Here is a 48,896-nt window from a genome sequence, read left to right on the forward strand (position 1 = left end):
CACCGGCTGGCGCGTACGCGCCGAACTGCGCCTGGAAAGCGCCGTCTTCGCCGCCCTGTCCAAACTCACCGGCGAACTGCTGTCCGACCTGAAAATGGGCGGCATGGACTTCGCCATCGCCGACCCGACCCGCAAGGCCAGCGAAGACGCCCTGCTCAAAGAAGCCGTCACCGCCTTCAAGGCCCGCGCCCAACTGGCCACCGACGCACTGGGCGGCAAGGGCTACAAAATCGTCAACCTGAACCTCAACAGCAATGGCTACCCACAACCGTACCTGCGCGGCCCGATGATGATGAAAGCAGCGGGCATGGATTCAGCGCCGGTTACCCCGGAAGTCGAAGCCGGCACCAGCCAGGTCAACATGACCGCGGATGGCTCGATTGAAGTGCTGATGCCGTGATGTGATGTGGGCTGAATGAAAAACCGGCGATCAGAGCATGATCGCCGGTTTTTTTGTGTCCGGGATTTGTGTTGTTTGTTCTGGCGTCATCGCGAGCAGGCTCACTCCTACCGGAAAATCCTATTTTGCAAATGGGAGCCATCACCTGCCGTTTCTCACGCGGCGAAGTGGGTGGCAGCTATGTGCGGGGTGAGAAACCGGAAAATAGGAAAACCGGCCAGACCGAAGTCTGCCCAAACACAGCCGCCATAACGCATTTGCAGACAGCGAGTACGCTGGCGGCAATTATGCTGATACGAGGACTGAATAACTAATTTTTCCCAGGTTCTCACACCCGATCGCTGAACCTTCAGCGACAACCAAAGCCTAGAGATCGCACGTCCGACGGACAACCTGAAAACCTAGTGGGAAGGTTCTGGTGATTTCACACATTTCTAAACAAACCGAAGTAATCGGGTGACTGAAAGGGCCTCTTCGCGAGCAAGCCCGCTCCCACAGTTTGCACCGAGTACACCCGCCAGAAATGGGTCGGCTGTCAGACCGCCATCGCTAGCAGTTCCCACAGCAACAGCAACAGATCGCAGCCTAAAGCGGAGACAAGTACCCCCCGCACGCGGCCCAGCCCCGCAGGCTTTATCAAAGTGCCGGCCAGTTGGCACAAAACGCCTTGCCCCCGGCGCAATGGTCGTATGACCCGACGATCAAGGACGCCCCCTACGACCCGGCCAAAGCCCGGGCGCTACTTAAGGAAGCCGGGGTTGCGCCCGGTACAACCATCAACCTTTGGGCGATGACAGTGCAACGCGCCTCGAACCCGAACGCGCGAATGTCAGCGCAGATGATCCAGCAGGATTGGGCAAAAATCGGCATCAAGGCCAACATCGTCAGCTATGAATGGGGTGAGTACATCAAGCGTGCCATGAATGGCGAACACGACGCGATGATCTACGGCTGGACAGGTGACAACGGCGACCCGGACAACTGGCCCGGTGTGCTGTACAGCTGCACGGCGGTGAAAGGCAGTAATTACGCCAAATGGTGCGACCCGGCCTACGACAAACTCGTGCAGCAAGCCAAGGTGTCCACCGACAAGTCGCAACGGGTAAAACTGTATCAACAGGCCCAGCAAATTCTTAAACAACAGGCACCGATTACACCGATTGCCAACTCGACGGTGTTCCAGCCGCTGCGCATGGAAGTCACGGACTTGCGTATTAGCCCATTCGGCCTTAAACCCTTCTACGGTGTGGGTATAAATAAGTAACACCAAGCCCCAAGGCGGCGCGCACAACGTGACCGGCGCACCATTTTGGGGCCCTGTTTGCACCGAAAAAATCGCCCGCAAACGGTCAAATGCGTCAACTTTTACACATATGCGACATTAAGGTACGTTCGTGCCACGGTTTAAGGCCGACAGTCGCTCTGCATCTTGCAATGGGTATGGCCCCTGCATAAGTATCCGCAGGCACGACTCACGAGGTCGTACCTCACAACTAAAAAATGACAACAAATCATGAGGCCAACATGCTTAAACACGCGGTCATTCCGTTTTTAGTCGGCGCAGGCTTGTTAGCCTCCGCACCTTTCGCATCCGCTGCGACTAACCTGGTGTTCTGCTCCGAAGGGAGCCCGGCCGGATTCGACCCAGGCCAGTACACCACCGGAACCGACTTCGACGCCTCAGCCGAGACCATGTTCAACCGCCTGACCCAGTTCGAGCGCGGCGGCACCGCCGTTATTCCTGGCCTGGCGACCAAGTGGGACATTTCCGATGACGGCCTGACGTACACCTTCCACCTGCGTGAAGGCGTCAAGTTCCACACCACCCCGTATTTCAAGCCGACTCGTGAGTTCAACGCCGACGACGTGATGTTCACCTTCAATCGCATGATTAACAAGGATGACCCGTTCCGTAAGGCGTACCCGACCGAATTCCCGTACTTCACCGACATGGGGATGGACACCAACATCACCAAGATCGATAAAGTCGACGACCACACCGTCAAGTTCACGTTGAAAGAAGTGGATGCTGCGTTCATCCAGAACATGGCCATGAGCTTCGCCTCGATCCAGTCCGCCGAGTACGCTGCCAAGCTGCTCAAGGAAGGCAGGGCTGCCGACATCAACCAGAAGCCGATCGGCACCGGCCCGTTCGTGTTCAAGAGCTACCAGAAAGACTCCAACATCCGTTACACCGGGAACAAGGACTACTGGAAGCCTGACGATGTGAAGATCGACAACCTGATCTTCGCCATCACCACCGACCCGTCGGTACGCATTCAGAAGCTGAAAAAGAACGAGTGCCAGATCACCCTGTTCCCGCGCCCGGCCGACCTGAAAGCCCTCAAAGAAGACAAGTCGCTGAAAATGCCTGACCAGGCGGGTTTCAACCTGGGCTACATCGCCTATAACGTGATGGACAAGGTCAAAGGCAGCAACGAGCCAAACCCTCTGGCTGACCTGCGTGTGCGCCAGGCGCTGGACATGTCGGTGAACAAGCCGCAGATCATCGACTCGGTTTACCAGGGCGCTGGCCAGTTGGCCGTCAACGCCATGCCACCGACCCAGTGGTCTTACGACACCACCATCAAGGACGCCAAGTACGACCCTGAGAAAGCCAAAGAGCTGCTCAAGGAAGCCGGCGTCAAGGAAGGCACCGAGATCGTGTTGTGGGCAATGCCGGTACAACGCCCGTACAACCCGAACGCCAAACTGATGGCTGAGATGCTGCAGTCGGACTGGAAGAAGATCGGTCTGAACGTCAAGATCCAGAGCTACGAATGGGGCGAGTACATCAAGCGCTCCAAAGGTGGCGAGAACCAGGCCATGATCATTGGCTGGAGCGGTGACAATGGTGATCCGGACAACTGGCTGAACGTGCTGTTCGGTTGCGACTCGCTCAGCGGCAACAACTTCTCCAAGTGGTGCGACAAGAAGTTCGACGGCCTCGTCAAGGAAGCCAAGCGCACAACCGACCAGGCCAAGCGCACCGAACTGTACAAAGAGGCGCAACACGTCCTCAAAGATGCAGTCCCAATGACACCTATCGCTCACTCGACGGTGTACCAACCCATGCGCGCCAACGTGCAGGATTTCAAGATCAGCCCATTCGGTTTGAATTCCTTCTACGGCGTCAGCGTCAGCAAATAAGGCATTGCAACGGCGACGTTTTTGACGTCGCCGTTGTTTTACCTGCCGGAAAGTTAGGAAATTGCCTACATCCAATTCCGCTGCGGATTACTGCAACGGCATAGGACGCGTCGACTTTTCCTACGAGGTTTCAGGCATTTACGCATTTACTGCCAGACCCACGGCCCCTACCGTCGGGTTCTGACCAGTGACTGTGTGGGCTAACGGTTTGCTGTCCGCACTGGTTTGAGCTTGATGCAGCCACAACGTCCCCGGATGGGATCGCAGCGCATCGAAAAACACTAAAAAAGAGGGAGCGTCATGCGCCATACCTTGGTTTTTTCCGCTTTGCTGGGCGCCGGCCTGTTGGCCGCCACGTCCGCCAGTTTCGCCGCACCCAAAAGCCTGGTGTTCTGCTCCGAAGGCAGCCCGGCGGGTTTTGATACCGCGCAATACACGACGGCCACCGATAACGATGCCGCCGAGCCGCTGTATAACCGTTTGGTCGAGTTCGAAAAAGGCGCGACCAATGTCGTCCCAGGTCTGGCTACCAAGTGGGATATTTCCGAGGATGGTCTCAAGTACACCTTTCACCTACGTGAAGGTGTGAAATTTCATACAACGCCTTACTTCAAGCCGACCCGCGATTTCAACGCCGACGACGTGTTGTTCACGTTTAATCGCATGCTCGATGCACAACAGCCCTTCCGTAAGGCTTATCCGACCGAGTTCCCGTATTTCAACGGGATGAGCCTGAACAAGAACATTGCCAAGGTCGAAAAGACCGGGCCACTGACCGTGGAGTTCACGCTCAACAGCGTTGACGCCGCGTTCATCCAGAACATCGCCATGAGCTTCGCCGCCATTCTGTCCGCCGAATACGCCGACAAGCTGTTGGCCGAAGGCAAGCCGAGCGACATCAACCAGAAGCCGATCGGCACCGGCCCGTTCGTGTTCAAGAGCTACCAGAAAGACTCGAACATCCGTTACACCGCTAATAAACAATACTGGGACCCGAGCCGGGTAAAGCTCGATAACCTGATTTTCGCGATCAACACCGACGCCTCGGTGCGCGTGCAAAAGCTCAAGGCTGGCGAATGCCAGATCACCCTGCATCCACGCCCGGCTGATGTCGACGCGCTGAAGAGCGATCCAAAACTGCAACTGATCTCCAAGCCGGGTTTCAACCTCGGCTACATCGCCTACAACGTGCGCCACAAACCGTTCGACCAGCTCGAAGTGCGTCAGGCGCTGGACATGGCGGTGAATAAACAGGGGATTCTCAACGCCGTTTACCAAGGCGCCGGCCAACTGGCGGTCAACGCCATGCCACCGACCCAGTGGTCTTACGACGATACGATCAAAGACGCTGCCTACAACCCGGAAAAAGCCAAAGAGTTGCTCAAGGCTGCTGGCGTGAAAGAAGGCACCGAGATCACCCTGTGGGCGATGCCGGTGCAGCGTCCGTACAACCCGAACGCCAAACTGATGGCCGAAATGCTCCAGGCCGACTGGGCGAAAATCGGTCTGAAAGTGAAGATCGTCAGCTATGAATGGGGCGAGTACATCAAGCGCACCAAGAATGGCGAACACGACGTCAGCCTGATCGGCTGGACCGGTGACAACGGTGACCCGGACAACTGGCTCGGCACGCTGTACAGCTGCGATGCCATTGGTGGCAACAACTACTCGATGTGGTGCGATCCGACTTACGACAAGCTGATCAAAGAGGCCAAGGTCGTCACCGACCGCGACCAGCGCACCGCGCTTTACAAACAGGCGCAGCAGTTGCTCAAGCAGCAAGTGCCGATCACGCCTGTCGCCCACTCGACGGTCAACCAACCGTTAAGCACCCGGGTTGAAGGGTTCAAGGTCAGCCCCTTCGGTCGCAACGTGTTCTCGGGCGTCAGTATCGATTAACCCAACCGATTAGCCGCAATGCTGAGGGGGGCCGTCTATCCCCCTCACGCAAGCGCTTTGCCGAAATTCGCCAATCCGGCCTTTGGCAAACGTTTGCGATGTGTGATTGAGTTCTAAACCAAATAGCCGGACGACCAAAAAAAGACCGGTATAAAAAGAAAGTAAAGGAGCTTCACCCATGAAACTGAGCAGCACCGCGATACTGGCTTTGGCCATCAGCAGCATCACCGCCACGGCGTATGCAGAACCTGTCAGTCAGGAGTTCGTCCCCACTACCCTGGCCGGCAGTAGCGCCCAAAGCGAGGCCAAAGGCTTTATTGATGGACAGAGCCTGGGCGGCACAACCCGTAACTTTTATGCCAATGAACTGAAGCGTCGTGACGACAGTTTCAGCTACGTGAAGAACAGCGACAAGAACACCACGCCACAGGTCAGAACCAAAACCCCGCGTCGTATCAACTGGGTTCAGGGCACCATCGTCAACTACACCTCGGGCTTCACCCAAGGCACCGTTGGCGTGAGCACTGAAGTGGCCGCCTACAACGCCATCGTTCTGGATCGTGACCGTAAGGACATCGCTGGCGGCTCCAACCGCACCCTCGCCGACTCCGACGGCGACGCTGTCGGCCAGTGGAGCAAACTGGGTCTGGCCAACGTCAAGTTCCGCGTATCGAACACCACCCTGACCGCCGGTCGCCAGAATTTCAGCACGCCGATCGTCGATGTCATCGGCAACCGTCCGCTGCCTTCGAGCTTCGAAGGTATCAGCCTGCACAGCGAAGAATTCAGCAACCTGTCGTTTGACCTGGCCGGTTTCGACCGCGTCTCGCCACGTACCGAACAGAGCCTGTCGAAATTCCGTTCCGAGTACTCGGCCACTGGTGTTGAAACCGACAAGGTTTACACAGCCGGTTTGAACTACCAGCCGCTCAAGAGCCTGAAAACCAGCCTGTATGTCGCGAACGTTGAAGACTTCTGGAACCAGTACTACTTCGGCGCCACCCACGAACTGGGTGACAGCCAGGTCCTGAGCCTGACCACCGGTCTGAACTACTACAAGACTGTCGACGAAGGCAAAAAGTTGATGGGCAACATCGACAACGACACCTACTCGCTGTCGCTCGGCCTGACTCACCAGGCCCACAGCCTGACCTTCTCGTATCAGGAAGTGAACGGCAACGAGTACTTCGACTACCTGCACGAAACCAACGGCATCTACCTGGCCAACTCCCTGCTGTCGGACTTCAACGGCCCGAACGAGAAATCCTTCCAGATCGCTTACGGCTTGAACATGGCTGAATACGGCGTACCTGGCCTGAAGTTCAACATATACCAGGCGCGCGGCTGGGGCATCGACGGCACTCACTACCGTGGCACGGCTTACACCGATCCAGGAGCCAAACGCGGCGACCTGAGCCTGATGAATGGCGAAAGCCACTATGAATACGGCGTCGGTGCTTCTTACGCCGTGCAGAGCGGCCCGCTCAAGGCCACCGCTATTCGTGCGACGTACACCACTCACCGCGCCAGCGAGCACCAGGCTGACGGCAACATCAACGAGTTCCGTCTCGTGACCACCATTCCGTTCAACATCCTGTAAAAACGCTAACCGACGGCTGACTCATGAAGAGTCGGCCGTTCGGTTTTTTGTCTTCAACCGATTGCAGAGGGTTATCGATGAAAATGCTTCCCCTACGTGCGGCCGTCGCTGCCGCGTTGTTGAGCGCCGCCATCGGCGTCTCGGCCAAACCCTTGGTGGTCTGCACCGAAGCCAGTCCGGAAGGCTTCGACATGGTCCAGTACACAACTGCAGTCACAGCCGACGCGGTGGCCGAAACCATCTTCAACCGGCTGGCGGACTTCAAGCCCGGCACCACCGAAGTGATACCGGCGCTGGCCGACTCCTGGGACATCAGCGATGACGGCTTGAGCTACACCTTCCACCTGCGCAAAGGCGTCAAGTTTCACACCACCGATTACTTCAAGCCGACTCGCGACATGAACGCCGACGACGTGGTCTGGAGCTTCCAGCGTCAACTGGACCCGAATCACCCGTGGCACAAACTGTCGAGCGTGGGCTTCCCCTACTTTGAAAGCATGGGCTTCAAGGAACTGCTCAAAAGCGTAGAAAAAGTCGACGACAACACGGTCAAGTTCACCCTGACCCGCCGCGAAGCGCCGTTCCTGGCCGACCTGGCCATGGCGTTCTCCTCGATCTACTCGGCCGAATACGCCGACCAGTTGCTCAAGGCCAACAAGACCGGCGACCTGAACAGCAAGCCGATCGGCACCGGCCCGTTCATCTTCCAGCGTTACGCCAAGGACGCTCAAGTACGGTTCAAGGCCAACCCGGACTATTTCCGTGGCAAGCCACCGGCCGATGCGCTGATTCTGGCGATTGCCACCGACAACAACGTGCGCCTGCAAAAACTCAAGGCCAACGAGTGCCAGATTGCGCTGTATCCGAAGCCGGATGACATCCCGAGCATCAAGAAAGACAGCAACCTGAAAGTCGCCGAACTCGACGCGATGACCGTGTCGTATGTCGCCATGAACACCCAGCACAAATACATGAGCGACGTGCGGGTGCGCAAAGCGATCGACATCGCCTTCGACAAGGAAGCCTACGTAAACGCGCTGTTTGGCAAAGGTAACGCCACCGTCGCAGTCAACCCGTACCCACCGACGCTGCTGGGCTACAACCATGACTTGAAGAACCCGCCTCGCGATCTCGACAAGGCTCGCGCCCTGCTCAAGGAAGCCGGTGTTCCAGAAGGCACCACGTTTACCCTGTTTACCCGCAACGGCGGCGGCCCGACCAACCCCAACCCGATGCTCGGCGCGCAGATGATGCAGGCTGACCTGGCGAAAGTCGGGATCAAGATCGACATCCGCGTGATGGAATGGGGCGAAATGCTCAAACGCGCCAAGGCCGGTGAGCACGACATGGTCTCGGCCGGATGGGCGGGCGACAATGGCGATCCGGACAACTTCCTGACGCCTATGCTCAGTTGCGAGGCGGCCAAGAATGGCGAGAACTACGCGCGCTGGTGCAACGAGAAATTCCAGGCTCTGCTGGATGAAGCACGGGCTAAAGTAGATCCGGCCGAACGCGCGAAACTCTACGAGCAAGCCCAGGTCCTGTTTAATCAGGACCAACCGTGGATCAGCATGGCCCACACCCGGATGTTCACTGCAATGCGCAACAACGTAGAGGGCTACCACATCAGCCCTCTGACAACTAATAACTTCGCCACCACCCAGGTGAAGTAGATAAGAAACGCCCGGCCTCCCTGACCCCAGGGAAGCCGGGTACGCCTAACCGGCTGATGAGGTACCACACAAGATGTTTAGTTTTATTGCCCGCCGACTGGGGTTGTTGATCCCCACGTTTTTCGGCATCACCTTGCTGACTTTCGCGTTGATTCGCATGATTCCGGGCGACCCCGTGGAAGTGATGATGGGCGAACGTCGGGTCGATCCCGAAATGCACGCTCAGGCAATGGAACGCCTAGGTCTGAACAAACCGCTGTATGCCCAGTATCTGGACTACATCGGCAAACTGGCTCACGGCGATCTCGGCGAATCCCTGCGTACGCGCACCAGCGTCTGGACCGAGTTCACCTCCCTTTTCCCGGCGACCCTGGAACTGTCCATGGCCGCCCTGCTGTTCGCCGGCATTCTGGGCCTTCTGGCCGGGGTGATTGCGGCACTCAAGCGAGGATCCCTGTTCGACCATGGGGTGATGGGCATCTCCCTGGCGGGGTATTCGATGCCGATCTTCTGGTGGGGCCTGATCCTGATCATGTTCTTCTCGGTGAGCCTGGGCTGGACCCCGGTGTCCGGGCGGATCGACCTGCTCTACGACATCGAGCCGCGCACCGGTTTCATGTTGATCGACACGCTGCTGGCCGATGACGTCGGCGCATTCTTCGACGCATTGCATCACTTGATCCTGCCGGCCATCGTGCTGGGGACCATCCCGCTGGCGGTGATCGCGCGGATGACCCGCTCCTCGATGCTCGAAGTCCTGCGTGAAGACTACATCCGCACTGCCAGGGCCAAAGGCCTGTCGCCGGCACGCGTGGTGTTCGTCCACGGTTTGCGTAACGCGCTGATTCCGGTCCTGACCGTGGTCGGCCTGCAAGTCGGCACGCTGCTGGCCGGTGCGGTTCTGACCGAAACCATCTTCTCCTGGCCCGGCATTGGTAAATGGCTGATCGAAGCCATCGGCGCCCGGGACTACCCGGTTGTGCAAAACGGCATCCTGTTAATCGCCTGCCTGGTGATTCTGGTCAACTTCGTAGTGGACATCCTCTACGGCTTTGCCAACCCACGCATCCGTCATCAGCGCTGAGGTCAATTACCCATGAGCACTCCAACTTCCTCAGCAGCCACCGCCGCGTCCGACGTGGATCAAAGCCTGCTGTACCCGTCACCGTACAAAGAATTCTGGCAAGCCTTCTCCAAGAACAAGGGCGCAGTTGCCGGTTTGCTGTTCATGCTGCTGATCGTCTTCTGCGCGCTGTTCGCGCCGTGGGTCGCCCCGCATAACCCGAGCGAGCAATACCGTGACTTCCTGCTGACGCCGCCGTCGTGGCTCGAAGGCGGGCAGATTCAGTTCCTGCTCGGCACCGATGAACTGGGTCGCGACTTGCTGTCGCGTCTGATCCAGGGTTCGCGCCTGTCGCTGCTGATCGGTTTGTCTTCGGTCGTGATGTCGTTGATCCCGGGCATCCTGCTGGGTCTGTTCGCCGGTTTCTTCCCCAAAGTCCTCGGCCCGACCATCATGCGTTTGATGGACATCATGCTGGCCCTGCCGTCCTTGCTGCTGGCGGTGGCGATTGTTGCCATCCTCGGCCCTGGCCTGATCAACACCGTGATTGCAATTGCTGTGGTATCGCTGCCGTCCTACGTGCGTCTGACCCGTGCTGCGGTGATGGGCGAACTGAACCGCGACTACGTGACCGCCGCGCGCCTGGCCGGTGCCGGGCTGCCACGCCTGATGTTCATCACCGTGCTGCCCAACTGCATGGCACCGCTGATCGTACAAGCGACCCTGAGCTTCTCCTCGGCGATTCTCGATGCCGCCGCCCTGGGCTTCCTCGGCCTTGGCGTACAACCGCCAACCCCTGAGTGGGGCACCATGCTGGCCTCGGCCCGCGACTACATCGAACGCGCCTGGTGGGTGGTGAGCCTGCCTGGTTTGACCATTTTGCTCAGCGTGCTGGCAATCAACCTGATGGGCGACGGTCTGCGCGATGCGCTGGACCCGAAACTCAAGAACGCCGCCTGAGGAGATTCCCATGTCACTGCTAGAAATCAAGAATCTCAACGTTCGCTTCGGCGACAAAACCGCCGTGCCGGTGGTCGATGGCCTCGACCTCAAAGTCGACAAGGGCGAAGTACTGGCGATCGTGGGCGAGTCCGGTTCGGGCAAATCCGTGACCATGATGGCCCTGATGGGCCTGATCGAGCACCCGGGGATCGTCACGGCCGACGCCCTGAATTTCGACGGCAAGAACATGCTCACCCTGAGCAACCGCCAGCGCCGGCAGATCGTCGGCAAAGACCTGGCAATGGTGTTCCAGGACCCGATGACCGCACTGAACCCGAGCTACACCGTCGGTTTCCAGATCGAAGAAGTGCTGCGCCTGCACCTGAAAATGTCCGGCAAGCAAGCGCGTAAACGTGCCATCGAACTGCTGGAAAAAGTGGAAATCCCGGGCGCCGCCAGCCGTATGGACGCCTACCCGCATCAACTGTCCGGCGGTATGAGCCAGCGCGTCGCCATCGCCATGGCGATTGCCGGCGAGCCGAAACTGCTGATCGCCGACGAACCGACCACTGCACTGGACGTAACGATTCAGGCGCAGATCATGGATCTGCTGCTGGCGTTGCAGAAAGAACAGGACATGGGCCTGGTGCTGATCACCCACGACCTCGCGGTCGTGGCTGAAACCGCCCAGCGCGTGTGCGTGATGTATGCCGGCCAAGCCGTTGAAGTCGGTCAGGTGCCACAACTGTTCGACATCCCGGCGCACCCGTACAGCGAAGCGCTGCTCAAGGCGATTCCGGAGCACAGCCAGGGCGCCGAGCGTCTGGCGACGCTGCCGGGCATCGTCCCGGGCCGTTACGACCGTCCGCAGGGCTGCCTGCTGTCGCCGCGCTGCCCGTACGTGCAGGACAGCTGCCGCGCGCAACGTCCGACCCTTGACCCGAAAAGCCACAGCCTCGCCCGCTGCTTCTACCCGCTGAACCAGGAGGTGGCGTAATGGCCGTCGTACTTACTGCCCGCGACCTGACCCGTCACTACGAAGTCTCCCGTGGCCTGTTCAAGGGCCACGCCACCGTGCGCGCGCTGAACGGCGTGTCGTTCGAACTGGAAGCCGGCAAGACCCTCGCGGTTGTCGGCGAGTCGGGCTGTGGCAAATCGACCCTCGCCCGCGCCCTGACCCTGATTGAAGAGCCGTCGTCCGGTTCCCTGAAAATCGCCGGCCAGGAAGTGGCCGGTGCCGACAAGGCCCAGCGCAAGCAACTGCGCAAAGACGTGCAGATGGTGTTCCAGAGCCCGTACGCGTCGTTGAACCCACGGCAGAAAGTCGGTGATCAGCTCGGCGAGCCGCTGCTGATCAACACCAACCTGTCCGCCGCCGAACGTCGCGAGAAAGTCCAGGCGATGATGAAGCAGGTCGGCTTGCGTCCCGAGCACTACCAGCGCTATCCGCACATGTTTTCCGGCGGTCAGCGCCAGCGGATCGCCCTGGCCCGGGCAATGATGCTGCAACCCAAAGTGCTGGTGGCGGACGAACCGACTTCGGCGCTGGACGTGTCGATTCAGGCGCAGGTGCTTAACCTGTTCATGGATCTGCAGCAGGAGTTCAACACCGCCTACGTGTTCATCTCGCACAACCTGGCGGTGGTGCAACACGTGGCCGATGACGTGATGGTGATGTACCTCGGTCGCCCGGTGGAAATGGGTCCGAAAAACGCCATCTATGATCGTCCTCTGCACCCTTACACCCAGGCGCTGCTGTCGGCGACCCCGACGATTCACCCGGATCCGGACAAGCCGAAAATCAAGATCGTCGGCGAATTGCCCAACCCGCTCAACCCGCCCGCAGGCTGCGCGTTCCACAAGCGTTGCCCGTATGCGACCGAGCGTTGCAGCACTGAAGAGCCAGCCCTGCGCGAGCTCGACAACCGGCAGGTGGCGTGCCACTACGCCGAGCAGTTCCTCGACGGCGCGGCGTAAGCAAATCCCGAGGCAAATGCAAGCCCGCTCCCACAGAGATTGTGTTGGACTTAGAGTCAAAGTGTTAACCAAACCCCTTCCGCTTCGATTGCGCATCAGTCGAGGTAGAAGGGGTTTTCTTTTGTCTGCCATTTACGTCTGGCTGTCGCCTTCGTCACTGTCGTCGGTGGCCGGCTCGTCGGTGGTCGAATCATCATCGCCTTCGCTGCCGCCCTGGCCTTTATCACCGCCCTCAGAATCAGACTTGGCCAGCATCAGCCCGCTGTGCCCCACCTGCCCGCTGAAGGCCTGGGCATCGTGATCCTCGCACTCGGCCCAAGCCGTCGCGGTGCCGAGGGAGAAGATCACCATCACTTTCAACAGCAGCAAAACGCGTAGCAATCTGTTTTTCATGATCGATTCCATCCTCTGCGGGTGAGACAAACATGCCGATCCGGCGATGAATGAAATCTAGTTCCGATCCGCCGGGTTCACCAGACAAGACACTCAGCAGCCGGCAGAAATACCCTCGGCACAAAGACTGGTTTCCAATAACGCCAATAGCCGCAGCCGCTAAAGGACGCCGGCCTGCCCTTAAGGCCCGTCCGAGACGCGTGTGTGAGTGGCCTGATAAATCAGCGGGATGGCCAACAGCGCCAGCGTCGCACTGACCAGCCAGACACTGTGCCCGCCAAAGTATCCGTACATTTGACCGCTCAGCACCGGTGATACCAGTGCGCTCGCACTCCAGCTCATGAAAAACAGACCGAAGTACTGCCCGCCTTTGCCACTCTGTGCATGCTGCATGACCAACACATTGAGCGGCGGCATGAACAGCGCTTCGCCCAGTGTCCAGACCACCGTCGACAGGCAGACGAAAAACAGTCCGGTGCCCAACGGCAACATGCCCAGCCCGATAGCCAGCAACAGACTGCCGGCCACCAGTTGCCGCCGCATGCCCCACCGTTCGCCCCAATGGGACAGCGGAATCTGCAGGGCCACAATCAGTATCGCGTTGAGCGCGAACTGCCAACCGATGGCTTCTGTGCTCAAGTGGTAGTAGTCACGCAGATAGTTGCCCAGCGTGCTGTAGACGGTGTCGAACGCCATGCCGAGCAAGACCGCCGCTGCCAGCAACCAGAGAAACGCCTTGTCGCGATACGCAGAGGATGAGCCGGAGCCCGCATCGGCTGACGCCTCAACGATCAGCACCGGTCGACGCCAGGTCGTGCGGACAAACCAGAGCAACGCCAGTAGCGTCATCGCCGCACTGGCGAAAAACACCGAGCGAAAATCCGTCTGCGCCAACGCCCCGCCAGCCACCCCGGCAGCGGCCATCCCGAGATTTCTCGCAACCCGGCTCAAAGCTTGCGCACGCGAACGCTGCGCAACCTCGCAATACTCCATGATCAACCGTTGATGCAGGGTGCGGATCGCCCCGTCGAGCACACCGCTCAACAGCAATAACGCCGCAAGCCACGGCACGTCGGTGACCAACCCCAACAGGATCAGGGTCCATACCGACAGGAAAAACAGCGCCGCCGTGAGCCGCGCCGTGGGAAAGCGATCACTGAGCAACCCACCGACCATCGAACCGATCAACAGCCCCGCGCCGTAACCGGACAGCAGCCAGCCCACGGTTTCAATCGCCAGCCCCAGCTCCTGACGCAGATACAACGCCATGAACAGCTTGACCATACTGCTGAGGCGATTGATGAACAGCAGCGCCGCGAGCACCCAGGCCATTACGCCGAAATAGCCGTCCAGCCGCAGCAGGTGAGTCCGTCGACTCGTCATTCCTTTGACCTCTTGAAGCCGCCTAAGTGAACCGGAACAGTAACGGGCAACACGCCAGTTGTCGCGCCTCTGAACGCCTGAAACCACAAAATCGTAACCACCCTACAACCCCAGCAGGAGCTGCCGAAGGCTGAGTTGGATCGAGTGCATTCATCTAGAAAATTAACGGCTGACAGGCCGCCATAGCTGGCAAGACAAACTCCCACAGGGATTGCATGCAACCTGTAAGAAATGGGTCGGCTGGCAGGCCGCCTTCGCGAGCAGGCTCGCTCCCATAAGAAAGCAATAGCAGAACGCACATCGCCTCTGCTCCTCACCACTCAACAGGATGAGCGTTAGCTCGGCTGCAGCTCTTGATCTTGATCCACGGGCGACGTCGGAAGGCTGAGTGGAGGGATTGATCCGGGGATGGGAGCGCAGCGACCGTTTGGCGAAGCCAAACACATCGAGAGGAGGTGCAGCGCAGCAAACCGGAGGCGATGCCCCCCGGATCAATCCCGCAGCGAAGGAACCCCGAGCCCCAGCGAGCGGGCCGCACGTAGGAGCAAGCGTTTTTTTGCTTACTTTTTTTAGGCGTTTGTAAAAAAAGTGAGTCGCCGTAAGGGCGAAACCGTCAGCCGCAACACCCGCAGAAACGGATATACACCCAAACCAACCAAGCAAAAAAAGCCCCCTAGGCATACACCTAGGGGGCTTTGGACAAAACAATTCAGCGCTTAGTGATGCTCACGCGTCGCACGGAATTTCACATCCGGCCAGCGCTCTTCCATCAACGCCAGGTTAACCCGCGTCGGAGCGAGGTAAGTCAGGTGCCCACCGCCATCGACTGCCAGGTTTTCCACAGCCTTGTTGGAGAATTCCTCAAGCTTCTTCTTGTCGTCGCATTCAATCCAGCGCGCCGAGTAAACAGTGATCGGCTCGTACGAGCACTCGACCTTGTATTCCTCTTTCAAGCGACTGGCGACCACGTCGAACTGCAGCACACCGACGGCACCGAGAATGATGTCGTTGCTGCGCTCCGGGAAGAACACCTGGGTCGCGCCTTCTTCAGCCAACTGCTGCAGCCCCTGGCGCAGTTGCTTGGATTTCAGCGGGTCACGCAGACGCACGCGACGGAACAGTTCCGGGGCGAAGTGCGGAATACCGGTGAAACCAAGCGCTTCACCTTCGCTGAAAGTGTCGCCGATCTGAATGGTGCCGTGGTTGTGCAGGCCGATGATATCGCCGGCAAACGCCTCTTCCAGTTGCTCACGCTCGGAGGAGAAGAACGTCAGGGCGTCGCCGATGCGCACGTCCTTGCCGGTACGCACATGACGCATCTTCATGCCTTTTTCGTACTTGCCGGAGCAGATACGCATGAAGGCGATGCGGTCACGGTGTTTGGGGTCCATGTTCGCCTGGATCTTGAAGATGAAGCCCGAGAACTTCTCTTCGACCGGTTCCACGGTGCGCTCGTTGGCCACGCGTGCCAGCGGGCGCGGCGCCCAGTCAACGACGGCGTCGAGCACGTGGTCGACACCGAAGTTGCCCAGTGCGGTACCGAAGAACACCGGGGTCAGTTGGCCGTCGAGGAACTCTTGCTGGTTGAACTCGTGGCAGGCGCCCTGTACCAGTTCCAGTTGCTCGATGAAGCGGTCGTACTCGTCGCCCAGATGCGCGCGGGCTTCGTCGGAGTCGAGCTTCTCGATGATCTTGGTTTCGGTGCGTTCGTGACCGTGACCGGCGGTGTAGACAATGATGTAGTCGTCGGCCAGGTGGTACACGCCTTTGAAGTCGCGGTAGCAACCGATCGGCCAGGTGATCGGCGCCGCCTTGATCTTCAGAACGGCTTCGATTTCGTCGAGCAGTTCGATCGGGTCGCGGATGTCACGGTCGAGTTTGTTGATGAAGCTGACGATCGGCGTGTCTCGCAGACGGCAAACGTCCATCAGCGCGATGGTCCGTGGCTCAACACCCTTACCGCCGTCGAGGACCATCAAGGCCGAGTCCACTGCCGTCAGAGTGCGGTAGGTGTCTTCGGAGAAGTCTTCGTGGCCCGGGGTGTCGAGCAGGTTGACCATGTGATCGCGATACGGGAACTGCATGACCGACGTGGTAATGGAAATACCCCGTTGTTTCTCCATCTCCATCCAGTCGGATGTCGCATGGCGGTCGGATTTACGGGATTTCACCGTACCGGCCACCGCAATCGCCTTGCCCATCAACAGGAGCTTTTCGGTGATCGTGGTTTTACCGGCATCGGGGTGGGAAATAATGGCGAAAGTGCGGCGTTTCGCGACTTCGGCGGCCTGGTTGGTCATGGGAAATCGCCTGGCGGTGATTCAAAAAAGGGCCGCGATTATAGCCCAAGTCCAGACAATAACCGAACCGTTGAGCACATCAGGGGTGGCCAAATGCTGTCTCGGATGGGAACCTTTTAAAGCACGGAGACGTCCATCCCCTGTTACGACGTTTCGTCAGGGGCTGAAAAATCAGCAAGTTAGCCTGACGAGGCTGCGCTCATGGCTCGCTTTCAGACCGCTTTTTGCCGGTGCTGAGGGAGCTGCTTCTCGCGAACGTTTTTTCCCGGCAGCCAAGGTTTGGCCTGCCACGCAGGATGGCGTTCGCCGACTAAAAAAAAGGAGTCCGCCTGTGGCTATCCGCTATGGCAAAGGGCTGATGGGAGGTGCGGTGGTGATCGCGCTCCTGGCCCTGCTGGTCCACTGGATCGGCATCAACACGATCGAACACTACCGCGACGATTTGTTGTTTTACCTGCAAGCTCATCTGGTTCTCGTCCTCGCTTCAATGCTCGCTGCCCTCGTCGTGGGCATCCCCGCCGGCATCTTCCTCAGTCGCCCAGGCATGGTCGGGCGCGCCGAACGCTTCATGCAGATCTTCAACATCGGCAACACCGTGCCGCCGTTGGCCGTACTCGCAATTGCCCTGGGGATTCTGGGCATCGGCAGCGGCCCGGCGATCTTCGCGCTGTTCCTCGCGTCCCTGTTGCCAATTGTGCGCAACACCTACGAAGGCCTGAAAAACGTTCAGGGTTCACTCAAAGAAGCCGCCGTCGGCATCGGCATGACCCCGCGTCAGGTGCTGTGGAAAGTCGAGTTGCCCAACGCTGTGCCGATCATCGTCGGTGGTGTGCGTGTGGCGCTGGCGATCAATGTCGGGACAGCGCCGCTGGCGTTCCTGATCGGCGCCAACAGCCTTGGCAGCCTGATCTTCCCGGGTATCGCGCTGAACAATCAGCCGCAACTGCTGCTCGGCGCCGCGTGTACCGCCTTACTGGCGCTGCTGCTCGATGGCGCTGTCACCCTGGGCAGTCGACTCTGGCTCGAACGCGGCTTGCGCCCGTCTTAAGCCCCGGCAAAGGAATCTTCATGAAACGACTTAGCTTGATTTTAGGCTGCGCCCTGCTGTTCGCAGGAATCGCCCAAGCCGCCGACAAACCGGTTATCCGCATTGGCGCCCGGGTGTTCACCGAACAAACCCTACTGGCGCAAATCACCTCGCAGTACCTGCGCAGCAAAGGCTACGACGCGCAAATCACCGGTGGGCTGGGTAGCAATCTGGCGCGCAGCGCTCAGGAGAGTGGCCAACTGGACATGCTCTGGGAGTACACCGGTGTGTCGCTGGTGTCCTACAACCATGTCACCGAAAAACTCGACAGCGAACAGTCCTACGCTCGGGTGAAAGAACTCGATGCCAAAAAAGGCCTGACCTGGCTCGCACCGTCGAAATTCAGCAACACCTATGCACTGGCCCTGCCGAAAAAAATCGCCGACCAGTACCCGCAGATCAACAGCATCAGCGAACTGAACACCGTGCTGCGGGATGAGGCCGAGGCCAATCATCTGGTGGCTCTGGACACTGAGTTCGCCAACCGCTCCGACGGCCTGGACGGCATGGTCAAGCTCTATGACATGAACCTGACACGCGAGAACACCCGCCAGATGGACGCCGGTCTGGTCTACACCGCCCTGCGCAATGGCCAAGTGTTCGCCGGCCTGGTGTACACCACGGACGGTCGCCTGAGCGCCTTCAATCTGAAATTGCTGGCGGACGACAAGCATTACTTCCCGGACTACACCGCCGCGCCCGTGGTGCGCCAGGCCTATCTGGACGCCCACCCGAAACTGGCCGGGCAACTCAAGCCGCTGGCCGAACTGTTTGATGACGAAACCATGCGCCGGCTCAACGCGCGGGTCGATGTCGATCATGAAAGCCCATCCGCTGTGGCCGCTGATTTCCTGCGCCAACATCCATTGAATTGAAGGGAGGAAACGTCATGGAATTCTTGAACGCCTTTTCCCATCTTGACTGGCAGCAGGTGTTGCACCTGACCTTGCAGCACATTTCTTTGGTGGGGATCGCCGTCAGTCTGGCGATTGTCGCCGGTGTGCCGCTGGGCATTCTGATGACCCGCTTTCCGAGCCTCGCCGGCCCTTTACAGGCCAGCGCCACCGTGCTGCTGACCGTGCCGTCGATTGCCCTGTTCGGCCTGCTGTTGCCGTTCTACTCCAAGTTCGGCCAAGGCCTGGGCCCGATGCCGGCGATCACGGCGGTGTTCCTTTATTCACTGCTGCCGATCATGCGCAACACCTACCTGGCCCTGACCGGCGTCGAACCGGGCATCCGTGAAGCCGCGCGCGGCATCGGCATGACCTTCGGCCAGCGCCTGCGCATGGTCGAGTTGCCGATTGCGGTACCGGTGATCCTCGCCGGTGTGCGCACTGCCGTGGTGATGAACATCGGCGTGATGACCATCGCCGCCACCGTCGGCGCCGGCGGTCTCGGTGTGTTGATCCTCGCCTCCATCAGCCGCAGTGACATGTCGATGCTCATCGTCGGCGCGCTGCTGGTCAGTCTTCTGGCGATCTTCGCCGACCTCCTCCTGCAGTGGCTGCAACGCGCGCTGACTCCAAAAGGACTCCTCAAATGATCGAACTTCAAAACCTCAGCAAGACCTTCCAAAGCAACGGCAAAGACATCAAAGCCGTGGACTCGGTGAGCCTGACCGTCAATGAAGGCGAAATCTGTGTGTTCCTCGGGCCATCGGGTTGCGGCAAAAGCACCACGCTGAAGATGATCAACCGCCTGATCAAACCGACTTCGGGCAAGATCCTGATCAACGGTGAAGACACCACCGACCTGGACGAAGTGACCCTGCGCCGCAACATCGGCTACGTGATCCAGCAGATCGGTCTGTTCCCGAACATGACCATCGAAGAGAACATTGTGGTGGTGCCGAAGCTGCTCGGCTGGGACAAACAGAAATGCCACGACCGCGCCCGTGAACTGATGAGCATGATCAAGCTTGAGCCCAAGCAGTATCTGCATCGTTATCCGCGAGAATTGTCCGGTGGCCAGCAACAGCGCATCGGCGTGATTCGTGCGCTGGCGGCGGACGCACCGCTGTTGCTGATGGATGAGCCGTTCGGTGCGGTCGACCCGATCAACCGCGAGATGATCCAGAACGAGTTCTTCGAGATGCAGCGCGCGCTGAACAAGACCGTGATCATGGTCAGCCACGACATCGACGAGGCGATCAAACTCGGCGACAAGATTGCGATCTTCCGCGCCGGCAAACTGCTGCAGATCGATCACCCGGACACCCTGCTCGCACACCCGGCGGACGACTTTGTCAGCAACTTCGTCGGCCAGGACAGCACCCTCAAGCGCCTGCTGCTGGTCAAGGCAGAAGACGCGGCGGACAACGCGCCGTCGGTGAGCCCGGAAACCCCGGTGGCCGATGCGCTGGAATTGATGGACGAACATGACCGCCGCTACGTCGTGGTCACCTGTGCCGAGAACAAGGCGCTGGGTTATGTGCGTCGCCGCGACCTGCACCGCCAGACCGGCACCTGCGCGCAGTTCCTGCGTGAGTTCAACGCCACGGCGGCGTATGACGAGCATTTGCGCATCCTGCTGTCGCGCATGTACGAGTTCAATCGTTCGTGGTTGCCGGTGTTGGATGCGGAACGGGTGTTCCTGGGCGAGGTCACGCAGGAGTCGATTGCCGAGTATCTGAGTTCCGGCAAATCCCGCGGTGGCAAGACCAGCATCATCTCCCCCGCCGAGACAGCGCTGGCCTGATAGAGCGCTGATGTGCCGTGCCCCTCTGGCAGGGCACGGCACAATTGAATGGATCAGGAAGAGATGGCCTGGTCACCGGCAATGAACTCGAACCGCACATCAGCCGATGGCGTCTGGGGCAGCGTGATCCTGATTGCCGGAATCCAGATACCTGTCTGGTTCTTGAAATCCTGCTGGTCATACTTCGCACCGGCCTTGCCGGCGTCACCGATGTAGAACACAGCCTCGATTGGCAACGTCGTGCCCAGATTCTGCCCCCACTTGGCCAGCCGGAACTCGTTCTGCGTATTGAAGGCGAACGTGCCGCCCATCCCCTGGGCCTTGATTGCCTCATTGAAAGCGGTGGTGGCTGCCTGATTCAAATCGTCGCTCACATCAAAGCCGCACAGATGCCCGTATTTGTTCGTTTGCTGATTGTAATGCGCGATGTATTGCGCGGCCGTATTGATCCCTTGTGACTGGCAGGGTCGACTGGAAACTATTCCCGGACTTTGACCGCAGCCCTGATCTGCGCGCGGGGTCGTTGCACCGTCCACCGGAAAGAAACAAAGTATCTCTGGTTCTATTTTACCCACGGGTTTGAAAAAGTACGGATACAAGATAAATCCGTTGTGATAACCGAAGACCAACTTGCTGAACTTCGCATCCGCCCGCAAATAGGAAAAAGACACGCCGGTAGACGTTGGATTAGGGTTCCAGAAATGAAACTGTGTGGAGTGTTGAGTGGCTCTCAACATGACCCCGGAACACAGGAATGCCGGGGCTGAAGGGTTATTTCGGCACATGTTCAGCTTGTTGTGGTAGGCCTCCGTGAGATAGGCGGCAATCTGTGGCCCGGTGCCGGCGTCCATCACCCCAGTCGATGCGGTCCCGAGCACTTCCTCTCGCGATACGGGAGCAGACGGCTGAACCACTTCGTGAGTGGCACAACCTGACAGAGTCAATACAACTAGCCACAGTAATATTCTATTCATCCTTGTTACCCCAGCATCCGCTTGAATTGATAGACAGGCGCACTCCCCCCATCATGCAAACGGGTCGACGGAGCCATTTCCAATAACAAAAAATACTGTGCTCGCCGATCACCAGACTTTCTTTCAGAACTAATCGGCACCCTCATCCTAGAAAGAAAACCGCGTCTAGACACCTGTCAGAAATACTAGTCCTGACGGTTGTCTCAAGGCTTTTTTGGAATTAAACGTCTGTGGCTTATTTCCGTTTTTTCCAGCCATACCAACTACGCAAATCCATGCTCGAGGGAACATCAGCCTGTCATGTCGGTCGGTTACATCAGTACCGGAGGAAGACCGCACGACGGAAGCGTGCAAAAACGCGACATTTTTTGTTGATCTCAGGCCCCTCACGCCCTAAAGTTCGCGCCGAACGTCCATGCTGGAAACGATCCATCCGGCTCAAGTACTGACGACGAGACAGCAAGGCCAAGGGCAGCATCGGCGCCCGTGGCCTTTTTGCTTTCGGCGACATGCCTTGGGAAGTAGGCGAACCAAAGTGGGGATACGGAGGACGTTCATTTGCACCCATTGTTTTTACTTGTTTGCCCATAGGAGCTCCCAGCATGTCGATCCAGGTCGAAGACTATTTCGCGCGCGCTACATTCGACAAAATGAAGGCGTTCGCCGACAAACAGGAAACCCCGTTCGTGGTGATCGACACCGCGATGATCAGCCAGGCCTACGATGACCTGCGCGCCGGTTTCGAATTCGCCAAGGTCTACTACGCGGTCAAGGCCAACCCGGCCGTCGAGATCATCGACCTGCTCAAAGAGAAAGGTTCGAGCTTCGACATCGCCTCGATCTACGAGCTGGACAAAGTGATGGATCGCGGCGTCAGCGCCGACCGTATCAGCTACGGCAACACCATCAAGAAATCCAAGGACATCCGCTACTTCTATGAGAAGGGCGTGCGTCTGTTCTCCACCGACTCCGAAGCCGACCTGCGCAACATCGCCAAGGCTGCACCGGGCTCGAAAGTGTATGTGCGCATCCTCACTGAAGGCTCGACCACCGCTGACTGGCCTCTGTCGCGCAAATTCGGCTGCCAGACCGACATGGCCATGGACCTGCTGATCCTCGCCCGAGACCTGGGCCTGGTGCCTTACGGCATCTCGTTCCACGTCGGTTCGCAGCAGCGCGACATCAGCGTCTGGGACGCGGCAATCGCCAAGGTCAAAGTGATTTTCGAACGTCTGAAAGAAGAAGACGGCATTCACCTGAAGCTGATCAACATGGGCGGTGGCTTCCCGGCCAACTACATCACCCGCACCAACAGCCTGGAAACCTACGCTGAAGAAATCATCCGTTTCCTGAAAGAAGACTTCGGTGATGACCTGCCGGAAATCATTCTGGAGCCGGGCCGTTCGCTGATCGCCAACGCCGGCATCCTGGTCAGCGAAGTGGTGCTGGTTGCACGTAAATCGCGCACCGCCGTCGAGCGCTGGGTGTACACCGATGTGGGCAAGTTCTCCGGCCTGATCGAAACCATGGACGAGGCGATCAAGTTCCCGATCTGGACCGAGAAGAAAGGCGAGATGGAAGAAGTGGTGATCGCCGGCCCGACCTGCGACAGCGCCGACATCATGTACGAGAACTACAAGTACGGCTTGCCGCTGAACCTGGCGATTGGTGATCGTCTGTACTGGTTGTCGACCGGTGCGTACACCACCAGCTACAGCGCGGTTGAGTTCAATGGCTTTCCGCCGCTGAAATCGTATTACGTGTAATTGTTGAACCGGTAATGCGTAAAGCCCACGACATGTCGTGGGCTTTTTTGTGCGTCGATGCAAGCCCGCTCCCACAAGGGTTATGCGCTGCGGCTCAGCTCATCCGTACGCTGTTGATACCTGGAGGCCAACGCCTGAATCTCTGGATCTGTTGCATTTAACAGCGTCTTGCTTGCCACCCGCAGAAAATTCAGATTACCGCCAGCCAACGCCTTCTCAAGCCAAACCACCGCCTCATCAATCCGCCCTTCCCCCGCCAACACTGCGGCAAAACTGAACTGCCCGCGAAAATCCCCGCCCTTGGCCGAACGTCGATACCACTCGCGCGCCATGACCGGATCCGCCGGACATGCCTGCCCTTCTTCCAGATAACGCCCCAGCAGATTCATCGATTTCGCATGGCCCCGTTCAGCCGCGCGCCGATAAAGCGCCAGCGCCTGCAAATGATCCACCACCACACCGCGCCCGGTCGCCAGCAAATTGGCGAGGTTGTACATCGCCCAATCCAGCCCGGCATCCGCGGCGATCCGATAATGCTGCGCCGCAACAGACGCATCTGCGCCACACCCCCAGCCATGCTCATGGCACCGCCCGAGCATATTGCGCGCCATCAAGTGGCCGCGCCCGGCGGCGATGCCAAACCAGCGCAGCGCCAACGGCTGATCCCTGGCAATGCCCTGCCCCTCCAGAAGGATCTGCCCCAGCAACGCCTGGGCTTCAACTTCGCCCTCACCCGCCGCCAGCAAAATCGCCTGCGCGGCACGGGCCGGGCTTTCTTCGAGCATGGCGCTGAGTTGTTCACCGCTGAGGATTTCCTCGCGACGCAGTTTAAAACTCATACCTCGACCCAGCGCCGCAGCAGGTTGTGATACGTGCCGGTAAGGCGGATCAGCGATGGGTGATCAGGCATGTCCTGGGTGAGTTGCTGGATCGCGCCGTCCATCTCGAACAGCAGCGCGCGCTGGCTGTCTTCGCGCACCAGGCTTTGCGTCCAGAAGAACGACGCATAACGCGCACCGCGAGTGACCGCATTGACCTTGTGCAGGCTGGTGCCGGGGTACAGCACCATGTCGCCTGCGGGCAGCTTCACCCGTTGGGTGCCGAAGGTGTCCTGGATTTCCAGTTCGCCGCCGTCGTAATCCGCAGGCTCGCTGAAAAACAGCGTGGCCGACAGATCAGTGCGCACCCGCTCGATGCTGCCCTTCGGTTGGCGCACGGCGTTGTCGATGTGGAAGTCGAAACTGCCGCCGGCCGTGTAGCAGTTCACTAACGGCGGGAACACTTTGTGCGGCAGCGCGGCGGACATGAACAGCGGATTTTTCCACAGCCGCTCAAGCATCGCTGCGCCAATTTCCTTGGCCAGTGGGTGGCCTTCAGGCAATTGCAGATTGTGTTTGGCCTTGGCCGACTGGTAGCCGGCGGTGATCTTGCCATCGGCCCAGTCCGCCTCTTCGAGCGCCTGGCGGATGCGCTGCACTTCTTCTTTCGCGAACAGGCCGGGAATGTGCAGCAGCATGGCAAACGTACCTGATGGTAAAAGATTGCCAATGGTATTGATTCTTATTGACCGTGTAAAACACCCAGACGAATGAATCAGTAAAAACCGCAAGGCCAAATTGTAAAGAATGTAAATTTGGTGCGAATAACAATATTTCGCAATTGATACAAATACCTGTTTACCCTATATTCCGCCGCCTCAAATCCTTGGGGAGGGGAATTCAAATGGCACGTCAACACGCTCAAATACCGGTCAGTTCACCACGTTTGCTCGCCTCTGCAATTGGCGTGGCAATCACCGCAGGCTCCGCGGGCCACATGGTATTCGCCGCCGAAAAGACCGACAGCAAAGCCTCTGGCAATGCCATCGCCCTGGACGCCACCGCCATCACCGGCGAAGTGCAGGACACCACGTCCTACCAGGTCGAGAAAGCCTCCTCGCCCAAGTACACCGCGCCGCTGGTCGACACACCGCGCTCGGTCACCGTGATCGCGCAACAAGTGCTCAAAGACACCGGCGCCCTGAACATGCAGGATGCGCTGCGTACCGTGCCGGGCATCACCTTCGGTGCCGGTGAGGGTGGCAACCCGCAGGGTGATCGTCCGTTCATCCGCGGCTTCGACGCCCAGGGCGACACCTACCTGGACGGCGTGCGCGACACCGGTTCGCAGAGCCGCGAGATCTTCGCCGTCGAAAACATCGAAGTCAGCAAGGGCCCGAACTCGGCCATCGGTGGTCGCGGCGCAGCCGGCGGCAGCATCAACCTGGTGAGCAAGAAAGCCCACCTGGGCGATTCGTTCGACGGTGGTTTTACCTGGGGCTCAGACCAGACCCAGCGCTACACCCTGGACGGCAACTACCAGTTCAGCGACACCGCTGCCGGGCGTCTGAACCTGATGAGCCACGAGAGCAACGTCGCCGGCCGCGACAAGGTCGATTACGACCGTTGGGGCATCGCGCCGTCGCTGGCGTTCGGCCTGGGCACCGACACCCGCGTCAACCTCGATTACTACCATCTGGAAAGCAACGACACACCGGACTCGGGCGTGCCGTACACCATTCCAGCCGGTGGTTCGGCAGCACGCAGCAAATCCAACCCGGACAAGCCGTACGCCGGCGGTGACCACAGCAATTTCTACGGTCTGGATCGCGATTTCCGCAAGGGCCGCACCGACACCGCGACCTTCGCCATTGAGCACGATTTGAGCGACTCGCTGACGATCAAGAACACCCTGCGCCACGGCACCAGCATGCAGGATTACATCCTGACCCAGCCGGACGACAGCAAAGGCAACGTCAACAACGGCAGCGTCTGGCGTCGGGCGAACACTCGCGTGAGCAACACCGAGACCACCACCAACCAGACGGACCTGTTCGGCAACTTCTACGTCGCCGGTTTCAAGAACAGCTTCTCCACCGGCGTCGAATACACCCGCGAGCAAGGCCAGAAGTCCTCGTACACCGTCAACACCGACACCACGCCGCGCACCACCGCTGTCACCAATAACTGCACGCCGTCGATGATCGGCGCGTCGAGCGGCTACAACTGCACCTCGCTGTCGAACCCGAACCCGAACGATCCGTGGAACGGCGCTATCTCGCGCAACTACGCCGGCACCGACACCAAGGCCAACACTTACGCGCTGTATGTGTTCGACACCCTGGAACTGTCCGAGCAGTGGCTTGTGAACATGGGCCTGCGTTACGACCACTTCGACACCGAATACAAAACCTACACCGCGGCCGGCAAAACCACTTCCAAGGGTGATGACACCAGCGAGTTCGTTACCGGTCAGTTCGGCGTGGTCTACAAACCAGCGGATAACGGCAGCATCTATGCATCCTATGCCACCTCCGCCACCCCGCCGGGCAACACCCTCGGCGAAGGCCAGGAAGGCAACCCGTTGGGCGGCACCCCGAACCGCGCCGGCAACTTGCTCAGCAGCGACATGGAGCCGGAAACCACCAAGAACTACGAAATCGGCACCAAGTGGGATCTGCTCAACGATCGCTTGTCGCTGACGGCTGATGTCTTCCGCACCGAGAAAGATAACGCTCGCGTGCAAGTCGATACCACGTCGTACGAGAACGCCGGAAAAACCCGCGTACAAGGTATCGAACTGTCGGCCAGCGGCAAGATCACCGAACAGTGGCAAGTGTTCGCCGGTTACGCCTACATGGACAGCGAGCAGGTCGACGGCGGCCCGATGGGCAAGGCCAACGACGGCAACCAACTGCCCAACACGCCGAAAAACAGCGCGAGCCTGTGGACCACTTATCAGGTCACACCGAAGCTGACCATTGGTGGCGGTGCGTTCTACGTCGATGAGGTGTTCGGCAGCGTGGCCAACACCACCCTGGTCGATTCGTACGTGCGTTACGACGCGATGGCGGCCTACAAGCTGACCAAGAACATCGACCTGCAACTCAACGTGCAGAACCTGACCAACGAAACCTATTACGACAAAGCCTTCGCGACCCACTTCGCCAACCAGGCGGCGGGCCGTACGGCACTGTTGAGCACCAATTTCCACTTCTGATCAATGCTGTAAATGTCGGAGCGGCCTTGCTCGCGAAAGCGGTGTGTCAGAGAAATAGATATCGACTGACATGACGCATTCGCGAGCAAGCCCCCTCCCACAAGGAATGCGCCGCAAGGTACGGCCCCGTTCATTCAGTTGAACGGGGCTTTTGTGCGTAATAAAGAACGCTTCTCGATAAGCCACGGCATAATGCGCGCCGTGATGACAATTTCCGAACGGACGGCGAGTGACGTGTTAAAGAAAACCCTGTTCCAGTTGCACTGGTTTTTTGGCATCACTGCCGGGCTGGTGCTGGCCTTGATGGGCATTACCGGTGCGGCCTATTCGTTTCAGGACGAAATCCTGCGAGCGCTGAACCCGTCGGTGCTGCAGGTGGAAAAACACGTCGCCGGGGTCCTGCCGCCGGTCGAACTGGTGGAGCGCATCGAGGCCACTTCGGGCAAGAAAGTCTCGATGCTCTGGGTCGAGACCGACAGCGGCAACGCCGCAAAGGTGTTCTTCACTCCGCCAAAAGGCCAACGTCGCGGCGAGATGCGCTACTTCGATCCGTACACCGCAGAGTTCAAGGGTGACGCAACCGGCCAGGACTTCTTCGGCCTGATGCTGCAACTGCACCGTTTCCTCGCCATGGGCGACACCGGGCGCACCATCACCGGCGCCTGCACCTTGATTCTGCTGTTCTTCTGCCTGTCCGGCCTTTACCTGCGCTGGCCGCGCCAGTGGAACAAGTGGCGCGTGTGGCTGACCCTGGACTGGAAGAAAAAGGGCCGCGCGTTCAATTGGGATCTGCACTCCGTGGCGGGAACCTGGTGCCTGTTGGTGTATTTGCTGCTGGCGTTGACCGGGTTGTCGTGGTCGTACGAGTGGTACAACAAAGGCCTGACCAAACTGCTGTCCGACGCACCGCAGAACGAGCGCGTGCGCGGTGGCCGCGGGCCGGCGCCAGAGGGTCCGGCGCCAACCGCCGACTACACGGCGATGTGGAGCAGCATCTACAGCGCCGCCGGCCCGGGCCTTTCTGCCTACAACATCCGCATGCCGCCCGTGGCTGGCCAACCGGCGACGGTGTTCTACCTGCTCGACCGTTCGCCCCATGATCGAGCGCTGAACCAGATCACCCTCGACCCGGCCACCGGCATCGTCAAACGCGTTGATCGCTACGCCGACAAGAGTTTCAAGGCGCAACTGCTGACCAGCCTTTATGCGCTGCACGTGGGCAGCTATTTCGGCCTTGTCGGGCGGCTCATCATCACCCTCGCTGCGGTGTGCATGCCGCTGTTCTTCATCACGGGATGGCTGTTGTATCTGGATCGTCGGCGCAAGAAGCAGCAGATCCACAATGCCCGCAAAGGCCTTGAACAACCGGCCGGCGATGCGGCTTCGTGGTTGATCGGTTTCGCCAGCCAGAGCGGTTTCGCCGAGCAACTGGCGTGGCAGAGCGCAGGCCAGTTGCAAGCCGCCGGGATGTCGGTGAACGTGCAACCGCTGGCAACCGTCAGTGAGCAGGATCTGCGTGAGTCGGCCAACGCATTGTTTGTCGTCAGTACCTTCGGCGACGGCGAGGCGCCAGACAGCGCCCGCGGTTTCGAGCGCAAAGTGCTCAGCCACGCGGCGACACTCGACAGCCTGAACTATGCGGTGCTGGGCCTTGGCGATCGCCAGTACCCGCACTTCTGCGGCTTCGCCCGGCGCTTGCATCAATGGCTGAGCGAGCATGGCGCCAAGACCTTGTTCGCCCCCGTGGAAGTCGACAGCGCTGATCCCTACGCCCTGCGTCACTGGCAAACCCAGCTCGGCCAGATCACCGGGCAAGCACCGGTCGACACCTGGCAAGCGCCGAACTACGACAACTGGACGCTGCTGCGCCGCGAGCGGATGAACCCGGACAGCAGCGGCTCGCCGGTTTTTCTGATCGCTCTGAGCGCACCGGACACCAGCAGTTGGCTGGCCGGTGACCTGGTAGAAGTGCTGCCGCGCAACGGCGGTTGGGCCATCGAACACTTCCTCGACGGCCTCGGTATTCGCGGCGAGACCAAGGTGATCATCAATGGCCTGGAAGAGCCGCTGGAGGTCGCCCTGGCCACCCGTCAGTTGCCGGAGCACCGCGCGCATCTGGTCGGCCTGCATGCGCAGGCGCTGGTCGACGCGATGGTGCCGCTGACGATGCGCGAATACTCGATTGCCTCGATTCCCGCCGATGGCGTGCTGGAGCTGATTGTGCGTCAGGAACAACACGCCAATGGCAGCCTTGGCATTGGTTCCGGCTGGCTGACCGAACACGCGCCGGTGGGTGGCAGCATCAGTCTGCGAGTGCGCCGCAACAGCGGTTTCCACTTGCCGAACGAGCCAGTGCCCATGATTCTGCTGGGCAACGGCACAGGCCTTGCCGGGTTACGCAGTTTGCTCAAAGCGCGTATTGCCGACGGTCAGCAACGCCAGTGGTTACTGTTTGGCGAGCGTAATCGTGAGCACGACTTCCTCTGTCGAACGGAGCTGGAGGAGTGGTTGATCAACGGTGATCTGGAGCGACTGGATCTGGCGTTTTCGCGGGATCAGGCCGAGAAGATTTATGTACAGGATCGCTTGCGTGAATCGGCCGATGAACTGAAAAAATGGCTGGCCGACGGTGCTGTCATCTATATCTGTGGCAGCTTGCAGGGAATGGCATCAGGCGTGGATCAAGTGCTCAGTGAAGTCCTTGGTGCTGCTGAAGTTGAAAGCCTGATCGAACAGGGCCGATACCGCCGCGACGTTTATTGACCGTGCCCCATCCCCCCTGTGAGAACGAGCCTGCTCGCTCCCACAGGGGGTGCGGTGATTAGACTGGCTGCAACTTGCGCTCAAACACCGCCACCCCATCCAGATCGCGCAACACCACGCTCATTTCCCCGCTCTGCCCTTCAATATTCACCTCGCCAAAAAACTGAAACCCGGCAAACGGCGAAGTGTTCTGTGCCGGCGGGGCTTTCTCGAACACCACCTCAGGCCCAAAGGTCTTGTCCAGCGGATTAGGCCCGAAACTCCCGGCATTCAACGGCCCGGCGACAAACTCCCAGAACGGTTCGAAATCCTGAAACGCCGCACGATCCGGGTGATAGTGATGCGCCGCGCAGTAGTGAACATCGGCCGTGAGAAAGACAAAATTGCGCACCTGCTGCGCCCGCAGAAATCCGAGCAATTCGGCAATTTCCAGCTCACGCCCCTGCGCGGGTCCCGGATCGCCGTTGGCCACTGCTTCCCAACGCGCCACACCTGGACTGACCTCGCCATCGGGCACGCCAAGACCAATCGGCATATCAGCGGCGATCACTTTCCATTGCGCTTGCGAGCCCTTGAGACCCTGCTTGAGCCAGTTCAGTTGCGCACGCCCAAGAAACGGTTTCGCCGCCCCCAGGTTGTCATCGTTGGCCTCGCGATAACTGCGCATGTCGAGGACAAACACATCAAGCATCGGCCCGTAACTGAGCTTGCGATAAATCCGCCCGCCACCGTCTGCGGTCTGCAAACGCATCGGCGCGTATTCGAGCCAGGCCTGACGCGCTCGGCCCACCAGCGTGTGGATATCTTTCTCCTGATAGCGCTCATCCAGTTGCTTGCCCGGTGACCAGTTGTTGACCACCTCATGGTCGTCCCACTGCCAGATCTGTGGCACCTGGGCATTGAAGCGGCGGATGTTTTCATCCAGCAGGTTGTAGCGGTAGTTGCCGCGATAATCGTCGAGGGTCTGCGCGACGTTGCTTTTCGCTTCAGTGGTGATGTTGCGCCACACCCGCCCCCCTTCCGTCACAAGCTGCGCCGGCACCGGGCCGTCGGCGTAGATGGTGTCGCCGCTGTGGATAAAGAAGTCCGGCAGGCGCAGACGCATGGCTTCGTAGATACGCATGCCACCGATGTCCGGGTTGATGCCAAAACCCTGGCCGACGGTGTCGCCGCTCCAGACGAATCGAATATCACGCTTGGCCGTCGGCACGCTGCGTAAATGGCCGAACCACGGTTCGCTGGCGATGCCGGTCTGCGCGTCTTCAAAGTAAACACGATAGAAAATCGCCTGATCGGCGGGCAACCCGGTCAGCTCGACACGAGCGGTGAAATCAGTGCGGGCGTCGGCCAGTGGCGAGACAGATCGGCGGGGGTTGCCGAACAGGCTGCGCGTGTCCCACTCAACCACCATCCGCGCCGGACGATCACTGCGACTCCAGATCATCGCCCGATCGCCTTGCAGGTCGCCGGACTGCACGCCATCGGTAAGTTGCGGACGATCCTTGACGGACGCGATCACCGCCGGCGCCAGCCCCGGCATCAACAGCCCCGCGCCCACGGCTTGCATGACACGACGGCGACCGAGGTTGAAATCGCTCATGGTGTTCTCCCTGGAAAAAGGAAAACTAAAGCACGGGTTTATGAACCCGGCATGACATCAGCCCACCACCCCATGTGGGAGCGGGCTTGCTCGCGAAGGCGTCGTATCAGCCAACATCGAATCGACTGACGCACCGCTTTCGCGAGCAAGCCCACACACAGGGGATGTACGTCAGGCCTTCGCCGGTGCCATTGTGAGGTCGACGGACTCGGGACGTTTGACCGTCGCGTACACCACCGCCGTCAGCAAACTACCGGCGACAATCGCCAGCAGATAAAGCAGCGCATGATTGATCGCATTCGGAATCGCCAGCACAAACAAGCCACCGTGCGGCGCCATCAGTTTGCAGCCGAAGTACATCGACAACGCACCGGTCAGCGCGCCACCGGCGATGCTCGCCGGGATCACCCGCAACGGATCTTTCGCGGCAAACGGAATCGCCCCTTCGGAGATAAAGCACAGCCCCAGCACGAACGCCGCCTTACCCGCTTCGCGCTCGGTCTGGGCGAACTTGCGTCGGGCGATGAACGTGGCAATACCCAGACCAATCGGTGGCACCATCCCTGCCGCCATGGTCGCGGCCATCGGCGCATAACTTTGCGAGGCGAGCAGCCCCACCGAAAAGGCATACGCGGCTTTGTTGATCGGCCCACCGAGGTCAACGCACATCATGCCGCCGAGCAACACACCCAGCAGAATCGCATTGGTGGTGCCCATGCTGTCGAGGAAATGCGTCAGCGCCGCGAGCATCTGCGCTACGGGTTTGCCGACCACGTAGATCATCACCAGACCGGTGAACAGGCTGGCGAACAACGGGATGATCAGAATCGGTTTCAACGCTTCAAGACTTTGCGGAAGCGCGACATATCGACTGATCGCCTTGGCCGCGTAACCGGCAATGAAACCGGCGACGATTCCGCCGATAAACCCGGCGCCCAGGGTGCTGGCGAGCAAGCCGCCAATCATCCCCGGCGCCAGGCCTGGACGGTCGGCAATAGAGTAGGCGATGTAACCGGCCAGCAGCGGCACCATCAACTTGAACGCGGTCTCGCCGCCGATCTGCATCAGTGCCGCCGCCAGCGTGCCTTCTTCCTTGAACGCGGTGATGCCAAAGACAAACGACAGGGCAATCATCAAACCACCCGCCACCACCATCGGCAGCATGTACGACACGCCGGTCAGCAGGTGTTTGTAGACGCCGGTTTTCTCCGACTTGACCGGGGCCTTGCCCTCGCTGGCAGCGCTTTCCTGCTGGCCTTCGGCGAGGGCTTTTTTCAGCGTCGCTTCGGACTGTTTCAACGCGATGCCGGTGCCACAGCGGTAGATTTTCTTGCCGGCAAAACGCTCGGTGGCAACGTCGATATCCGCCGCCAGCAACACCACATCCGCCTCGGCAATCGCTGTCGCACTCAGGGGCGTTTTCGCCCCCACCGAACCTTGGGTTTCGACTTGCAGTTCATAGCCCAGACGCTTGGCCGTTTGCTGCAACGCTTCGGCCGCCATAAAGGTGTGGGCGACACCGGTCGGGCATGCGGTGATGGCGACGATGCGCGGTGCACGTTGCGCAACCGCAGCAGGGGCGGCTTCGGTTGCGACATATACTTCGGCTTCTTCGGCACCGCGACGCAGTACGCCTTCGACGTCCTGCAGGGCTTGTGCCGGGGCAATCTGAAAGAGTCGTTTGCCGACGAACCGCGTCATGTCGACGTTGCCGGTGGCCACCAGCAACACCCACTCCGCCGCCTCAATGGTCGCCGCCGACAATTCGCGTTCCGGATGCGCCGCATCAACCACTTCAACGCTGGTGCTCCAGCCCTGACGCTGCGCTGCCGCATCAAGCAAACGGGCGCACAGCACACTGGTGACCATGCCGTTCGGGCATGCCGTAACAATGGCTAACTTCATGACAAACCCTCTTATTGTTCTGTCAGGGGGCGAATGCGCACGCCCTGTTCGAGCTGCGCCAGTTGCGTGGCGTCGTTGATGCCAAAACCGATCTGCGTCACCGCCATCGCCGCAATCGCGGTGGCCGTGCGCAAGGTCTGCTCAGGCGTGTCGGCGCTGAGCAAACCATGGAGCATGCCGGCCAGCAGCGAATCGCCGGCACCGACGGTGCTGGCCACGCTGACCTTGGGCGGCGAGGCGTGCAGCGCCGAGCCGACACTGAACCAGTTCACACCGTCGGCACCGTGGGAGATCACGACGTGCTCGATACCTTGAGCATGCAGTCGACTCGCCGCTTGAGCCTCGGCGGCGTGGGAAACCACCTCGCAACCCAAGGCATCGGCCAGTTCCTCCGTGTTCGGTTTGATCAGCCAAGGGCTGGCCTTCAACGCTTGGCGCAACGCTTCGCCGCTGGAGTCGAGGGCGACTTTCAGGCCAAGCGAGTTAAGCCGCTCGATCAATTCGCGCAGCCACTGCGCAGTCACGCCACGCGGCAGGCTGCCGGCGACCACGACCGCGTCATGCCCCGGCGCAATCTGCACCAGACGCTCAAGCAACGCCTGCTGCGCGGCTGCATCGACCAACGGCCCAGGGCCGTTGATGTCGGTGATGCGACCATCGCTTTCAGCGACTTTGATATTGCTGCGCGTCTCACCCGGTACACGGATAAACGCGTCGACAAAACCGCGCTTGGCGAACAGGGTTTCGAACGCTTGCAGGTTGTCTTCGCCGAGAAAACCGCTGACCGTCAGTTGATGCCCGAGGTCGGCCAGCACCTGCGCAACGTTCACGCCTTTGCCAGCGGCGTGGGTGTGCATTTCGTCGCTGCGGTTGACCTGACCGGGCGCAAGCACCGGCAGCTCAACCGTGAGGTCCAGCGCCGGGTTGAGGGTCAGGGTGAGAATCTTGGCCATTACAGGGCCTCCACTAATGCACGCACTTCATTGGCGCTGCCCACGGTGAGGGCTTGTTGAGCAAGGGTTTGCGCCTGGGTCAGGCTGAGTTCGCGCACGCGCGCCTTGACCTCGGCAATGCTGCGTCCGGACACACTCAGCTCATCGACGCCAAGGCCAACCAGCACCGGCACCGCCAACGGGTCCGCCGCCAGTTCACCGCACACGCCCACCCATTTGCCGTGGGCATGGGCCGCGCGTACGGTGATGTCGATCAGTTGCAGCACCGCCGGGTGCAAGCCGTCAGCCTGGGCCGACAGGGTCGGGTGACCACGGTCGATGGCCAGGGTGTATTGGGTCAGGTCGTTGGTGCCGACGCTGAAGAAGTCGACTTCTTTGGCCAGCACCGGCGCGAGCAACGCGGCGGATGGGACTTCAATCATGATCCCCAGTTGCAAATCGGCCACCGGGATTTCCAGGCGCAGACGCTCGGTCATGTCACGGGCCTGACGCCACTCTTCGACGCTACCGACCATCGGGAACATGATGCGCAATGGACGGTTGTCCGCCGAACGCAGCAAGGCACGCAGTTGCGCTTCCATGATCTGCGGACGCTGCAAGGTCAGGCGAATGCCGCGCACGCCGAGGAACGGGTTTTCTTCCTTGGCGATCGGCCAATACGGCAGCGGTTTGTCGCCGCCAACGTCCAGCGTACGCACCACCAGCGGCCGCCCGGCGAGGCCATCAAGAACGCGGCGGTATTCGGCTTCCTGAGTCGCTTCGTCCGGCGCTTGCGGGTGGGCCATGAAAATCAGTTCGGTGCGCAGCAGACCGATGCCTTCGGCGCCCTGCTCCACCGCGCTGATGACGCCAGCGCTTTCGCCGATGTTGGCGAACACTTCGACGGCGTGGCCGTCGGTGGTGTGCGCCGGTTGATGACGTTGTTCGGCGGCCACCTTGAGGCGCTGCTCACGGGTGTCGCGTTCTTCGGCGGCGCGTTGCAGGGTTGCGGCATCGGCGTCGACATGCAGGCGACCGCGCTGACCGTCCAGCAGCAACGGCGTGCCCGGCGCCAGCAGCAACACCGCCGCGCCGGCGCCGACCAGCGCTGGAATCCCCAGAGCCCGCGCAACGATTGCACTGTGCGCGGTGGCACCGCCGCGAGCGGTGAGAATCCCCGCCACGCGCGCAGGGTCCAGCCGCGCCACGTCGGACGGGCCGACTTCGTCCATCACCAGAATGTACGGTTGCTCCGGCTCGCTCGGCGTCTGCACGCCACACAGTTGCGCCAATACACGGCGACCGATATCACGCAGATCCGCCGCACGCTCGGCGAGCAAGGCGTCCTGTAGCGACTCCTGCTGTTTGGCCGCGGCTTCGATCACTGCCATCCACGCCGCTTCAGCACTTTCGCCTTGCTTGAGGCGCGTGTCGACTTCGTCGGTCAGCTCCGGGTCGTCGAGCATCTCCTGATGGGTGATGAAAATCTCGCGAATGGCTTTGGCTTTGCTGCGTTCGATCAGGCCCTGAATATCACCGCGCACATCGCTCAGCGCCTGCTTGAGACGCTCGCGTTCGACGGAGGCGGACTCGCCGCGCAGCGGGTAATCGATGGTTTGTTGCACTTGAATGTGCGCAGGGCCAATCGCGATGCCCGGTGCCGCCGGGATCGCTTGCAGCAGGCTGCCGGACGCCGGGGCGACCACGACTTCGGCGATATCGGCAACCACTTCGCGTTGCTGGCTCACGGCCGGCAACGGCTCGACTTCTTCGCCGAGGCCTTCTTCGATGGCGGCCAACAAGGCGGGCAACGCATCGGCGGCGATGCTCGGTTCGGCGATCAGCTCCAGCACCTGACCGCGACGGGCGCCCAGGCTCAGCAGTTTGCTCAGGCTCTTCACCGACACGGCGCTGTCCTGACCGTCGACGATGCGCACACGAATTTCGCCATCAAAACTTTTGGCCAGTTGCGCGAGGATCTTCGCCGGACGCGCATGCAAACCGTGGGCATTGGCCAACGCAATACGTGCGCTCGGCCAGTCGGCCGGCAATTCACCGCCAAGCACTTCGAGGACTTTACGGCTGCTGGTGGCACGACCCAGTTCGTGACCGCGACCTTCGATCAGCAACGCACACAAGCGCTCAAGCAAGGCCTGATGCGCTTCGCCCAGGCTGGCCAGGCAAAACAGACCGCTGAGCGGTTGGCCGAGATAACGCATCGGTTTGTCCGGGGTGACAAAAGCCAGGCCCGGGCGTTTCACCGTTTGTTCGCTGTGCAGCCACCACAGGCCATCGCCCAGCGGCAGCGCTTCGACTTGCTGCAACACACCGGCAAAGCCGTTGCTCACGCAATCGGCCTGACGCAACAGACGCGCGCCACGCCAGACCAGTTCTTCGAAATCGTCGGCGGAGACACCGAGGCCGATCATCTGCGCGTCCAGCGCCAACTCCTGCGGCGCGCCTTGCAGCAGTTTCAGCAGCGCTTCGGGGGAACTGGCGCGGCGCAGGGCCTGCCCCAGATCGGTCTCGCCGAGGGCGCGGGTCAGCAGTTGCAACAGGCGCAGGTGTTCATCGGATTTGGCGGCGATACCGATGGCCAGATAAACGATCTGACCATCGCCCCAATCCACGCCCTCGGGAAACTGCATCAGGCGCACGCCAGTGGCGAACACTTGGTCGCGGGTCTCGGGGGTGCCGTGCGGGATGGCAATACCTTGGCCGAGAAAGGTCGAGCCCTGGGCTTCGCGAGCCTGCAATCCGGCGAGGTATCCGTCGGCGACCAATCCATCGGCGACCAGGTGATTGGCCAGCAATTGCAGGGCAGCGGGTTTATCCACAGCCGATTGGCCCATGGATATCTGCTCTATAGTGAGCTCGAGCATGCGATCTCCTTTTTGGCACATGAAGGTGCCAGGTATTGTTTTGAATGGTTGCAGCTTAGGCGCTTGTCAGCTTCCTTTTCAGGGGCATTTTTGGCGGTTTCACGGCAGAACCGTTCAAAGGCGTCTAAAACGTAGAAAATACGCTTGCTGAAACGTTTAATCTAGATTGATCGGCACGTTACTCGATAATGTCTCATCCTTGAAGTCCAACTTGTCGGATGCGCGCAGGCAATAGTCGTCTGCCCTAATCGGGTAGGATTGGCGAAAATCTCGCGGCAAGCTCGAAAACACAAGGAAATACCGGGTTGAAACTCAGTGATATCGCGCGGTTGGCCGGAGTGTCCGTGACCACCGCCAGCTACGTCATCAACGGCAAGGCCGAACAGCAACGCATCAGCACCGCCACCGTCGAGCGTGTGCGTGCGGTGGTCGAGCAGCACGGCTTCACGCCCAACCCTCAGGCGGCCGGGCTGCGCAGTCGGCATACGCGCACCTTGGGGTTTATCCTGCCGGATCTGGAAAACCCCAGTTATGCGCGAATTGCCAAACTGCTGGAACAAGGTGCGCGGGCGCGCGGCTATCAGTTGCTGATCGCCAGTTCCGACGATGCGCCGGACAGCGAGCGCCAATTGCTGCAACTGTTCAAGGCGCGCCGCTGCGATGCATTGATCGTCGCCAGTTGCCTGCCGGCCGGTGACGACAGTTATCGTCAGTTGCAGGCCAAGGGGCTGCCGATCATTGCCATCGACCGGGTCATGGAACCGGAGCATTTCTGCTCGGTGATCAGCGACGACCGCGAAGCCAGTCTGCACCTGACCCAGAGCCTGCTCGATCCGCAGCCCAAGCAGATCGTGTTGCTCGGCGCCCGTGCTGAGCTGAGCATCAGCCAGGAGCGTGCCGCCGGTTTCAAACAAGCCCTCGCCGATTTCCAAGGCGAAGTGCTGGTCGAACACGCCGAATCGTTCAGCCGCGAATGCGGCAAGCAATTGATGGAAGAACTCCTGCAACGCCTGGGGCATTTGCCTGACGCGCTGGTGACCACGTCCTACGTGCTGTTGCAGGGGGTGTTCGATGCGCTGCATGACTTCCCGCTCAAGTCGCGGCCGCTGCGCCTTGGCACGTTCGGTGACACGCAGTTGCTGGACTTCCTGCCGCTGCCGGTCAACGCCATGGCCCAGCAGCACCAGTTGATCGCCGACAAGGCGCTGGAACTGGCCCTGGCGGCGGTCGAGCAGTCGGAGTACAAGCCCGGCGTGCAGGCCATCGCGCGGACCTTCAAGCAGCGTATTCACCAGGGCTGAACCGTGGAGTTGATCGACAGCCACACCCACCTGGATTTTCCCGATTTCGACGCCGATCGCTCGGCGTTGCTGGCCGAAAGCCGCGCCCTCGGGGTGCGGCGGATGGTGGTGCTGGGCGTCCATGAGGGCAACTGGCAACGGGTGTGGGATCTGGTGCAAAGCGATGCTGATCTGTACGCGGCGTTCGGTTTGCACCCGGTGTATCTGGATCAACATCGCCCCGAAGATTTACAGACACTCGGCGACTGGCTGACGCGGTTGCGCAGCCATCGACAGTTATGTGCGGTGGGCGAGATCGGTCTGGATTACTTCATCGAAACCCTCGACCGCGAACGCCAACAGGCGCTGTTCGAGGCGCAGTTGCAACTGGCGGCGGACTTTGAATTACCGGCGCTGATCCATGTACGCCGCAGCCACGCGGCGGTGATTGCCACGCTCAAGCGTTTTCGATTGAAACGTGCAGGGATCATCCACGCGTTTGCCGGCAGCCGTGAAGAGGCGCGCGAGTACATCAAACTCGGTTTCAAACTGGGTTTAGGCGGCGCGCCGACCTGGCCGCAAGCGTTGCGCATGCATCGGGTGCTGGCGGATCTGCCGCTGGATTCGATCGTGCTTGAAACCGACTCACCGGACATGCCGCCCGCGATGTTTCCCGGCCAGCGCAACAGCCCGGCGCACTTGCCGGCGATCTGCGAGGCGCTGGCCGCACTGATGAACATCAGTGCGCCACAACTGGCCGACGCCAGCACGGCCAACAGCTGCGAAGTGTTTGGCTGGTAATCAGTCGCCGTGAGCCTTGGCGGCTTCTAGCACCAGCGTCAGATGCTGGCGCTGACGCGCGTATCGAACGGCAACGAAGTACAGAAAAATAGTTATCAGCGACGCATTCAACTGCTCGGTGACGCTCAGCAGCCCTATCCACTCCATCACCAACGCCAACAGCAACGCAATGCACGCCGTTATTGACACGCCAAAGCGCAACAACGCCAGCGAATCGAGAGACTTGAAGCGTTTGATCTGTTGCGGGCAGCGCAGCTCCAGGCTTTTGTGGCAATGCTGGCAGGTGAACGGTTCATTGATTGCGATGGCATTGAGTTGCCAGGGCTTGAGCCCCAAGGTGATCTGGCAGTGGGCGCAGTGGCCCTGGATGCTCAGAGTTGCAACAGTCATTAGCGGCCTTCTCCATGCAGCCTTGTGAAGAGTGATCTTGGTTGATCGAAGGCGAAATGCCAGAGCATGGAGAAAAACAAGAAATGGCTTACATAGGCTAGTAAACAAGGACTACAAGCCATTCAGACAAAAAACCGGACCTGTGGGAGCGGACAGCCCACGCCCACAGGAAACAAGGTGTTTCATGAATCAGACGCGAAACGCGCTGATCAGGTGTTTGAGTTCCACGACTTGAGCCGACAACGCCCGACTGGCGTTCTCGGTCTGGTGCGCGCCTTGCGCGGTACGCTCACCGGCGCGGTTGATCTCGACGATGTTCTGGTCGATGTCATGGGCCACCGCCGTCTGCTGCTCCACCGCAGCGGCAATCTGCTGGTTCTGATCGACGATCATGCCTACAGCGCCGAGTATATTTTCCAGCGCCTGCTGGACCTTTTCCGACTGCCCGACCGTGCCATTGGCCATCTGATGACTGACACCCATGGCTTTGACGGCGGCACCGACGCCGCCGTGAAGCTTGCCGATCATCTGCTCGATTTCTTCAGTCGATTGCTGCGTGCGCTTGGCCAGCGTGCGAACTTCGTCCGCCACCACCGCAAAACCTCGCCCCTGTTCCCCGGCCCTGGCCGCTTCGATTGCGGCGTTGAGCGCCAACAGGTTGGTCTGTTCTGCAATGCTTTTGATCACTTCCAGCACGCGACTGATCGATTGGCTGTCGCTGGCCAATTGGTTGATCACCTGCACTGACTGGTCGATTTCGCTGGCCAGCGCAGCAATGCTGCCCTGCTGCGACTCAACCAGGCCGCGCCCACTGACTGTCTCTTCATTCACGCTGTGGGCGCTGCTTACCGCTGCTGCGGCACTGCGTGCCACCTCCAGCGAGGTGGCCGACATCTGGTTCATCGCGGTCGCCACTTGCTCGATCTGCGAGCGCTGCCCGGCGACAGCTTGATTGCTTTGTGCAGAGACATCCTCCACTTGCCCGGCCTGACGCTCGACTTCGCCAACGGTTTGGCCGACGCGCTCGATCAAGTCATGAATCTTCTTCACCGTGCCGTTGAACACCTCGCCCAATTCACCCAGTTCATCGCGGCTATTGGCCTTGAAATTAACCGTCATGTCGCCTGCCGCCACCTTGTCCATCATCGCGCCGAGGCGCTTGAGCGTGGTGCGGGTCGAGGCGTAGAAGCCGCCGTAGAGATAGAAGATCAGCACGAACACCACCGACAACGCCACAGCCTGCAAGACCATGTGCGTGCGGTTCTGCACCAGGCGCTGCTGCAATTGGGTGTCGAGGAATTTCAACGTCGCTTCGTTGAGCAGGTAGGTTTTGTCCATCAGAACGGTGACCTGGTCGTAAAACGCCTGCCACGGCGCATCCAGGGTGTCGGCCATCACCACTTGCTCTTCGAACAACTCGCTGGCCTCTTTGAGCGACGCCTTGCTGCTGTCGGCCTGAGCACTGAGGGCTTCACGCGCCACGTTGCTGGCGCCGAGGGCATCCTTCAATTTCAAACCGTACTCGGCCTGGAGCTTTTCGATCTGCACCAGCAACTCGTCAAAACGGGTGCTCGACGAACTGTTGAGAAAACCCTGGCCCAACGAGTACGAACCCATGGCCCGACCGTCGCCAAGGGTCTGCGTGACGGTCGGTGTGATCAGGGTCACCAGTTCGCTGAGCTGACGGATATCGCCTTGGTTGTCGCGGCTCAACCCGGCCTGACTGCTGATGATCTGGCTGAAGATCTGCGCACTGGCCAAGAGCTTTGCGATCAGGGCGCTTTTGCTTTGCAGCGAGCGTTCCGCTTGCTGGGCTTTGAATGCAGCCAGCATTTCATCGCGCTTGCCGTCGAATACCTTGATCTGCTCAGGATCGTCGCTCATCGCCGTCAACCCTTGCAGGCGAGCCAATACCGTCTGTTCGAGGGCCGTGATCTGCGACTCGACGTTACTCGCCTTACCGGACTGGCCGAGGGTGACGTTGATTTGCACCAGATTGTTGAGGGTCTCCAGATCCCGGCGCAAGGCCAGGCTGCTGCCCAGCAGGTCGAGGCTCTGCAATTCGACTCGGGTGCCCTGAAACTCACGATAGGAATCGCGTACCAGATAGAAATTGGTCACCAGCATCGGCACCAGGAACAGCACGCTGATCAGGCTGAACTTCATACCGAAGCTCAGACGGTTCATCAGCGAGACGGCGGGATAGAGCAAGCTCTTCACTGGAAGTCTCCCTTGGTTTTTCTTGTTTTTATTGGCAGGCGCGGGGCGACAGCAGATAGCCACTATCGAGCGCCATCTCTGTATAGCTCAAAACGAAGGGAGTTTTTGTAACTTAAGGTTAACGGCGGGGTGTGCCGAGGGAAATGACTCCCTCGGCACCCTCTATCAGTGAATCAGAACTGTCCACAAGGCAAACCCGGCAAACCACAGCACCGCCGCACGCAGCAGCAGTTCCCACAGGCAATCAAGGGTGTTGATGCCTTCAGGGCCCACCGCGGGTGGCGGGATCTCCCCCGCCGCCAATCCGACCTTGTTGATCAGTTGCGCTGCACTGATGTTCCAGTTCAACAGTTCATGCAGCATCACCCGACTGACCGCAACGAAGTTGCCCACCAGGGCAAAACTCGCCGCCAACAATCGCACCGGCACCCAGTCGAAGGCATGGCGCAGTTGCGCGGCCCGTTCAACCAATGCCGGGTTCTGGCCATGTTCTTCGGCCAGCGCCAACAAGCGATAGGCCAGCGCAGCCACCGGGCCGAGCACGAAATACCAGAAGATCACCGCAAAGAAGCTCTGATAGGCCTGCCACAACAAATGGCCCTGGACCTGATCGAGCAATTGCTCGCCACTGTCGGCGCAGATATCCAGATCACGCTTGGCCACATGGGCCGCCGCTTGCAGATCCTCACGGCGCCAGGCATCGCGAAACGGCCCGAGACCGCCCAGCAAGTCGCCGCGCCCCAGACTGTAAATCACCACCAGTAAGTGCACCGGCAAGGCCAGCAAGCCATAAGCCACAGGCTCCAGCACCACCAGCAACAAGCCGAGCAAGGCCACCGGCAGCAACACCAGAATCGTCAGCACCAGCCACGGCCGATTGGCCAATCGCGCGCTGCTTTCGAGTTTGTTCAGTTCGCGGATCCATCCGCCATCGCGTTGAACCCGATGGCGCAGGGCCGAGAACTTCTCGACCCAGACTGCCAGCAGTAACACCAGAAAACTCATTGTCCTTCCTCTTGTGCCAGGGCAGCGCGGTAACGCGCCCAGTCGAATGCCGGGCCAGGATCGGTCTTGCGCCCGGGTGCAATGTCGCTGTGTCCGCAGATGCGTGCGCCGGTGATCGCCGGAAATGCTGTTTGCAACTGCCGCGTCAGCCTTGTCAGTGCCTGATATTGCGCATCGGTGAACGGCAGATCATCGGTGCCTTCGAGTTCGATGCCCACGGAAAAATCGTTACAGGTTTCGCGTCCGTCAAAAATCGACACGCCCGCATGCCACGCCCGCTCAAGACAGGAGACAAACTGGGTGACCTTGCCGTCACGTTCTATCAGAAAATGCGCCGAGACTCGTAGGTCGGCAATACCTGCAAAGTAGGGATGTTCGGTGACATCCAGACGGTTCTGGAAAAATTCCTGCACCTTGCCGGTGGCGAATTGCGCAGGCGGCAGACTGATGTTGTGGATCACCAACAGGGAAATTTCGCCCGCAGGGCGTTCATTGAAGTTGGGCGATGGGCAGACCTGCACCCCGTGACACCACCCGCTAGCGGGATCCAACTGCATACCGATTCCTTCAACGCCGACTGTGTTGGCGCCCAGTATGCCGTGATCGGCCCCCGGCGCGCGATCACTTGGCGCGATTGAGTCGCCTCAGATTACCCAGCACCGACTCCAGCGCCCGGTCGAACAACAAGGTGTCGTCCAGTGCGCGTACCGCACCACGGCGAAACTCAAGGGCCAGGCCGATGCGGCTGCGCTCCAGCACTTTCATCCCGGTGCGGTCGACAAACACATACTTGCCGGTGGCTTCGATGATCGCCGCGAGTTTGCAGCGCAGGGTATGTTCCTCATCTTCCTCGAACGCCACCCAACTGCCCACACGCAGTTGATCGACCTGACGCAGCCCCGCGTCATCGCGAGGCAAACGCACCCGCGCCATGCCGTCCTCATCAGCGGTTTGCAAGACGATCTGCTGCGACACCTCGACCAGCGCCGTGGCCTCATCCGCCTCTGCGGAACGCTCCAGCACGCGAACATGCAAGGCTTCGAGCTCACTGAAAAATTCGCTGGTGGCAAACGGGTCGAACGCCGAACAGGTCAGGCCATCACGCAATGACTTGAGCAACCCTGGTACCAGTGCCAGCAGACGCAGGCTCGATTGCTCGTCTTCATGCCGCTGCACGCTCCAGATCAGTTGCGTCATGGTTTGCACATCGGCCTGCCATTCGGCGGATTGATCGCCATGCTTGAGGCAGGTCAGCAGCAGCACTTTGCTCCAGGCGTCCTGCACGAACGTCACCACCGACGGTGGCAGGACTTTACCCAACAGTGCCTGATTCAGCGCCTGCTCGACCCGGCGCCGCGCCAGGTCGGTTTTCGCCCGGCCCTCTTCTGCATCGCGTAATCGCTGTTCGAGCAACTCGCTGCGACGACGTTCGTCGCTGGTGAAAGCGAGGAAGTCGGCCAGCAACTCGGAGAAAATCGCCGGGTCATCGACAAAATCCGTCAGCAAGCGCTGCACCACTTGTTCGATACGCTGATACAAACTGTCGCGCGCATCACCGTCACAATTGCCCCAGCCCATCGCCGCGTCGGCGATTTCGTTGAGCAATCGCCGCGCCGGATGGCTGCTGCGGCTGAAGAAACTCTTATCCAGCACCGCCACCTTGAGCATCGGGATTTGCAAGCGGGCGATCAAGGCCTTGAGGAAGTCCGGCAGATTGCGGTCATCGAGAATGCAGTCGAACACCATGGCAATCAGGTTGATCACGTCTTCGTCTGCGCCGCCGACAATCCGCGATTTGCCACTTTTGACACTGACCCGCGTCAGCAACTGTTCGAGCTGATTGCGCAGATCGAAATCGTCTTGCGCTGCCAACGCCGGCACGTATTGCTGCAAGTGTGACAGCAGGCGCAGCAGGTCGCGGGTGGTGATCGGCTGGGCGCAAGCGCTGGGTTCCAGAGTCGGCGCGACACTGCCGCGCACCTGCAACAACAACGCCTGCAGCGCGGCGAAGACTTCCTGCACGCTGTCGTCCGCGGGCGGCGGGTCCTGGCTTTCTTCGCTGTCCGCCGTGGCCGCCGCACGCTCGATAGCTCGCCGCGCCGGTGCCGGTTTCAGGTCCGGCAACACTCCAGTTGCGCTGAGCAGTTGATTGGCTTCGGCATAAAGTTGTTCCGTGTCCGCCAGTACATAGCGCTCAAACAGTTTAAGCAGGATCAACTTGACCTTGATCTCCACGCCGAGGTTGCGTCCGGCTTGCAGGAAATACTCGCAGAGCAGCGCCGGGCCGAGCGGGTTGGTTTGATCGTCAAGGGTGTTGCCCAGCAGCGCGTTGAACCGGGTGCTCAGTTGATCGAGCGCGAAGCCATCGCGCTTGAGCACTCGACCGACCATGGTTTCAACCGCCACATTGCGCTCCATGTCATCGGTGCGCGGTGCCAGGTCTTCGTAAATCAGGGCGTGCGGTAGCGTGTTGTGCGTGAAATCGTATTGAGTGAGGCCGACAAAGGCTTCGAAGAACTGTTCGAGAAAGCCGCGCTCAATGTTCTTGCGCTTGAGGCGCAGGTCGCGCATGGCTTCGAAAAAGATATTCTGCTCGACGTCGTTGCGTGCGCGGTCGGCCATTTCAAACAAGGTGTCATCGGCGTTATCGAACAGCTCCTGCAAACCCTGGCGAAGTTGCTGGGCAGCCTTGTCGCGAACCTGAAGCAGAATCACAGGCAGGCGGGCGAGCGGCGAGTGATTCGCCTGATCGGTAGCGGCCTTGTGCAAAGGCACTACTTTCCCGTCGTTGTGCATCCAAGCCTCCTGGAACGGTGATTCTTCTTTGAGCACAAACCTCGAGCGCAGGAGATGTCAAAGCTATGACGTCAAATGCAAGGCGGATTATCTTGCAAAAGATGTCTCCAGCGCCAGAGGCGTCAGGGTTTCCCCTATGCCCGCCTACCTTGCAATGACCGCGCGTTCGCCGGGTTTGCTCACATAAAATCGACCGAATGCAGACCAGCACGCGCGTTCCCGCCTTGGGTTGGTTCGTGCCATGCCCCTATAATCGACCCACTTTGTTTGTGGAGCCCGTTATGCCGAATCTACGTCTCGCCGATTTGACCGCCGAAATCGAAGCCAACGTGCGCCGTGCGTTGCTCGAAGACATCGGCAGCGGCGACATCACCGCGCAACTGATCCCGGCCGAACGCCTGGCCAAAGCCACCATCATTACCCGGGACGCGGCCGTCATCTGCGGCACCGCGTGGGTCGATGCGGTATTTCGCCAACTCGATCCACGAGTGGCCGTGCATTGGCAGGTGACTGATGGCGAGCGGGTGAAGCCCAATCAGCCCCTGTTTCATCTGGAAGGCCCGGCCCGTTCGCTGCTGACCGGCGAACGCAGTGCTCTGAATTTCCTGCAACTGCTCTCTGGCGTGGCAACGCATGCGCAATACCTGGCAGACTTCGTGGCCGACACTCAGGTCAAGCTGCTCGACACCCGCAAGACCCTGCCGGGCCTGCGCCTGGCGCAGAAATACGCGGTGACCTGCGGCGGTTGCCATAACCACCGCATCGGTTTGTACGACGCGTTTCTGATCAAGGAAAACCACATCGCTGCCAGCGGCGGCATCGCGCAAGCCATTGCCGCCGCGCACAAGATCGCCCCGGGCAAACCGGTGGAAATCGAAGTGGAAAGTCTGGATGAGCTCAAAGCAGCACTGGCGGCCGGCGCGGACATCATCATGCTCGACGAACTGAGCCTGGACGACATGCGCGAAGCCGTGCGCCTGAACGGCGGCAAGGCAAAACTGGAGGCCAGCGGCGGTATCAACGAAAGCACGCTGCTGCCGATCGCCGAGACCGGGGTCGATTACATCTCGATTGGCGCGATGACCAAGGATGTCAAAGCGGTGGATCTGTCGATGCGCCTGAGTCTCTAAGACCTTCACGCGATAAAAAACGCCAGCCCGGTTGAGGCTGGCGTTTTTGTTTCAGACCACCAGATTATTCATCTCGCAATACTCTTGCCACTCGACGCCCAGCACTTCGGCCGCCTCTTTGTGCAGCACCAGACGCTGAGCCTCGAACTCCTCTGGCGTGCTCGTGTACTTGAGCGTCAACTCCCACGGCTGCAAGCCCTGAGCTTCGGCTTCGTCTTCGAACGCCCACTGGATCTGATCTTTCTGATCATCGGGACTGAGATCCTTGATCTCTTCCAATAGCTGCGGCGCATCGAGTTTGTATTTCTCCAGCGCTTGTTCGTGACGTTGCTCTTGAGTTAATTCGGTCATGGCGTTCTCGCTGATCGTAAGAATGGAGGATGGATCTGGATCATCAAGGATCTCTCTGACGCGGTTTGTCCGGCCTTCGGAACCATTCGGGATCATCTGAAAACTGCTGGGCGATGCTCATGCAGGCACCGAATATAGGACGTTTGCATGACGAATTACACGGCTCTTTACATCTCTCCCACAAAAAGTTGACCTGCGGAACATAACGGTGGATTTCGAGTCATAGCGATGTGCCACTTCGGCACCCTCTCCGCTGTTCACAAGGAAAACCAGTGATGCGCAGTTTTTCGAAAATGTCCTCCATTGTCTCCGTCACCACTTTAATGGCTGCACTGGCCCTGCCGGCCAGTGCAATGGCCGTTGAACTGAGCACCAGCAGCCCCTCCTATGGCGACAAGGTTTCTCTGATTCACAACGATTACGGCAAAGAGGTCGTCATCAGAAGCGACATCAGCATCGATGAACTGAAAAAGATGCGCGAGACCGTCAATGATCAGTCGCGCCAGATAGAAGAGCTCAAACGCAACAGCGGTTCGAGCAGCAGTGCCAGCAGCAAGGAAATCGATGAGCTGAAGAACAAAGTCAAAGAGCAGGATCGTGAATTGGACACACTTGGCCGTCAGGTCGAAGACCTCAAGCGCAACAGTGGCTCGAGCTCCAGCTCGAACAGCAGCGAGATTTCAAACCTGAAGCAGAAGATCAACGATCAGGATCGGGCGATGGACCAGCTCAAACGCACCGTTGAGGATTTGAGCCGCAAGGTGAAATAAGGGGATGGTGCCCGAGACAGGAATCGAACCTGCGACCTTCGCGTTACGAGTGCGCTGCTCTACCGGCTGAGCTACACGGGCGGTGGGCTAAACCTAGCACCGCTCTTGAGGTCCGGCAACTCGGGACTTGGTACGGTTGATTTCAACAGACAAAAAAATGCCCCGCCGTTTTCACGGCGGGGCATTTTTATTGCGCTAACGCTGCGGGGTGTTTAAACGCCCGAAGCCTTGGCCGCTGCCACGTCTTTGATGGACAGCTTGATACGGCCGCGGTTATCCACGTCCAGTACCAGCACTTCCACTTCCTGACCTTCTTTCAGAATGTCAGTCACTTTCTCAACACGAGCATCGCTCAGCATCGAGATGTGAACCAGACCATCCTTGCCCGGCAGGATGTTGACGAATGCGCCGAAGTCGACGATGCGCTCAACCTTGCCAACGTAGATCTTGCCAATCTCGGCTTCAGCGGTGATACCCAGAACGCGCTGACGAGCTGCTTCAGCCGCTTCCTTGGTTTCGCCGAAGATCTTGATCGAACCGTCGTCTTCGATGTCGATCGAAGCCTTGGTTTCTTCGCAGATCGCACGGATGGTGGCGCCACCTTTACCGATAACGTCACGGATCTTGTCGGTGTCGATCTTCATCGCAATCATGGTCGGAGCGTTGGCCGACAGTGCGGTACGCGACTGACCGATGTTCTGGTTCATCTGACCGAGGATGTTCAGGCGC

The 48,896-nt window shown here is 59.7% G+C and carries 37 protein-coding genes, 1 tRNA gene and 2 pseudogenes; 21 read left to right on the forward strand and 19 right to left on the reverse strand.

Annotated features, from left to right (window positions below):
- The 10 genes and pseudogenes from ACIOWA_RS17840 to ACIOWA_RS17885 form a co-directional block, all read left to right on the forward strand.
- Nucleotides 1-400 (forward strand): SIMPL domain-containing protein (locus ACIOWA_RS17840; protein ID WP_401161040.1); only part of this gene is annotated, 400 nt, incomplete at its 5' end.
- A 625-nt stretch (nt 401-1,025) separates the two neighbouring features.
- Nucleotides 1,026-1,664 (forward strand): annotated as a pseudogene (locus ACIOWA_RS17845) (ABC transporter substrate-binding protein); the annotation flags it as partial.
- A gap of 260 nt (nt 1,665-1,924) precedes the next feature.
- Nucleotides 1,925-3,550: an ABC transporter substrate-binding protein gene (locus ACIOWA_RS17850; protein ID WP_401161042.1), complete on the forward strand. Its 1,626-nt coding sequence runs from the start codon at nt 1,925-1,927 to the stop codon at nt 3,548-3,550.
- A 300-nt stretch (nt 3,551-3,850) separates the two neighbouring features.
- The gene (locus tag ACIOWA_RS17855) at nt 3,851-5,449 is read left to right on the forward strand and encodes an ABC transporter substrate-binding protein (RefSeq protein ID WP_401161044.1); all 1,599 of its coding nucleotides are present in this window, start codon (nt 3,851-3,853) and stop codon (nt 5,447-5,449) included.
- 178 nt (nt 5,450-5,627) lie between these two features.
- Nucleotides 5,628-7,049, forward strand: a complete 1,422-nt coding sequence (locus tag ACIOWA_RS17860; protein ID WP_221730067.1) for an OprD family porin — start codon at nt 5,628-5,630, stop codon at nt 7,047-7,049.
- A gap of 77 nt (nt 7,050-7,126) precedes the next feature.
- Complete coding sequence (locus ACIOWA_RS17865) at nt 7,127-8,722, forward strand: ABC transporter substrate-binding protein (RefSeq protein WP_339431723.1); 1,596 nt, start codon at nt 7,127-7,129, stop codon at nt 8,720-8,722.
- Nucleotides 8,723-8,795: 73 nt separating this feature from the next.
- A complete protein-coding gene (locus tag ACIOWA_RS17870) occupies nt 8,796-9,806 on the forward strand; it encodes an ABC transporter permease subunit (RefSeq protein ID WP_221730069.1) in 1,011 nt (336 codons plus the stop codon).
- Nucleotides 9,807-9,818: 12 nt separating this feature from the next.
- Nucleotides 9,819-10,745, forward strand: a complete 927-nt coding sequence (locus tag ACIOWA_RS17875) for an ABC transporter permease subunit (RefSeq protein WP_221730070.1) — start codon at nt 9,819-9,821, stop codon at nt 10,743-10,745.
- A 10-nt stretch (nt 10,746-10,755) separates the two neighbouring features.
- A complete protein-coding gene (locus tag ACIOWA_RS17880) occupies nt 10,756-11,724 on the forward strand; it encodes an ABC transporter ATP-binding protein (RefSeq protein WP_339466254.1) in 969 nt (322 codons plus the stop codon).
- A complete protein-coding gene (locus ACIOWA_RS17885; RefSeq protein ID WP_221730072.1) occupies nt 11,724-12,704 on the forward strand; it encodes a peptide ABC transporter ATP-binding protein in 981 nt (326 codons plus the stop codon). Before ACIOWA_RS17880 ends, ACIOWA_RS17885 begins: the two co-directional genes overlap by 1 nt.
- Nucleotides 12,705-12,836: 132 nt before the next feature.
- Here ACIOWA_RS17885 and ACIOWA_RS17890 read toward each other — a convergent pair whose 3' ends face one another.
- From ACIOWA_RS17890 to ACIOWA_RS17900, 3 genes are all read right to left on the reverse strand, one after another.
- Nucleotides 12,837-13,097: a hypothetical protein gene (locus tag ACIOWA_RS17890; protein ID WP_339466256.1), complete on the reverse strand. Its 261-nt coding sequence runs from the start codon at nt 13,095-13,097 to the stop codon at nt 12,837-12,839.
- A 180-nt stretch (nt 13,098-13,277) separates the two neighbouring features.
- Entirely contained in the window at nt 13,278-14,480 is a 1,203-nt protein-coding gene (locus ACIOWA_RS17895; RefSeq protein ID WP_401161047.1) for an MFS transporter, read from the reverse strand.
- A 716-nt stretch (nt 14,481-15,196) separates the two neighbouring features.
- Nucleotides 15,197-16,780 (reverse strand): peptide chain release factor 3, encoded by a 1,584-nt coding sequence (locus ACIOWA_RS17900; RefSeq protein WP_339431718.1) that lies wholly within the window; start codon nt 16,778-16,780, stop codon nt 15,197-15,199.
- A gap of 358 nt (nt 16,781-17,138) precedes the next feature.
- Between ACIOWA_RS17900 and ACIOWA_RS17905 the strand changes: the two genes are divergently transcribed.
- The 4 genes from ACIOWA_RS17905 to ACIOWA_RS17920 are packed head-to-tail and all read left to right on the forward strand — an operon-like array spanning nt 17,139 to nt 20,564.
- Nucleotides 17,139-17,828, forward strand: a complete 690-nt coding sequence (locus ACIOWA_RS17905; RefSeq protein WP_339431775.1) for an ABC transporter permease — start codon at nt 17,139-17,141, stop codon at nt 17,826-17,828.
- A 20-nt stretch (nt 17,829-17,848) separates the two neighbouring features.
- Nucleotides 17,849-18,742, forward strand: coding sequence for a glycine betaine ABC transporter substrate-binding protein (locus ACIOWA_RS17910; protein WP_339431717.1), 894 nt, complete (start codon nt 17,849-17,851; stop codon nt 18,740-18,742).
- 14 nt (nt 18,743-18,756) lie between these two features.
- Entirely contained in the window at nt 18,757-19,410 is a 654-nt protein-coding gene (locus tag ACIOWA_RS17915; RefSeq protein WP_221730077.1) for an ABC transporter permease, read from the forward strand.
- Complete coding sequence (locus ACIOWA_RS17920) at nt 19,407-20,564, forward strand: ABC transporter ATP-binding protein (protein ID WP_339431716.1); 1,158 nt, start codon at nt 19,407-19,409, stop codon at nt 20,562-20,564. The genes ACIOWA_RS17915 and ACIOWA_RS17920 overlap by 4 nt, the downstream gene beginning before the upstream one ends.
- A 53-nt stretch (nt 20,565-20,617) precedes the next feature.
- Here ACIOWA_RS17920 and ACIOWA_RS17925 read toward each other — a convergent pair whose 3' ends face one another.
- On the reverse strand, nt 20,618-21,415 hold the full coding sequence (locus ACIOWA_RS17925) for a hypothetical protein (RefSeq protein WP_401161052.1): 798 nt from the start codon (nt 21,413-21,415) through the stop codon (nt 20,618-20,620).
- Between the two features lie 725 nt (nt 21,416-22,140).
- Between ACIOWA_RS17925 and ACIOWA_RS17930 the strand changes: the two genes are divergently transcribed.
- Nucleotides 22,141-23,304, forward strand: a complete 1,164-nt coding sequence (locus ACIOWA_RS17930; protein WP_008088754.1) for a type III PLP-dependent enzyme — start codon at nt 22,141-22,143, stop codon at nt 23,302-23,304.
- Between the two features lie 80 nt (nt 23,305-23,384).
- On the opposite strand, the gene ACIOWA_RS17935 is transcribed toward ACIOWA_RS17930, so the two are convergent.
- Nucleotides 23,385-24,143 carry a tetratricopeptide repeat protein gene (locus ACIOWA_RS17935; RefSeq protein ID WP_339494036.1) on the reverse strand — a complete coding sequence of 253 codons (759 nt, stop codon included), beginning with the start codon at nt 24,141-24,143 and terminating at the stop codon, nt 23,385-23,387.
- Entirely contained in the window at nt 24,140-24,820 is a 681-nt protein-coding gene (locus ACIOWA_RS17940) for a Fe2+-dependent dioxygenase (protein ID WP_339431713.1), read from the reverse strand. Before ACIOWA_RS17940 ends, ACIOWA_RS17935 begins: the two co-directional genes overlap by 4 nt.
- 206 nt (nt 24,821-25,026) lie before the next feature.
- Here ACIOWA_RS17940 and ACIOWA_RS17945 point away from each other — a divergent pair, with 206 nt between their 5' ends.
- Nucleotides 25,027-27,342: a TonB-dependent receptor gene (locus ACIOWA_RS17945; RefSeq protein WP_401161055.1), complete on the forward strand. Its 2,316-nt coding sequence runs from the start codon at nt 25,027-25,029 to the stop codon at nt 27,340-27,342.
- A gap of 234 nt (nt 27,343-27,576) precedes the next feature.
- Nucleotides 27,577-30,105 carry a PepSY domain-containing protein gene (locus tag ACIOWA_RS17950; RefSeq protein WP_401161067.1) on the forward strand — a complete coding sequence of 843 codons (2,529 nt, stop codon included), beginning with the start codon at nt 27,577-27,579 and terminating at the stop codon, nt 30,103-30,105.
- Between the two features lie 58 nt (nt 30,106-30,163).
- Here the strand turns inward: ACIOWA_RS17950 and ACIOWA_RS17955 are convergent, their stop codons facing one another.
- The 4 genes from ACIOWA_RS17955 to ptsP form a co-directional block, all read right to left on the reverse strand.
- Nucleotides 30,164-31,705, reverse strand: coding sequence for an alkaline phosphatase D family protein (locus ACIOWA_RS17955; protein ID WP_339431711.1), 1,542 nt, complete (start codon nt 31,703-31,705; stop codon nt 30,164-30,166).
- A 171-nt stretch (nt 31,706-31,876) separates the two neighbouring features.
- Nucleotides 31,877-33,610 carry a PTS fructose-like transporter subunit IIB gene (locus ACIOWA_RS17960; protein WP_339494040.1) on the reverse strand — a complete coding sequence of 578 codons (1,734 nt, stop codon included), beginning with the start codon at nt 33,608-33,610 and terminating at the stop codon, nt 31,877-31,879.
- An 11-nt stretch (nt 33,611-33,621) separates the two neighbouring features.
- Nucleotides 33,622-34,563: a 1-phosphofructokinase gene (gene pfkB, locus ACIOWA_RS17965; protein ID WP_339431709.1), complete on the reverse strand. Its 942-nt coding sequence runs from the start codon at nt 34,561-34,563 to the stop codon at nt 33,622-33,624.
- The gene (gene ptsP / locus ACIOWA_RS17970) at nt 34,563-37,424 is read right to left on the reverse strand and encodes a phosphoenolpyruvate--protein phosphotransferase (RefSeq protein ID WP_339494043.1); all 2,862 of its coding nucleotides are present in this window, start codon (nt 37,422-37,424) and stop codon (nt 34,563-34,565) included. Before ptsP ends, pfkB begins: the two co-directional genes overlap by 1 nt.
- Nucleotides 37,425-37,729: 305 nt before the next feature.
- Between ptsP and cra the strand changes: the two genes are divergently transcribed.
- Together cra and ACIOWA_RS17980 are read left to right on the forward strand one after the other, a co-directional pair.
- Nucleotides 37,730-38,725 (forward strand): catabolite repressor/activator, encoded by a 996-nt coding sequence (cra, locus tag ACIOWA_RS17975; protein WP_339431707.1) that lies wholly within the window; start codon nt 37,730-37,732, stop codon nt 38,723-38,725.
- 3 nt (nt 38,726-38,728) lie between these two features.
- A complete protein-coding gene (locus tag ACIOWA_RS17980) occupies nt 38,729-39,505 on the forward strand; it encodes a TatD family hydrolase (protein WP_339431706.1) in 777 nt (258 codons plus the stop codon).
- Here the strand turns inward: ACIOWA_RS17980 and ACIOWA_RS17985 are convergent, their stop codons facing one another.
- The 6 genes and pseudogenes from ACIOWA_RS17985 to ACIOWA_RS18010 form a co-directional block, all read right to left on the reverse strand.
- Nucleotides 39,506-39,895, reverse strand: coding sequence for a hypothetical protein (locus tag ACIOWA_RS17985; protein ID WP_401161058.1), 390 nt, complete (start codon nt 39,893-39,895; stop codon nt 39,506-39,508). It abuts the gene before it with no gap.
- Nucleotides 39,896-40,084: 189 nt separating this feature from the next.
- On the reverse strand, nt 40,085-41,014 hold the full coding sequence (locus tag ACIOWA_RS17990) for a methyl-accepting chemotaxis protein (RefSeq protein WP_401161069.1): 930 nt from the start codon (nt 41,012-41,014) through the stop codon (nt 40,085-40,087).
- A pseudogene (locus ACIOWA_RS17995) lies at nt 40,991-42,082 on the reverse strand (methyl-accepting chemotaxis protein); the annotation flags it as partial. The pseudogene ACIOWA_RS17995 and the gene ACIOWA_RS17990, both read right to left, overlap by 24 nt.
- Before the next feature lie 198 nt (nt 42,083-42,280).
- On the reverse strand, nt 42,281-43,120 hold the full coding sequence (gene ampE, locus ACIOWA_RS18000; protein ID WP_339431703.1) for a regulatory signaling modulator protein AmpE: 840 nt from the start codon (nt 43,118-43,120) through the stop codon (nt 42,281-42,283).
- Nucleotides 43,117-43,677 (reverse strand): 1,6-anhydro-N-acetylmuramyl-L-alanine amidase AmpD, encoded by a 561-nt coding sequence (ampD, locus tag ACIOWA_RS18005; protein ID WP_221730621.1) that lies wholly within the window; start codon nt 43,675-43,677, stop codon nt 43,117-43,119. Before ampD ends, ampE begins: the two co-directional genes overlap by 4 nt.
- 64 nt (nt 43,678-43,741) lie before the next feature.
- Nucleotides 43,742-45,916, reverse strand: coding sequence for a DUF1631 domain-containing protein (locus ACIOWA_RS18010; RefSeq protein ID WP_401161061.1), 2,175 nt, complete (start codon nt 45,914-45,916; stop codon nt 43,742-43,744).
- A 281-nt stretch (nt 45,917-46,197) separates the two neighbouring features.
- Here ACIOWA_RS18010 and nadC point away from each other — a divergent pair, with 281 nt between their 5' ends.
- On the forward strand, nt 46,198-47,046 hold the full coding sequence (gene nadC / locus ACIOWA_RS18015) for a carboxylating nicotinate-nucleotide diphosphorylase (RefSeq protein ID WP_339431701.1): 849 nt from the start codon (nt 46,198-46,200) through the stop codon (nt 47,044-47,046).
- A 51-nt stretch (nt 47,047-47,097) separates the two neighbouring features.
- Here nadC and ACIOWA_RS18020 read toward each other — a convergent pair whose 3' ends face one another.
- Complete coding sequence (locus tag ACIOWA_RS18020; RefSeq protein WP_339431700.1) at nt 47,098-47,397, reverse strand: DUF6388 family protein; 300 nt, start codon at nt 47,395-47,397, stop codon at nt 47,098-47,100.
- Between the two features lie 275 nt (nt 47,398-47,672).
- Between ACIOWA_RS18020 and ACIOWA_RS18025 the strand changes: the two genes are divergently transcribed.
- Nucleotides 47,673-48,167: a hypothetical protein gene (locus ACIOWA_RS18025; protein ID WP_401161063.1), complete on the forward strand. Its 495-nt coding sequence runs from the start codon at nt 47,673-47,675 to the stop codon at nt 48,165-48,167.
- A 5-nt stretch (nt 48,168-48,172) separates the two neighbouring features.
- On the opposite strand, the gene ACIOWA_RS18030 is transcribed toward ACIOWA_RS18025, so the two are convergent.
- Both ACIOWA_RS18030 and ACIOWA_RS18035 read right to left on the reverse strand, forming a co-directional pair.
- A tRNA-Thr gene (locus tag ACIOWA_RS18030) sits at nt 48,173-48,248 on the reverse strand.
- Nucleotides 48,249-48,379: 131 nt separating this feature from the next.
- Nucleotides 48,380-48,896: S1 RNA-binding domain-containing protein (locus ACIOWA_RS18035; RefSeq protein ID WP_401161065.1), on the reverse strand; the 517-nt coding region annotated here is incomplete at its 5' end.

It is taken from the genome of Pseudomonas sp. NPDC087614 (genome assembly GCF_044743485.1).
Lineage (GTDB): Bacteria > Pseudomonadota > Gammaproteobacteria > Pseudomonadales > Pseudomonadaceae > Aquipseudomonas > Aquipseudomonas baetica_A.

Coding starts and splice junctions, on each gene's coding strand:
- ACIOWA_RS17850 (WP_401161042.1), top strand. CDS start 1,925: ATGCTTAAACACGCGGTCATTCCGTTTTTAGTCGGCGCAGGCTTGTTA.
- ACIOWA_RS17855 (WP_401161044.1), top strand. CDS start 3,851: ATGCGCCATACCTTGGTTTTTTCCGCTTTGCTGGGCGCCGGCCTGTTG.
- ACIOWA_RS17860 (WP_221730067.1), top strand. CDS start 5,628: ATGAAACTGAGCAGCACCGCGATACTGGCTTTGGCCATCAGCAGCATC.
- ACIOWA_RS17865 (WP_339431723.1), top strand. CDS start 7,127: ATGAAAATGCTTCCCCTACGTGCGGCCGTCGCTGCCGCGTTGTTGAGC.
- ACIOWA_RS17870 (WP_221730069.1), top strand. CDS start 8,796: ATGTTTAGTTTTATTGCCCGCCGACTGGGGTTGTTGATCCCCACGTTT.
- ACIOWA_RS17875 (WP_221730070.1), top strand. CDS start 9,819: ATGAGCACTCCAACTTCCTCAGCAGCCACCGCCGCGTCCGACGTGGAT.
- ACIOWA_RS17880 (WP_339466254.1), top strand. CDS start 10,756: ATGTCACTGCTAGAAATCAAGAATCTCAACGTTCGCTTCGGCGACAAA.
- ACIOWA_RS17885 (WP_221730072.1), top strand. CDS start 11,724: ATGGCCGTCGTACTTACTGCCCGCGACCTGACCCGTCACTACGAAGTC.
- ACIOWA_RS17890 (WP_339466256.1), bottom strand. CDS start 13,097: ATGAAAAACAGATTGCTACGCGTTTTGCTGCTGTTGAAAGTGATGGTG.
- ACIOWA_RS17895 (WP_401161047.1), bottom strand. CDS start 14,480: ATGACGAGTCGACGGACTCACCTGCTGCGGCTGGACGGCTATTTCGGC.
- ACIOWA_RS17900 (WP_339431718.1), bottom strand. CDS start 16,780: ATGACCAACCAGGCCGCCGAAGTCGCGAAACGCCGCACTTTCGCCATT.
- ACIOWA_RS17905 (WP_339431775.1), top strand. CDS start 17,139: ATGGGAGGTGCGGTGGTGATCGCGCTCCTGGCCCTGCTGGTCCACTGG.
- ACIOWA_RS17910 (WP_339431717.1), top strand. CDS start 17,849: ATGAAACGACTTAGCTTGATTTTAGGCTGCGCCCTGCTGTTCGCAGGA.
- ACIOWA_RS17915 (WP_221730077.1), top strand. CDS start 18,757: ATGGAATTCTTGAACGCCTTTTCCCATCTTGACTGGCAGCAGGTGTTG.
- ACIOWA_RS17920 (WP_339431716.1), top strand. CDS start 19,407: ATGATCGAACTTCAAAACCTCAGCAAGACCTTCCAAAGCAACGGCAAA.
- ACIOWA_RS17925 (WP_401161052.1), bottom strand. CDS start 21,415: ATGGACGCCGGCACCGGGCCACAGATTGCCGCCTATCTCACGGAGGCC.
- ACIOWA_RS17930 (WP_008088754.1), top strand. CDS start 22,141: ATGTCGATCCAGGTCGAAGACTATTTCGCGCGCGCTACATTCGACAAA.
- ACIOWA_RS17935 (WP_339494036.1), bottom strand. CDS start 24,143: ATGAGTTTTAAACTGCGTCGCGAGGAAATCCTCAGCGGTGAACAACTC.
- ACIOWA_RS17940 (WP_339431713.1), bottom strand. CDS start 24,820: ATGCTGCTGCACATTCCCGGCCTGTTCGCGAAAGAAGAAGTGCAGCGC.
- ACIOWA_RS17945 (WP_401161055.1), top strand. CDS start 25,027: ATGGCACGTCAACACGCTCAAATACCGGTCAGTTCACCACGTTTGCTC.
- ACIOWA_RS17955 (WP_339431711.1), bottom strand. CDS start 31,705: ATGAGCGATTTCAACCTCGGTCGCCGTCGTGTCATGCAAGCCGTGGGC.
- ACIOWA_RS17960 (WP_339494040.1), bottom strand. CDS start 33,610: ATGAAGTTAGCCATTGTTACGGCATGCCCGAACGGCATGGTCACCAGT.
- pfkB (WP_339431709.1), bottom strand. CDS start 34,563: ATGGCCAAGATTCTCACCCTGACCCTCAACCCGGCGCTGGACCTCACG.
- ptsP (WP_339494043.1), bottom strand. CDS start 37,424: ATGCTCGAGCTCACTATAGAGCAGATATCCATGGGCCAATCGGCTGTG.
- ACIOWA_RS17985 (WP_401161058.1), bottom strand. CDS start 39,895: ATGACTGTTGCAACTCTGAGCATCCAGGGCCACTGCGCCCACTGCCAG.
- ACIOWA_RS17990 (WP_401161069.1), bottom strand. CDS start 41,014: ATGACGGTTAATTTCAAGGCCAATAGCCGCGATGAACTGGGTGAATTG.
- ampE (WP_339431703.1), bottom strand. CDS start 43,120: ATGAGTTTTCTGGTGTTACTGCTGGCAGTCTGGGTCGAGAAGTTCTCG.
- ampD (WP_221730621.1), bottom strand. CDS start 43,677: ATGCAGTTGGATCCCGCTAGCGGGTGGTGTCACGGGGTGCAGGTCTGC.
- ACIOWA_RS18010 (WP_401161061.1), bottom strand. CDS start 45,916: ATGCACAACGACGGGAAAGTAGTGCCTTTGCACAAGGCCGCTACCGAT.
- nadC (WP_339431701.1), top strand. CDS start 46,198: ATGCCGAATCTACGTCTCGCCGATTTGACCGCCGAAATCGAAGCCAAC.
- ACIOWA_RS18020 (WP_339431700.1), bottom strand. CDS start 47,397: ATGACCGAATTAACTCAAGAGCAACGTCACGAACAAGCGCTGGAGAAA.
- ACIOWA_RS18025 (WP_401161063.1), top strand. CDS start 47,673: ATGCGCAGTTTTTCGAAAATGTCCTCCATTGTCTCCGTCACCACTTTA.